This is a genomic window from Thermosynechococcus sp. JY1331, assembly GCF_031583475.1.
Taxonomy (GTDB): domain Bacteria; phylum Cyanobacteriota; class Cyanobacteriia; order Thermosynechococcales; family Thermosynechococcaceae; genus Thermosynechococcus.
On record NZ_CP134180.1, the window covers coordinates 2,510,307 to 2,565,855 of the forward strand.

Genomic DNA, 55,549 nt, shown 5'->3' on the forward strand with positions numbered 1-55,549 from the left:
GGATTTTTGGATATTGTCTGCAACAAGAGTGCAAAGGTTACGCGCATTTACTTACCGCCTGATGTCAACTCACTGCTGTCGGTGGCGGATCACTGCCTGCGGAGCAAAAACTATGTGAATGTGATTGTCTCCGACAAGCAGTTGCACTTGCAGTACCTGACGATGGATCAGGCAATTATCCACTGCACGAAGGGGCTAGGCATTTGGGATTGGGCCAGCAATGATCAAAGCTGTGAACCCGATCTGGTGATGGCCAGTGCCGGGGATATTCCCACCCAAGAGGCGTTGGCGGCGATCGCCCTCCTGCGGCAGGAGTTTCCAGAGTTGAAGATTCGCTATATCAATGTGGTGGATCTCTTTAAGCTGCAACCGGAAACCGAACACCCCCACGGCCTGAGCGATCGCGACTTTGATAGTCTCTTTACCCTCGATCGCCCGATTATCTTTAACTTCCATGGTTATCCGTGGTTGATCCATCGTCTCACGTACCGCCGTCACAATCACCGTAATTTGCACGTGCGCGGCTACAAAGAAAAGGGCAACATCAACACCCCCCTTGAGTTGGCCATCAATAATGAGATTGATCGCTTTAGTCTTGCCATTGATGCCATTGATCGCCTCCCCGGTCTTCAAGTGGCGGGTGCCCATGCCAAGGAGAAATTCCGCAACATGCAAATTGAAGCCCGCAACTACGCCTACGAGTACGGTGTGGACAAGCCGGAGTTTAGCCACTGGACTTGGCCATTTTAGCTTGATCCTCTAGGTTGATGCTCTGCCCCTCTCTTCGCTTATCGGCAAGGGAGGGGTTCTTCTTGGCGCACGGGCACTTGGTGCTGATGGAGATAGTCCTTGATCTGGGCGATCGTCAGTTGGCCATAGTGTAGGAGCGAAGCCAACAGTGCCGCCTCTGCTTTCCCTTCCACAAGAGCCGCGCGAATATGCTCACAGGTACCCGCCCCCCCAGAAGCAATCACAGGAATCTCCACCCGCTCAGCGATCGCCCGCGTCAATTCGAGGTCGTAGCCCGCCTGTGTCCCATCGGCATCCATACTGGTCACCAGCAGTTCGCCCGCACCCCGTTTAGCCATTTCCACCGCCCATTCAATCGCATCTAGCCCCGTGGCTTCCCGTCCGCCGCGCACATAGACTTGCCAACGGGGGTTTTTAGGATCCCAATGGGGTTCGCGCCGCGCATCAATGGCGACAACAATACATTGAGCACCAAAGCGATCGCTGGCCTGATTCACGAGATCGGGTTGCCGCACTGCCCCTGAATTCAGGCTGACTTTATCTGCTCCGGCGCGCAACAGGTCTTTGATCATGGTCAGAGACTGAATCCCGCCCCCCACCGTCAGGGGAATAAACACCTGATCTGCGGTGCGATAGACGACATCAATAATAATGTTCCGCTCTTCATGGGTGGCTGTGATATCGAGAAACACCAGTTCATCTGCACCCGCTGCATTATAGGCTTGGGCGAGTTCAACCGGATCGCCGGCATCGCGCAGGTTGACAAAGTTCACGCCCTTGACGACGCGACCCGCCTTCACATCCAAACAGGGCAAAATTCGTTTGGCAAGCATTTAGCCTCCTTGGGACTACTGCACAGTGACACGGCGACCCCCGCCACTGACAAAGATAATGGCGCGACCCTCCGCCATCGGTTCCCAACCGACATCAAAGCCACTGCGCCAAGCCACCGCACGAGCTGCCCAGAAACAATCAAAGCTATCGGGACGCACAAAAAAGACAAGGGAATAGCGGCTGGGGGAGAGGCGATCAATGGTACGCCGAAAGTTGGACGCGGGTTTTTCCAGCGTGCTAAAGGATTCCCCAGCGGTGCGATCGCGGGGTTCAAAAAGGGTTTGCAAAATTGGTTGCCCTTGGCTGTGCACCAGACTCAGGCGCACATCGTAGTAGCGGGTACTGTGGCGAAAGGACTCTAGTTGTTGCTGAATTTGGCGGGGATCTGCAAAGGGATTTTCTGTAATGCGCCGCAGGTGGCGATCAATGGCCTCACTGACTTGATCCTCCTCAAGGGGCAGGGCACGATTTTCACGACACTCAAAGAAATAGACCTGCTTGCGGGTTTCGCGGGCAATGGGCGTGCGCACAAGAGCAGGAGACACTGCTGCTGTCAAGCTGGCAAAGAGGCAGACAAAGATCATCACCCCCACGGTATTGGTGAGGACATCGAGGAACGAGTCGAGATTTTGACTGGGGGCTTGGACTTGGGGACGGCAGCGCGATCGCTTCATGAAGCGGCAGTACAGAGACTTCTTCTAGGGTATCGGAATTCTTGACCTCTGGTCTTAGCGCATCTGATAGAGTGGCAATACAGTGGCAATTAGCATAGATCACTCATCAACTCCTCGCAACTTATGGCAATGCTAAAAACGCGCCCCCCTCGTCCCCTCACCTACCAAGCCTACGATCGCGTGGTTGGCAAACAGGGGCGGGTCTTGGTATTGCTCTCGATCATGACCGTATTTTTGCTGGGGGGCATTGGGAGTCGCTTGGCCTACCTGCAAATTGTCGAGGGCGATCGCAACCGCCAGATGGCCGATGAAAACCGTATTCGCCTGATTCCCAAACCGCCGGAGCGGGGGAAGATTTTGGATCGCAAAGGGCGGATCCTCGCGGGAAATAAGTTCTCCTACTCGGTATTTCTCTGGCCCCTTGCGGCGAAAAAGCCCGAATGGCCGCAGACGGTGAACATTCTCTCGCGGGTGCTCAATATCCCTGCCAGTGAGATCGAAGCGCGAGTCAAGCAAGCAGGGGTGAATTCTCCTTCGTTGATTCGCATTGCCCAAGGGATTAGCCAAGCCCAAATCATTGCCCTTGAAGAACACCGCAATTTCTTGACAGGGGTGGAAATTGACCGCGAAGCCCTGCGCTTTTACCCCCATGGCGAAACGGCGGCTCACATCATTGGCTACATCGGCGAACTGAATGAGGAGGAACTAGCGGCTCGTCGAGATCAGGGCTACCGCCTTGGCGATGTCATGGGCAAAATGGGTGTCGAAGCCACCTACGAAAACGTACTGCGGGGGACATGGGGTGGTCAGCAGGTGGAGGTGGATGGTCAAGGCAAAGTGATCCGCATTTTGGGTCAAAAGGTAGCCCGACCGGGAAATGACATCACGCTTTCGGTGGATTTGGACTTGCAAAAAGCGGCGGAAGCAGCCCTAGGGAGTCGGCCGGGGGCGATCGTGGCCATGGATCCCCGTGATGGAGCGATTCTGGCTCTGGCCAGTTACCCTGCCTTTGATCCCAATTGGTTTGCCCGCCGCATGACCCAAGCCCAGTGGGAGGAGCTGCAACGGCGGCAGTTTCCCTTTGTCAACCGTGCCCTTCAGGGGTTTCCTCCCGCGAGTACCTTCAAAATCGTGACAACGGTGGCCGGCTTGGAGTCAGGGAAGTTTAGCCCCGATACCGTACTGATGACCTATCCTGCCCTCTACACAGGGGGCTTTGCCTTCCACGATTGGAACCGGGCGGGCTTTGGCCCTCTGGGCTTTGCCGGTGCCATGGCATGGAGTAGTAACACCTTTTTTGGTCAAGTGGCGCGCCGCATTGGACCTGAAACTCTGATTCATTGGGCGCATCGCTTTGGAATGGGGTCTAAAACCGGCATTGACTTACCCGGTGAAGCTCCCGGATTTGTGCCAACCCCCCAGTGGAAGCAAGAAACCTTTGGCGAGGGGTGGTACGACGGCGATTCCTTGATTACCGCCATTGGTCAAGGGGCTTTGCAGGTGAGTCCGCTTCAAGCCGCGGTCATGTTTGCAGTGCCTGCCAATGGGGGCTATAAAGTGCGGCCACACCTGATTGCTTCCGACAATCCCCATCGCTGGCGGCAATCATTGAACCTAAAGCCCTCTACCATTCAAGTGCTGCGTCAAGGCCTACGGCAGGTGGTGACCAGTGGTACAGGGGCTGCCCTAAATGTTCCTGAGGTGGCGATCGCCGGCAAAAGTGGTACCGGGGAAGATCCACCTCGCCCTAACCACACTTGGTTTGGTGCCTATGCCCCTGCAGACAAACCGGAAATTGTGGTCGTTGCCTTTGCCGAAAACTCTGGTGGTGGGGGTGGGTCTGTGGCAGGTCCGATGGTGCTCAAAGTGATTCAGACCTATATGAAAATTCGCGATCGCTAGCCCCTTGCGGCCAAGCAGATTGTCATTCCCCAAGGTTGCGCCTAGAATTTGAAGGAATGCGTGTGATGGGATGAATCATGATGGAGCAGCGGGTTATTGCCCTTGGGCTGACAATAGGTCTCTTGACAACCGCCTTGGGGACTCGCCAGAGTGTTGCTGAAACGATTCCTGCTGAACCAGAAGCGGCTGCACCGATCCTTGTCAATCCTGTTCAACCGGTGGACAGTGAGCCTCTTGTTTTTTCCACAGAACCTGTAGATCCGCCCCCTGGCAGTGAACCCCTCGAAAACCTTAAGCCCGCCCGCTCCATCCCCGTGGTGATCCAAGAGCGCTCCACAGGCTGTCAAGCGATCGTTAGCGAGGGCGTTCCCCCCAACATTTGCCAAGCCCAAGGTGCTCCACAACCCCTAGTGACCCCCACGACTACATCACCTTCTGCTCCAGCTTCTCATCGCCCCTTGGTGGCTGCAAACCCAAGAAATTTTGTGCCATCTGCCCAAACGGCTGCGCCGACCTATGTACGCCAGCCCTTTCCGGGACCGAATCCCTTGCGTTGGCTAAAGGTCAACAATGGCCAAATGCTCTTTCCCTTGCCGTTTCCGGTGCCCATTACCTCAACTTTTGGCTGGCGCATCCATCCCATTTTTGGCGATCGCCGCTTCCATTCGGGAACGGATTTGGGCGCCCCTGAAGGCACACCCGTGTTGGCGGTTTTTGATGGTCGCGTGGTTGAGTCCAACTGGCTAGGGGGCTATGGCCTCACCGTCATTTTGCAACACCCGCCAGAGCAGCACCAAACCCTCTATGCCCACCTCTCACAGCGCTTTGTCAATCCCGGTCAATGGGTGAAGCAGGGGGATGTCATTGGCCTCGTGGGTAGTACGGGCAACTCCACTGGTCCGCACCTGCATTTTGAGATCCATGAGATGACGGCTCAGGGGTTGATTCCTGTTGCCCCCGAAGCGCGGTTAGAATTGGCCTTAGCACAGCTAAAGCAGGCGATCGCCCAAGCGCGTCAGCAATCGAATCGCAGTTCGTAGGATGCCCATGGTTATTGCGACTTCCCCTCACACCGATAATCCCCTCTTGCGGGGCGATGGTTTTCCCCCCTTTGATCAGATTGAGGTGAGCCATGTTGAGCCAGCCGTGCGCCAACTCTTGCAGGAACTCACCCAAGAATTAGAGACCCTCGAGCAATCCTTCACGCCCACGTGGGAAGGGCTAGTGGAACCCCTCGAACGTTTGAGCGATCGCCTCGGTTGGACATGGGGGATTGTCAGTCATCTCACTGGCGTCAAAAATAGTCCCGAATTGCGTCAAGCCTACGAAGCCGTTCAACCCCAAGTAGTAGAGTTTTACACCCGTTTGGGTCAATCGCGCCCCCTCTATGAAGGCTTTAAGGCACTGGCTGCCAGTCCAGACTTTCAGAGCTATCCCCCTGCGCGCAAACGCATTGTTGAGGCCGCCATTCGTAACGCCGAACACAGTGGCGTCAGTTTGACAGGAGCCGCCAAAGAGCGCTTCAACACCATTCAACTGGAATTGGCGGAGCTATCTACCCAGTTTTCCAACAATCTTTTGGATGCCACCAAGGCCTTTCGCCTCAAGCTCACCCAACCCGATGAAGTGGCTGGACTTCCCCCCAGCTTGCTGGCGCTGGCTGCCCAAACCGCTCGCCAAGATGGCATTGAGACCGCCACCCCTGAAACAGGGCCATGGCACATTACCCTCGACTTCCCCAGCTTTGGTCCCTTTATGCAGCACAGCCAACGGCAGGATTTGCGGGAGCAGGTCTATCGCGCCTACATTTCCCGTGCCAGCAGTGGGGAGTGGGATAACCGTCCCATTCTTGAGCGCATCCTTGCCCTGCGGATCGAAGAGGCACAGCTTTTGGGATTCAACACCTATGCTGAACTCAGCCTTGCCAGCAAAATGGCCGATAGTGTGGCCAGTGTGGAAAAGCTCCTCGAGGAACTGCGGCAAGTCAGCTATCGTGCGGCGGCGCAAGAACTGGAAGAACTGAAAGCCTTTGCTGCTGCCCAAGGGGCACCTGAAGCCACCGATCTGCAGCACTGGGATATTCCCTATTGGGCTGAACGGCAGCGGGAGGCGCTCTTTGACTTCAATGATGAGGAACTGCGTCCCTATTTTCCTTTGCCCCAAGTGCTGGAGGGCTTATTTGGGCTAGTGAAGCGACTGTTTGGGGTGACGGTGGTGCCTGCGGATGGTCAAGTACCCGTTTGGCATCCTGATGTGCGCTTTTTTGCCATCCTCGATGAAAATCATCTGACGATCGCCCACTTTTATCTTGACCCCTACAGCCGTCCTGCCGAAAAACGCGGTGGGGCATGGATGGACGATTGCCTTGGCCGTGCCAAATATCGCATTCAGGGGGAATGGCGCACCCGCTTACCCGTGGCCTACTTGGTCTGCAATCAAACCCCCCCAGTGGATGGTAAGCCCAGCCTGATGACCTTTAGCGAAGTGGAAACCCTCTTCCATGAGTTTGGGCATGGTTTGCACCACATGCTAACGCGGGTGGATGAAGCGGGGGCAGCGGGCATCAACAATGTGGAGTGGGATGCCGTCGAACTTCCCAGTCAATTTATGGAAAACTGGTGCTACCATCGGCCGACACTCTTTGGCATGGCACGCCACTACGCAACGGGGGAACCGCTGCCAGAACACTACTATGAAAAACTGGTTGCCGCCCGCACCTATCGCGCAGGCAGTGCCCTATTGCGGCAGTTGCACTTTAGTTTGTTAGATTTAGAACTGCACCATCGCTATCAACCGGGGCAAGGAGAAACCCCCCAACAAGTGCGCGATCGCCTAGCGCAGACCACAACAATCTTGCCCCCCCTGCCAGAAGATGCCTTTCTCTGTAGCTTTGGCCACATTTTTGCTGGGGGGTATGCTGCGGGTTACTACAGCTATCTGTGGGCAGAAGTTCTCAGTGCCGATGCCTTTGCCGCCTTTGAGGAAGCGGGCCTAGACAACGAGCAAGCCATTGCTGAAATGGGACGACGCTATCGCGAAACCGTGCTTGCCCTTGGCGGCAGCCAACCCCCGATGGAGATCTTCAAAGCCTTCCGCGGCCGTGAACCGATCACTGAACCTCTACTACGGCATCGAGGATTGTTGTCGAATACTTAGTTTGCCACTTACGGAGCCTTTGGCAGGCGATCGCCCCGCGTTTGATCCAGCCACTCAAAAATCCGATCCAACTGCTCCAAGGTAATGAAGCCATACTGCCAAAGAATAATCGGCAACGATCCCCGTTGCTGTTGCCATTGCCGCACCGCCATTGCAATGCTCTCTGGTGGCAGTGCCAGTTCCTGTTCGAGATAGTGCAGTAGCTGAGAAGAGTAGGGCATCGTAGGTGAGGAGTGGCTGATGAAACAGGGATATAAGGTTTAGGTATTTAGACTTGCAGTATAGCAATGGGATTCTCAGGATAGGGTGAGTTTAACAAAAGCTGCATATTGTCTGAGAAGACGGCAGCGCTGATTGCAATGTTTCGCAGCATACCCTTAAGATAATTAAAAAAGATGCCCTATTTGTAAATTTTTATTACGATGCTTCAGCAATTGCGGCGCTTGTTTTACCAAGTTGGTTTAGGGATGGTGCTGGTTAGCCTCTGCTGGTTGGGGGCGATCGCCCCTGCCCACAGCTTCAACAATCCAGAGTTGTTGCCCGCGGAGCCAACCAATGTCGTTGACTTAGCGCAGATTCTGACACCCGTTCAAAAGGAACGGCTTGACAGCGAACTGGCAGAGTTTGAAGCCCAGACCGGCTGGAAATTGCGGGTTCTCACCCAGTACGATCGCACCCCCGGCCTCGCAGTGCGGGATTTTTGGGACTTAGACGATCGCAGTATTCTGCTGGTGGCCGATACGCGCGGTGGCAATCTTTTGAACTTTAATGTTGGTGACACCGCCTACCGCGTCCTCCAGCGCACCTTTTGGGTTGAATTGCAAACCCGCTTTGGCAATCAGTACTTTGTCCGTGACAACGGCGAGGATCAGGCGATCCTGCAATCGCTTCATGCCATTGAAACCTGCCTCTCCCAAGGGGGGTGCCGTGCCGTACCGGGGTTACCCCAAGAGCAATGGATTCTCACCCTTGCCACCTCCATCTTTGGCGGCATCATTTTCGGCTTTGTGGCTCGTCCCCGCCGTGCGGATCAAAAGGTGGCTTGGAAGTGGATTCTCCTCTTTTCGCCCCTGTGGGGGATGCTTTTCTTTGCCTTTGGCCTTGGTCCTGTTCTAGTGCGTACCCAAGAATGGCTACCCGTTCTGCGCAATGTTGCTGGTTTTGCCTTGGGTGCCATTGTTGCCTTTTTGATTCCTGCTCCCAGTGAGCCACCGCCAGTGCTTGAGGAATAGGCACCTTGCAGACCCTTGATCAGAAAATCGCGTAGGATTGGGGTTAACTACACTACACCCTTGGTTGGGGAACCCGTCCTGTGCTATGAATAGTCATCATTTCTCGCGTCACATTGTCGGCATTGTCAAAGGCCCCGGTGATACCGGTAGCGAGTATGTTTTTATTACTGCCGATGCCCAGCCTGTGCGAATGGGTGAATTTGTCTATTATGAGTTAAGCCATTCCCCAAGTGTGGCCTCAAACTCCCATGCTGCTGCGGTTCACCAAGTCTTGGGCAAGATTACTGGCTGCCGTCTGATTGAGCATCTACCGGATCGGATGTTTGCTGATCACGAACTGAATCCCGGTGCGGTGGCTGCCCTGATTGGTTTTACCTGTGAACCGGCGGAACTCTACGAAATGACCGTAGAAGTGATGGGGGAATTTCATGAGGTCTTTGGCTTTAATAATTTGCGGCGGCTTCCCCTGCCCGGTGCCAAGGTCTATTTAGCTGACGACGCGCTGTTGCGGCATGTCCTCAATAAGAAAAAGCCAGAGGAGGTGGGGGCTGCCCATATCGGTTCACTGTTGTTGCGGCAGGAGGGTGCTGTGCCCATTGCCCTCGATGTCAAGGAACTGGTGAGTACGCATGTGGCCATCCTTGCCGGGACAGGTTCCGGGAAATCCTATACCGCAGGGGTTTTGGTGGAGGAATTGCTTTTACCGAAAAATCGCGCCGCAGTGCTGATCCTCGACCCCCATGGTGAATACCACACGCTGGCGCAGCTGAGGGGACACCCCGCTTTTCAAGGGGCGGATGGCTATCAACCTCAGGTGAAAATTATTACGCCCCAAGAGGTCAAAATTCGTGTTTCTTCCCTAGAGTTTCACGATATTCTGACGCTGCTCCCCCCGATGAGCGATCGCCAGCAGGCCATTCTCAAAAAAGCCTATGACGAAGTACGCGGTCGTTTCAAAGATGGCCGTTGGAGTACCGAAGACTTGATTGCAGCGGTCTATGCTGTGGATCGTGTTGAAGATGAGGAGGGCAATGTCAAGCAGGGTTCCTCGGCTGATGCCTTGGCTTGGAAGCTAGAAAAAATGCAGCGCTCTGACTATTTCCATGCCTACAAGCATTTGCCCCCCTGCGAGTTGTTTGCCCCCGGCCAAGTCACCATCCTGCAAATGAATGAGATTCCCCTTGAGGAGCAGCAGGTGATTGCCACGGCAATTTTGCGCCAAACCAACCATGCCCGCATGAATACCCAAAAAGACCGCGTCTTTGAGGGGGATGAGCAGTACCTCCCCTACCCGGTGTTCATCTTAATTGAGGAGGCGCACCGCTTTGCCCCCGCCCATGAACCTTCCCAATGTAAGCAGGTACTGCGCACGATTCTCAGTGAGGGCCGTAAATTTGGCCTTGGGGTAGGACTGATTACTCAGCGTCCTGGCAAACTGGATAGCGATGTGCTCTCCCAGTGTATGAGCCAGTTTATGCTGCGGATTGTCAACCCTGTCGATCAAGAGAGCCTCAAGCATGGGGTGGAGGCCGCTGGCCGAGATTTGCTCAAAGAACTGCCTGCCCTGAGTAAGGGGCAAGTGATTATTGCGGGTGCCTGTGTGAATACGCCTGTCCTCTGTCGGGTGCGGCAACGCTTAACAACTCATGGGGGTGACACGCTGGATGCTCCTGACCTGTGGCAAAAGTATTTTGCCCAACACAAACAGTTGGATCGCATGGTGGCGATGGCAGGCCCGGCACCCCGTCCTAAACCGCGAACCATTGGCCAGCGATCGCTCGAATAATTAGCCGTTGTCAACTCCAAAAAAATGCGCTAGCTTAGGAGTAGCTCTATTCAAGGGGCTGAAACGGCTTCGACGTCCTAGTGAAAGTTGGGCTGTGATGCAGGTCGAGAGTGGGCTATCTCTCGTTAATCCAGAGTCCAAACCAAAAGTAACTGCGAACAACATCGTTCCTTTCGCTCGTAAAGCTGCTGCGGTAGCCTAAGACCTCTAAACAGGTTCGAGCACTCGTTGTCCGACTCCGTTAAGGGCAGCGGGTTAACCCCAACGGATGCGCTAGGCAGTTCTCTCTGGTGGGCTGTTTAGCAAAGACTCTACCAGAGCATCCTACTGTTCGGGATAAGGAACAGTTCCCGCCTGAGGGTCAGAAAGGCTAAACCTGTGAAGGAGCAGTCGATGAATAGCTAGGGCGGACACGGGTTCGACTCCCGTCAGCTCCATCATCTTCCATGCAAAAAGTTCAAAATGCCTTGGGCGATCGCCCGTGCCATCTGCGTCCGCCATGCAGGATTCTTGAAGTTTGCGGCATCCTCTGCGCCCGTGACAAACCCTGTCTCGACAAGGGCAGAATCCATTGACGTATTGCGAATCACATAGAATCGTGCCGCCCTCACCCCGCGATCGCGAATGTTCAAGGAATTGAGAATACTATTGTGAATGGCAGATGCCAAACGATTTGAGCGTCCGGGGGCAAAGTAGGTTTCTAAACCATTGACATCGGGGCGAGCCAGACTAATAGCATTGGCGTGAATACTCACAAAGGCATTTGCCCGTGCCCGTTCCGCAATGGCGACCCGAGGAGCCAAGTCTAAGTCAATGTCTGTGGTGCGGGTCATAATCACCTGCACACCCTGCTGCTGCAAAAATTGGGAAACTTGCAGGCTGATATCGAGAACAATATCCTTTTCACGAATGCCGCCAATACCAATGGCACCGGGATCGCGTCCGCCATGTCCGGGATCAATGACCACCACAAACCGGCCGCGGGGGACGGGCTGATTGGGGGGCTGAGGGGTTGCTGTGGGGGGAACATCAATTGGGGTGGGCGTACTGCTCGGAGGGTCATTTGCTCCCTGAATTTGCACCACAAACGCTTCAGCTGACAGGGGACGAGGGCCAAGGATGCGAAAGTTGGGCGCTGGGGTGAGCAGAATCGAGACGGTTTGGTTATCCTCTTGACGAAATTCAATGTTGCTTAAGGGACTACCGGTAACTAGGCGGGGTTCGCGCAGATTACTGTCCAACTGTGCTTGCCGTAGGCGAATGCGATAGCGATTGCCTTCCCAGCCCACGTTATAGAAAACGGTGCGATCGCCCTGAATCAGCAACTCTCGTCCCCCCAAATCAACGCGCTGAATCGTTGTGACAGGAGTTTGAGCACTGGCCGCAGGAATCACACTAGGGCGTTGGGACGGTGGCGGAGGTGGGGGTGTAATGGCCGTGGTTGAAGGCACAATCACAAAGCCATCATGACGGGGCGTCACTTGCCAATCGGCATCTTGAGGGTCAATGTCGAGGGTAATTTGGACTTGGCGATTGCTCTGAGTCCGTACCTCTGCCCGGACGCGATCCCGACCAAAGCGGCGCAGTTCCAAGCGCCGAGGACTAAAGTTGCGAATCAATTCACTATTGCTGAGGAGAATTTCAATGCGATCCCGACGGGGGCGGCGCAGGGTGTAACTGCCTTCGGGCAAGGGGCGATCGGCTAGCACTAGAAAACCTGTGGCATCTGCCCGCCAACTTCGCACTTGCAGCGGCCCTGTGGGCGTTACGGGAGGAGCAGAAGGAGGAGACGGTGGGGGCGGCGGCGGTAGTGAAACTGTTTGCTGCTGGGGGGTGGGCAGTTGCACCAACCAGTTATTAGCCGTGACTCCCCGAAAGCGCACCTGCTGCGGGTCAATTGTAAAACCGGCCGCATATTCCACCACAATCCGCGTCGTTTGGGGGTCAAACTGAGCAACCCGCACTTGGCGAATGGCACCACTGTAGTTTTGACTGATCTGGGGGCTACCGAGAACGACACCCGGCAAGTCAATGACAAGGCGGGTCGGGTTATAGACCAACTCAGCACGGGGCTGAACAGCACGCTCCGTACGAATTTCCAGTTGATTGGTGGCAGGGTTAAGTCGCCACAATTGTAGACGGCTGGCTGAAGCAGGCTGAGCCATGACCAGTGCAGCAGCAGGTGCCCATAGCAAACTCACTACAGCTCGACATTGCCAAGAACGCCACGGTTGATCCATTCACGCTTCCTCCACCAGCGATGCACAATACACTGCCAAGTTGGCTAGCCAAGCCGCTCGCTCAAACGTGCTCAGCATACTTGATCGGGGACAGGTATGTGAACTGGCACACCCTGCGATTTAGTTTTGCGCGATCGCCCTTCATCAGATTCAAATTTCAGCCGAGTTGCTTCAAGCTCACTTAGACGCCCACCGCACTCAATAAGTTCGCCGATTGCATGATCTAGCCCGTTTTGCCGTAGCTTTGCCCTAGGAAATATCTGCGGAATCCTCAATGCCCAGTGGCCGTACCCACGATCGCCTGACTTGGATCGGCATGCCCCTTGTGGGCTTCACCGCCAGTGCCCTCACCCGTGACTGGATCTGGGGGGCAATTGCCAGCAGTAGCTTTGGTATTGGCGGCTTTCTCCTCAGTCCAGACCTCGATACCCCCTCTTTACCCTACTACCGTTGGGGCTGGCTGCGGGCAATATGGCTACCCTACCAAAAAGCCTTTCACCATCGCTCCTTTTGGACCCATGGCCCAGTGGTGGGCACGCTGATTCGGTTGCTCTATCTCAGCTTTTGGTTGGGGTTAGGACTGGGTCTGGTGGCCGGGGTCGCCGCATTCACAGGCCACTTTTCCCTTGTGCAGCAATGGCTACATCGTTGGCAGGGAATTGACTGGCGCTGGGGAGTTGCGATCGCCCTTGGCCTAGAGCTATCGGCACTGCTTCATGTCACAAGCGATCTGGTGGTTTCTCGGTGGCGACGCTGGCACCGCTAATGGTGGTGCGTAGGGCAAGGCGGCGCACTAATGGAGCGATCGAGCCAACCCACTGCCTGTTGGAGATGCGCCAGTGCCTCAGCATCATTTTCCTTGAGGAGATAGACCAGAGCGGCAGCCGCCTGTTCGAGGGCGCGGGCACGGCGATTTCCCTTGAGGCGATGCCAATCTTGGGGAGCAATCCTAACCGCATCAAGGAGGGCAGTGGCTAGTTCTTCTGCACGGGGAGTCGTTTGCACCATGACTTAAACTTGATCTAAAGGGAGAACTATCCTCTAGTTTAAGCAGTGGGCAACTGCCCCTAAGGCCACAAGCACTGGAACTTTACCCTTGAATCATAGCGTCTAAGGTAAAGGCAGGTGCATCCCGCCAAGGAGAGATCGTGATGGTAGCAAAAGTCACCCGCTCCCGCCCCGCCTTGATTGTGCTGGCGGTTATTGGCCTTGCCTCGGCTGGTACAGCCGCATGGCTAACCTTGAGTCCCCCCCGGCAGGGAGATCCGGTTCCTAATCCGGCGGAAGTTGCCCAGCAGCAGGAAACTCAAATCTTTTGGGTCAAGAATGAAGGGGATAGCCTCGTTTTAGTGCCCTCTACGGTACGGATCAATACCCCGACAACGCGGCCAGAACTCTTTATTCAATCTCGTCTGGAGCGACTTTTGGCGGGTCCTGCCAATCAAGATGTCACCACCAGCATTCCGGAAAATACCCGTGTCAATCGTGTAGAAGTCAAAGCCGATGGCATCCATGTGGATCTCTCTCCAGAGTTTACCAAAGGGGGGGGAAGTGCTTCGATGCAAGCACGTCTAGGACAGGTACTGTACACAGCAACAGTGAATGATCCCAATGCGCCAGTTTGGATTTCCATTGGGGGTGAACCCCTGCGCGTCCTAGGGGGTGAGGGGCTAGAGGTGACGCAACCGATGACCCGGCAATACTTTCAAACGGCCTTTGCCCTCCGCACCCAGTAGTGCCAAGCAAGTCCAAGAAGAATGAGACCACACCCCGACAGCCACACTTGGACTTCGACCCAAAAAGCCAGCCCTAGACAACCGATTAAACCTGCAACCGCAAGCCAGCGGGGAAATTGTGGCTCCTTCAGTTGCAGTGTGGCAAGGTTGGTAATGGCGTAGTAAATCAGCACGCTAAAGGCACTAAAAGACCACGTAGTTTTTACATTGCCAATCAGGATCAAGAGGGCAATCCCCCCACTCACCGCAAGAACGGCAGCAACAGGTTGTTTTCCTTGGGCTGGAATCTGAGCCAAAATTGCCGGTAAATCTCGCCGTCGCGCCATTGCCAACACCACACGGGAGAGGCCGAGCAACAGATTGAGCAGAATCCCGACCATGGCCGCGATCGCCCCCAGCGTAATCAGAGGCGGCAGCCAAGAGACACCCAATTCACTGGCGACAATCTCTAAAGAGGCAGCCGTAGTCAACTTCCCAGAGCCATGACTCCCCAGAACAATCAAGGCAACACTGAAGTAGAGCAGGACAACAATACCAATGGCTAGGGCAATGGCTCGTGGAATGGTTCGCCGAGGAGTCTTGACCTCCTCCGCCAGCACAGCAATACGGGCATAGCCGGCATAGGCGACAAAGAGCAGTGCCGTTGCTTGGAGAAGATTCTTGAGCGAGAGTGGTTGCGATGCTGCCGACCAAAGTAGCCCTCCCTGTTGTTGGACGTGGCCAATGCCGACAAAGAGCAACAAACTGGTGAACGTGACTAGGAGAATCCCCAGATTCACTTGCGCCGATCGCCGGATGCCCAAAAGCACCACACAGATCAAGACCGCCAGTAGCCCCAGAGCAGCCATGATTTGCCAGCGCCCGCTATTGTCCTCTAGGCCGAGCCATTGGAAGAGATAAGCCATAGAGCCAAGGGCAGCAGTGGCTGCAGAAGCCGATTTGGCCAGTAAAAACATCCACCCCGCTGTAAAGCCGAAAGGGGGAGAAAGATAGCGATACCCATACTCGTAGGTGCCCCCACTCACAGGATGGGAGGCCGCCAATTGGGCACTACTGAGGCCATTACACAGCGCGATCGCCGCGGCAAGGATCAGGGCTATCAACACCCAAGGGCCAGCGAGGTCGGTGGCAATGCCTAAACTGACAAACAGCCCCGTACCAATCATGGAACCTAGACCTGTTAAAGTGGCGCCCCACAGTCCTAGTTCGCGTTTGAGCATGGAGTTTCGTTCGAGAACTGAAGAACGCCTTCTAGCCTAGAGGATAGGGACGGCGATCGCTATAATTGGAGCAATTCTTAGCACGCGCGCAGGTATCAGGATCATGGCCAGTCCAGAACCCCCTAGCAACCAACCCGACGATCTCCTAGAAAACATCATTACTGATTTGGGTGAGTTGGACGAGCCTCCCGCACAGGATATTGATCTCAACTCCCTGACGGCTGAATTGGAGTCGCTCACCCTGACCGCAGAACAGCGGGCGATCGCCCAAAACCAAGCCCTACAAGAGCAAATTAGGCAGCTCACCGCAGAACTGGAAAACGTTCAACAGCAGCGAGATCAACTGAGCCAAGACCTTGCCCGCCTCCGTGAAGAAAATGCCACCTTGAGCGGCCTGCGGCAAAATCTTGAACAGGAACTGGCACAGGCGCTCATTCAGCAAGACGAACTTCAGCAGCAACTGGTGACACTGCAACTGCAAGCCTCCCAGATTCAGGAACTGCAAAGTCAAGTGGCAACCCTGCAATCCCAAGTCTCACAAATTCAAGAACTTCAAGATCAACTGGCCTCGCTGCAAACAGAAAAAACAGCTCTCGAACAACAACTTCAGGCGGTATTGGCTGCTTCACCACCCGCTCCTTTGGAGGATACCGCCCTTCTCGGTAATCCCCCAGACGCCGGCCTTGCCCAACAACTGGCGGAGATAACGCGGCAACTCACCCAAGTGGAAAGGGAGCGCGATCGCCTGCAAGAGGAACTTGCCCAAGCGCAAAATGAACTGCTCGGTCTGCAGCACGATTTAGAGGTGCTGCGCAACCAATCCTCAACCGTTGTTTCCACTGAACTCACCCTTGCTGCCCAAGAAAATCACCGCCTGAAGCGACAACGGTGGCGGCGTGACACCGTGCTTTGGATCAGTGGCATTGCGGCAACGGTGGTTTCTGCTTTGAGCGTCAGCTTAAATCTGCCGCAGCCCATTGGCCGCATCATTCCCCCTGTCGCCGCTTTGGCAGTTCCTGTGATTACAACGCTGGTTGGTAGGGGTGGGTCAAGTGAAAAGACTGCTTAGGCGATCCCCCTCTGGGCTAAAATCTTAGGGCAGGGACGCTTTGCTTAGGAGTTTAGATTACCGTGCCCAATCTCAAAGCTATTCGCGATCGCATCAAAACGATTAAAGATACCCGCAAAATTACCGAAGCTATGCGCCTCGTGGCGGCAGCAAAAGTTCGCCGTGCCCAAGAGCAGGTCATGGCGAGCCGTCCCTTTGCCGATCGCTTAGCTCAGGTGCTCTATGGCTTGCAAACCCGACTACGCTTTGAGGATGCCAATTTACCGCTATTGGCCAAGCGTCCTGTGAAGACGGTGGCGCTGCTGGTGGTGACGGGCGATCGCGGGCTGTGCGGCGGTTACAATACCAACGTCATTCGCCGCGCCAAAGAACGTACCCAAGAACTCGAAGCCGAGGGCGTCAAGTATATTCTGGTGATTGTTGGTCGCAAGGCAGCCCAATACTTCCAGCGCCGTAATTATCCCATTGATGCCGTGTACTCTGGCCTAGAGCAAATCCCCTCCGCCAGTGAAGCGGGTCAAATTGCCAGTGAACTGCTCTCCCTCTTTCTTTCGGAAACGGTGGATCGGGTGGAACTCATCTACACCAAGTTTGTCTCCCTCATTAGTTCAAAGCCCGTTGTCCAAACCCTGCTCCCCCTCGATCCCCAAGGGCTAGAGGCGCCCGATGATGAGATTTTTCGGCTGACAACCCGGGGTTCGCATCTGGAAGTCAACCGCGAGAAAGTCACCTCGACACTGCCTGCTCTACCCCCTGACATGATTTTTGAGCAGGATCCCGTGCAAATTCTCGATGCCCTGCTGCCCCTGTACTTGAATAACCAGTTACTACGGGCACTGCAAGAGGCCGCCGCCTCGGAATTGGCAGCGCGGATGACGGCAATGAATAACGCGAGCGATAATGCTCAAGCGCTGATTGGAACCCTCACCCTCTCCTACAACAAAGCGCGTCAAGCTGCCATTACCCAAGAGATTCTCGAAGTGGTGGCGGGTGCTGAGGCTCTGCGCTAGGAGTTGACCTCTGAAGCTGCTTTTTGTTTCCACTTCGGTTGGCCCTCTGGGTACAGGAAAAGGGGGCGGTGTTGAATTGACGATCCTCAATATGGCTCAGGCCTTGGGCGATCGCCAGCATACCATTCACATCCTTGCCCCCGAGGGTTCCCACTTGCCAGTGGTGGCAACCATTGAACCAGTAGCGGGTGCCCTTCAAGTGCCAGCGCAGCATCAAACTCGCGATCAACCGATTACACTGCCGCCCAATAGTGTGTTAGCCAATATGTGGGCACGGGTGCGGCAGCTTCAACAGGAATTTGATGTCATTGTCAACTTTGCCTACGACTGGCTGCCCTTTTACCTGACGCCTTTTCTCAGCCGTCCTGTGGCGCACCTAGTGAGCATGGCCTCGCTTTCGGACGTCATGGATCAGGCGATCGCCCGTGTCATTGATGACTATCCGGAAACCATTAGTGTCTATACCCGTACCCAAGCCGCCACCTTCCCTTTTGGCGATCGCTGCGTGTGTTTGGGCAGTGGTCTGGATCTGTCCCTCTATGACTTTTGTGCAGAGCCAGAGGATGCCCTGTGCTGGCTGGGGCGCATTGCTCCTGAAAAGGGTCTCGAAGATGCTGTCGCCGCCGTCAATGTCACCCGTACCCCTTTGAAAATCATGGGGCAACTGCAAGATATAGACTATTGGCAGCGCATTCAAGCAGATTACCCCAACGCCCCCATTGCATATCTGGGCTTTTTGCCAACACGGGAAATGCAAGCACAGCTGCGGCGCTGTCGCGCTTTGTTGCTGACCTCCCGCTGGGTCGAAGCCTTTGGCAACGTTGTCATCGAAAGCCTTGCCTGTGGCGTTCCCGTCATTGCTTACGATCGCGGTGGGCCGAGTGAAATTGTCCGTGATGGTCAAACCGGGTTTCTGGTTATCCCGGATTCTGTCGAGGCCTTAATTGCTGCCATTGGCAAGATTGATCAAATTGATCGGGCGGCCTGTCGGCAGCAGGCGGAACAGGAGTATAGCTTAGCTGTTTATGGGGATAGGGTGGAGCAATGGCTACAACGGGTAGCAGCCTCCTCTCTGCCCTAAACCAGCAAATGTTGCATGGCAAATTCCGTACTCCCCTATACAATAGGCAAGGTGCTAGTGGAGATGACACCTGAATGGGCTGGGTTCTGTTCCAAGGGACAAAGCGAGGACACTCACCCTTGCTCATTTCCTTTATGATGGCCACGATCGCCAGTGCGAGCCTAGGGTTCTGGTTTTTGCGGAGCCTGTCCCCGACACCGATGGCTCTCTCAGAACCAATGCCTTTACCTGACCCAGTTCAACTTGAACGACCTCTGCCCCGGCCGATTTTGGATGGCCGCGATCCCCTATTAGCAACTGTCCCCAACAAAGTCCCCCAACCACCAGCGGCTGCCTCTACCCACGCCAAGGCAATCTTGCCCACAGTGCCCCCTCCTGCCCTGCAACCCGTGCCTCCGAGCCAAGGCCCTGCACCCCAAGTGCGGGTGGCGATCGCCCGCGATCAAAGTCAACTGACCGTTGGCACCGCCGTAGCTACCGCTGTCACCAATGATCAACAGCAGGTGATGACCCAGCTTGCCCCTTCCCAAGGGGTCGTGGTCACAGCCCGCGATGGCTTTTTGCTCTGGAATGGCCAACCCCTTGCCCCCTCCCTCTGGATTCGCCCCAGCAATCAACTTGCGTTTGTTGGCGATAAATGGTATCGCGGTGTGGTGCGCCTCATTGCTCAGGGAAACACGGTTACAGCCGTCAATCAAGTGGACTTGGAACAATACCTCGTGAGTGTGGTGGGTTCAGAGGTCTATCCCGACTGGCCAATGGAAACCCTCAAAGCCCAAGCGATCGCTGCCCGTTCCTATGCCCTTGCCCAAATGTTTCAACCCGCCAGCCGCTTTTTTGATCTGGGGAACGACGAGCGTTGGCAGGTGTATCGTGGGATTGAAACCGAGTGGAACACCACTCAAGCGGCAGTCCAAGCCACGCGGGGCATTGTCCTCACCAAAAGTGGACGAGTGATGGTTTCGATGTATGCAGCAACCGACGACATTGTGCGCGATGTCTTTGGCGGGCGTGGCATGAGCCAAACAGGTGCTTATGAACTGGGCAAGCGCGGCTACAACTACCTGCAAATTTTAGGCACCTACTATCCGGGGGCGGGTCTATCGCAACTGCAAACCCAATAACCCTTCGGAGGCCAAGTCCATGAAATCTCCTCTTTTAGCGACTGCCCTTGCCCTGACAACGGTGGTCTGCCTTCAGTACAGTGGGCGAGCAGATTCGCCCTTGACCTCCACCCCCTTCTACGAAGCCTATACCGATGTGCCCATGGTGATGCGAGCCAAGCGCAGTGGCCGCCTTGATCTGAAAATGTCGGAGTGGCTCTCTTCGCCGCAGGTTCCCACAGATCACAAAGCTGCCCTGATCAATGCCCTCGGCTGGGATTTCAACGGCAAAGCCAATGGTCAAGCCTACCGCGCCTATCTTGCCCTAAGACAGGGTACGACCCCTGAAAATATCCCGCTGGAAAGCCTTACCGCCGATGACTTAATGACCCTAGGGTATCTCACAGCAATGGACAACTACTTTCAACCACAGCGGGGGATGTCTTTTCTCAATATGGCACAGGAACGTGACCCCGAAAGCTATGCGATCGCCATGGTACGCGGCCTTGTGGAAGCACAAACCCTCTTTGATGTCAGTTGGTGTCAAGTCTGGCAAGCGGTGAATCGCGTGGATGAAAATCCGCAACTGAAACGGGATTTACGCCCGAAGGCACGGGAGATTATCCTCAAATACATGCGCTTATACCGTCGGGATTGCTAAGTTTCAGGTTATGGGGTGTATCGAAGAGTTCATTGCAAGAACGACTCAACAAAAAGGCCACCTTGCCTTTGCCAAGGGGTGGGAAAAACTGGCGATTGATAAGTGGAGGATGAATGAGTATCAAGCAGTGATCTCAGCCCTCAACCATGCCTTAGCAATGGATCCTACCATGGCAAGATGTTGGTACCTGTTGGGCATGATCAGTGGTGTTGATAGTGATTTACAACAGGCACTAGCAGCCTACGAAAAAGCGATTGAACTGAGACCTGACTGGCAAATTGGCATTGACTTTCTCAAGTGTACGAGGTACTTGATTTACGTTTATAAAGATGTAGAAGAGCTACAGGATTGCCGTCAAAAAATCAGAGAATCCGTTGCCGAGTTCTATCAAACGTTTCAGAGTTTCTCTTTAGATAAGAAACAATATCTCTCGAAGTGGCTGGGGAATGTGAATACATTTTTACTGCCCTATCAAGGGAAAGAAACCCGCGATGTCCAACAACAGTATGGGCAGATGATCTACGAAATCATGACCAGTGTGATTCCAGCCGCCAAAGAACGCCCCCCAATGCCACCAGTGAAGGCCAATGAACCTCTACGGATTGGGTTTGTTTCAGGGCACTTTCGTGGGCATACGGTTTGGAAGTTGCTGCTCCACGGCTGGCTTAAACATCTTGATAAAACACAATTTCAGCTTTATGGCTACTACGTGCGAGATGATGGCGATCGCTGTACGGAGCAAGCAAAAACCTACTGCCATCGCTTTGTCATGGGCACCAAATCACCCGCAGAATGGTTTGAGCAGATTCGTGCCGATCAATTACATCTAGTGATTTTCCCCGAACTGGGCATGGATCTGGAACTGATCAAGATTGCCGCTCTGAAATTAGCGCCGATTCAATGTATGTCTTGGGGGCATCCCGACACCTCTGGCTTACCCACAATTGATTATTTCCTCAGTAGTGAGTTGATGGAACCGCCCGATGGCGAAACGCATTACACAGAAAAGCTGATCAGGCTAAAAAATTTGGGGATTGCCTTTAGTCCGCTACCCCCCGACCCGCGATCGCCCATTACGCGGGAGGAATTCGGCCTCAAAAGCGATGCCGTTATCTACGGTTGCCTGCAAAGTGTCTTCAAATATCTCCCCCAGTTTGACGACATCTACCCCGAAATTGCCGCAGCGGTCGGGAATTGTCAATTTGTTTTTATTACCAATCTTATGACCAAAAACAGCCGCCAGCGGTTTGAAGGACGTCTAGAACGAGCTTTTGCTGCCAAAAACCTTGACTATAGGGCGTACTGCTTTTTCTCACGCCCCTTAAACTTCTATGGTTTTACCTCCATGTTGCATTGTCTCGATATTTTCTTAGACAGCGTTGAATGGTCAGGGGGAAATTCTACCCTTGAAGCCCTCTACTATGCCCAAGTCCCTATGGTGACCACACTAGGACGCTTTATGCGGGGGCGGCATACCGCTGGTATTCTCACACTCCTAGAGCTACCGGAATTAATTGCACCAGATGTTTCTGCCTATATTCAAAAAGCCATTGAACTGGGTCAAAGTGCTGAGTATCGCCAATTTATCCGCGAAAAAATCCAAAACAATCTGCCGAAGGTGTTCGAGGATCAAGCCGGGGTACGCTCCCTTGAAGACTTTATGTGCGCTGCGGTGCAGGAGTTTGCCACCTCTGGCCGCCTCCTATAACCAATTGGAGTTCTAGATTCAGAAGCGGCTCAAGAAGCCCTTGGCATCCCTTGCAAGGCGGTAACAATCGCGAAGATTAAAAATAGGGCACCACTGCCCAAGGTCAATGTCCGTTCGGAGATGCGTCCAGCCATCAGGCCGCCGCCTAGAACCGCGATCGCGGCACAAATCCCGTGGCCAACAATGGCACCAAGGGCAACGCCCAAGGCATGGCTCGCGGCAGCAAGGGTAATCGTTGCAATTTGGGTGCGATCGCCCCATTCAGCAATGAAGGTGAGACTAAAGGCCTCTACAAAAGTCACCCAAGCAGGGTTACTGCCCCAACGGCTGAGATTGGCTTCCGCCTTTTCAACGGTTTCCACTGCCGCTTCACACTCATCCTCACAGGGGCTATCCCCCATTCGCCAGCCTTGAATTAGCATCTTGAGACCAAAAACAGTGAAGAGCAAAATCGCCGCATAGAAGGTGAACTCTTGCGGTAAAAGTTGAAAGACCTTGCCCACGGCCACTGAAAGCAGTGTCATCACAATTAAAGCCGCCCATACTCCAAGGAAGACCCACCGCTTGCTGTGACGGGTCGCCAAAATCATGGCAATAAAGAAGGTCTTGTCTCCCAGCTCAGAAATCGTGATGAGGGCCAGCCCCGCAGTAAAAGCCGTTAGCATGGAAAAGAATTCAAACTTTACCATGCCTTAAATTAGCACGCTGCCATGACGACACCGAAGAATTTCACCGCCCTTTTGAATCAGGTGGATTTACCCCTTGATTGGCTTGGGCTGCGTTACGTTGAGGAGATTGTCACGACTCGCAGTGCTCGGGATGGACATCCTGAAATGAACCAGCGATCGCGCCAGCGGGGTGTCATGGTTGAGGTGCTCGTCGATGGTCAATTTGCCTATACAGCAACCCCAAATTTGCAACCCAGTGCTATCCATCGGGCGATTCAGCAGGCCTATCAACAGGCGAAAACCGCTGCCCATTGGCGAGTCTTTAACTTTACGCCAGCGGCACGGGGCAAGGGCAAGGGACACTATCGATCGCCCCAGCGGCAACCTTTTGACCAACTTTCAGCCGCTGAATTGAATCACTTACTCCAAGACCTTTGCCATTGGCTCAAGGTTAGTGACGATATTGTCCAAACCCGTGCTTTTGTGCAGACCGTCGAGACCACTAGCCAGTGGTTGACCAGTGATGGCAGTCAAATTGAACAGCAATTTTATCAAGTGCTCACCGATATGAGCGCCACGGCTCAGGGGGCAGGGGTAGTGCAGCAGCGAACCGATCATGGTTGGTTAGCGCGGTGCTATCAAGGGGGGCTAGAGTGGCTGACGGCTGATCAATTGAGCGATCGCGCCCGCCACATTGGCGAGCAGGCCGTTGAACTCCTCAGTGCCCAAGAGTGCCCAGAAACAACGACAACACTGGTGCTCGCCCCCGATCAAATGATGCTGCAAATCCACGAGAGCATTGGTCATCCCCTAGAGCTAGACCGCATTTTGGGGGATGAGCGCAACTATGCCGGCAGCAGCTTTATTCGCCTTGAGGACTTTGGGCAGCGGCAGTACGGCTCCCCCCTCTTGAACGTCACGTTTGATCCGACCGTTGCCGGTGAACTGGCCAGCTATGCCTTTGATGATTTGGGGGTGGCGGCTGAACGCATCTATCTCATCAAGGAAGGACGCCTCCTGCGCGGTCTGGGCAGCCTTGAAAGTCAGCAGCGAGCGGGTGTCCCTGGTGTTGCCAATGCCCGTGCCTGTTCTTGGAATCGTCCCCCCATTGACCGGATGGCGAACCTGAATATTGAGCCAGGGACACAGTCCTTTGCCGAGATCATTGGCAACATTGAGTCGGGGGTGTACATGGAGTCCAATCGCTCTTGGTCAATCGATGACTACCGTCTCAAATTTCAGTTTGGCTGTGAATATGCCAAGCGCATTGAAAATGGCCGCCTGACCCAAACCCTGCGCAATCCCAACTATCGCGGTACCACCCCTGAATTTTGGCACAGCCTCATTGCGGTGGGAGATGCCTCCACCTTCGGTATTTTTGGTACACCGTTTTGTGGTAAAGGCGAACCCAATCAAGCCATTCGTGTCGGTCACGCTTCACCGGTGTGTGCCTTTGCCAATATCCAAGTCTTTGGCGGGGGTTGAATCAATGGGCGAGGTCAGACTCGAACTGACATGGGGAATCCCCGCTACATTTTGAGTGTAGTGCGTCTACCATTTCGCCACTCGCCCTCAGGCTTATTACTATACCATGCTTTAGGACGACTGAGTCATCTCCAGAGCGTGACAAGCGCGATCCACAAGGGTTTGTAGGGCAGGCAGTTGCTCGGTGTGTTCTGAGTAGTACAAATTGGCATTGCCGCGATCGGTGTCCTCCCAAAACTTGGGCTGAGCCTGGCGCAGGCGATCGCAATTTTGCTGAAAGAGACGCTTAAACCCCGCCAAGCCGAGAACCGCTGCATCCTCCACCATATCCTCAACAATCCGCTGCGCAAACTGAGGTTGCTGCCGTGCCAAGTAAAAGAGGGCAAGTCCCATTTGTAGGAGGCGAACCCCTGTACTTTTGCCATAGGGGCGATCGCCATTTTGGGGTTGACGCAGTTCCGGTGGATTATCTAGGCGAAGCATTTCCTCCAAGAGTTCCAGTTGCAGTCGCTCCTCCCACTGCTGCTCGTTCACCAAGATTAAGACCTTCTTTAGCTCAGCGGCAAAGACATCAACAATGAAATACAGTGCAGGACTATTCTGTGCTAACTCATAGACTTCATTCCCGTAGGCACGTAGATAATTCACACACTTTTGGGTGAGCTGGGGGCGCTGGTAATGCACCAGACTCTCAATAAACCGCCGATAGTGAAAGGCCAAGTTATAGAGATTGCGTGCCTCGTTGTAACGACTGCCGTGTTTAATGGCAAAGCGCATCATTGTATTAAAGCGAATAATGATTAGGTCCAGCAAAATGTCATCCCCCATACTGAGAATGCGGTGGGCGATCGCGCACATCTCAGAGCCACACAGCGACGCGAGAGGAAACTGCTCCTCCTCCAAAAAGCGCACATAGGCATTGCCGAGGAGCCGAAAACACTTTTGCTCATAGAAGGTATGGTTCTCTTCAATCTGGCTAAATTGGTCAAACATCGTCTTGAAGGCAATATCTCCCATCACCGCACCGCTGAGGCGAAAGAAATAGGCTGGGTAGTCGGGCTTGCAACTGATGTAGTGCTGAAGCAGTTCACTGACTGCACCAATAATCTCGGCCTGCGCTCCCCGAAACGCCACATAGGCCAGCAAATCATCCAATTGGTTCAATCCCGCGATCAGGTGAGCCTGACTACGGCGCAAAAACTGCGGTTGATAGGACACCCCATCCTTGAGAACAATGCCCAGTTGACTCATGTAGTGATACTGGCGGCGGTAAATTTGCTGAGCCACACTTTCTGGCTGGATGGACTTGAGAATGTAGAAGATGTAGGGGAGGGCCGTCAAAATTGCCAAGGGCAAGAGGCCGTATAAATTCAACAGGATGCTGCCGACAGGATGCCGTCCCAAGTCCTGCAAAACCTTGATGTAGAAGATATGGGCACCCCCCAAAACCAGACACCAGACATAGATCAGGCTCGTCCAGTCCTGCATGTACAGTTCAGTAATTTTGGGGATATTTTGCGCCGCAATGGAAATCACAATGATTAACGTACCGAGGGTGAGGCCGATGACCGAGAGCCACACCTCTGGGGCAAAGCCAGTATCAAAGGTACCAGCAACCAAGCCAGCAAAGAACCTTGGGGCAGTTGCTTTTAGATGAGCGAGGACAAGATTAGCACTGCTATCCAAGAGGGCAAGGGCAGCCAGACTCAGACCAAAAGCCACAAGCGATCGCGGCAGATGGGGAGTGGTCAAGAACCAGCGGTGGAGTTTCTTCAGCATCTATCCGTTTGAGTCAAGGGTCTCCGCTCCCGACTATGACACACCCGCGCGCAAATTTCCTGTCGCCCCTTTGATCTCTCTGGGAATTCATGCTAGGATAGTGTTCCTGACTTGGGCTTGTAGCTTAGTGGATTAGAGCGGCTGACTACGGATCAGCAGGTCGGGGGTTCGAGTCCCTCCAAGCCCGTTGAGTAAAGCTGAATAAAACTATAGAGCTATTATTTTTTATTCAAATCAAAAAGGGTGACCGTAGCCACCCTCTATCACGTTACTTATCGTTGCTCAGCGATCGCAGAGTGCCTAGACCACCACGGTTTTCTGAGTCACTTGTTTCAGTTCACCTTTGGCATATTTGGCAGCATAGTCATCAAGGCTGAGTTGCTTAATTTTGCTGGCATTGCCGGCGGTACCAAATTGCTGATAGCGTTCAGCACACACTTTTTGCATGTATTTAATGGAGGGCTTGAGGAAGTGACGGGGGTCAAATTCCTTGGGTGCCAAGGCGAGAGCTTCACGCACCGCAGCGGTAATGGCCAAGCGGTTGTCGGTGTCAATGTTCACTTTGCGGACACCGCTTTTGATGCCTTTTTGGATCTCTTCCACAGGCACGCCGTAGGTTTCAGGAATTGTGCCACCGTACTGGTTGATGATGTCAATTAATTCTTGGGGCACTGAGCTAGAACCGTGCATCACCAAGTGGGTGTTGGGCAAACGACGGTGGATTTCTTCCACGCGGCTGATGGCGAGGATTTCACCCGTGGGTTTGCGGCTAAATTTATAGGCACCGTGGCTGGTACCAATGGCCACTGCAAGGGCATCCACTTGGGTACGCTCCACGAAGTCCACAGCTTGATCGGGGTCAGTGAGCAGCATTGAGTGATCGAGGGCACCTTCAAACCCATGACCATCTTCGGCTTCCCCTTTACCGGTTTCCAAAGAACCAAGGCAGCCGAGTTCCCCTTCTACGGAAACACCAATGGAGTGCGCGACTTTTACCACTTCGCTGGTGACGGCCACGTTGTACTCATAGCTGGCGGGAGTTTTGGCATCCGCTTCAAGGGAGCCATCCATCATCACACTGGTAAAGCCGTTGCGAATGGCGGAGTAGCAGGTGGCAGGCTCGTTACCATGGTCTTGGTGCATCACAATGGGGATGTGGGGGTAGGTTTCCACCGCAGCCAAAATCAGGTGACGCAGGAAGTTTTCCCCAGCATATTTACGGGCACCCCGCGATGCTTGCAAAATCACGGGACTGTCGGTTTCATGGGCCGCCTGCATGATGGCTTGGATTTGCTCCATGTTGTTGACGTTGAAGGCGGGAATGCCGTAACCATTTTCGGCTGCGTGATCGAGCAGCAAGCGCATGGGTACGAGTGCCATAGGGTTATGTCCTCCTTAGTAGAGCGGATGTATCGCTTCGTTAACCTTACCGATAATCTTAGGCTATGTTTGCTCGTTTATGTTACAGGGGAGCGATCGCTGGTCTATTGAGAATACAGTCCTTTTCTATAGATCAGCCGTACCCAAAGAGGGTGAGGTTCAAAAAATCTCCCGTACGGGAACTTCAATGCCGTTAATCACGGGTACGGCAATGCCCCGCGAGACATGGAAGTAGATCCAATCCTCTAAGAGTTCGGAGAGATGCTCGCGGCATTCAAGCACTGTCTTGCCATGGGCCTTGACCCCCTCAAGGTCTGGAATTTCACCGTAAATCAGGCCATCCTCTGCATTGAAGTGATAGATAGCCCGCTCAAGAGCCGCATTCATATAGTCCGACAGCGACATCCCTAGGGCTGGCCTCCTGAAAGGTAGGCAGCAACAGCAGCAGCGGTTCGATTGCCATGTTCAACACGATCGCCCAAGGCGACACCCTCAGCATAGTTACTACACAGGAACAGGCCGGGGGTTTGACTGAGGGCATGGGTCACCTGCTGCCACTGCTCAGGGTAGCCGACAATATATTGGGGAATCGCCCGTCGCCAAACTTTCATACCGAGTAAGCGTGCCTTGGCTGCGGGTAAATCAAGGAGGCGGCTCAAATCCTGCTGCACCTGCTGGACAATGGTTTCTTCGCTGAGGCTTGCCAAATCAGGATCCGTGGCACCGCCAATAAAACTCGTAAAGACTTGCCAACCGGCGGGAGTGCGTTGGGGAAAGAGACAGGACGACCAAATAGTGCCAAGGGTGCGGATGCCCTGACCGCGAGGAATGAGTACCCCAAAGCCGGGGCGGACACTGCGCCCGAGTCCAGCGGGGTAGGCCAAGACCACACAGGCCACGGTGGGATAGGGGATGGTAGCCAAAACACGGGCGATCGCTGGCTGAAAAGGCGCTACCAACTCTGCAGTTTGATAGGCGGGCGTTGCCAAGACCACACTGCGGGCGTGCCACGTTTGCTCACCACTGCGCAGCAGGTAGCCACCCTTGGATTCTGGGGTAATTTCCTGAACCGGGGTTTGCAGGTGAATCGGTGCCTTCAATTGTTGGGCGATCGCCCGAGGTAGCACAGCCAAGCCTTCCTTAAAGGAGCCAAGTTCCCCCGGTCGCATCTGCACACCCGTAGGCGGCTTCGGTTTAGGGGCTTGTTGACGCCGTAGGCGCAGGGCACCGGCAATGAGACTGCCACCCAGTTTTTCCAGTTGGGCAATACGACGAAAAGCAGCAGCGGCACTCAGTTGTTGTGGATCACCCGCATAAACCCCAGAGACAAAGGGCGCCACCAGCCGTTCAGCCACCTCTTGCCCCAAATGGCGACGGAAAAATGAATGAACTGATTCATCGCCACTGCCCAGATAGGGGGGCACAAACCCCAAGGCACCAAGGGCTGCCCGCACTTTTCCCCAAGGGCTGAGCAGATTTGAAGTAGCCAAGGCAAGGGGACGGGTGGGTTCTAGGGGGTAGAGGTGTCCCCGCCAGTAGATGTAGCGCGGTAGGTGGCGATCGCCCCGAATGAGTTCCGACTGCAAGCCCAGCTCAGCAATAAGTTGTAACAGGGCAGGGGTCGGTGCAAAGCTATTGGGACCCAGTTCCCAGACAAAGCCCTCCGCTGCTTGTGTCGTAATATTCCCCCCAAGGCGATCGCTGGCCTCTAGGACAACCACACTGTACTGGGGGGCGCTTTGCTGCAACCGCCAAGCCAGACTCAGGCCACTGAGGCCACCCCCGACAATTGCGACATCTACCTCACTCACCCGTTTTGCTACCCTCCAACGTGTTTAGGATCGCTTGAACAACGAGTCGAGATAGACCCGTGCCGTGCGGCGATCGCATTCTCCATTTTGCAGCAAAAAGAGGGACAGTGCGGCCACAAAGACGCGATCCTGATCCCAATCGGGATGCCGCTCGAGGTAGTATTTCAGGGTCTCGTGTAGCTCCTCTGGAATCTCGGCAAGAATACTAATCGTGGCTTGAGCGTTCATACCGTGAGTTACCTCAATAAAACCAAGACAAAATTGCAGGCGCCATCAGCTCGCCCTGGGTAAACCTGTGGAAAACTCCCATAAAAGTTCTGACCAAATCCCCAGACCCCTGACTCAGAGCGGGATTTAGCCCTACATTCACAAGGTTTCAGAGCAAGTGAATCTCTATCCGTGGAACTCCATTGTCTGGGTTGTCCTAGGGTCTGTCAATCCTTGTTTTCACCCATCTTGGCGATCGCAATCCACGACAGAATCAGCGTTTCCGGACTTTTGACGCTCCTTGCGTTTTCCCCAAGGCTCCAGCAGCAGTTATCCCCAGAAATGCCTTGAAATCCGATCACACCGTCAAGGCCTGTGGAAAACTTTGCCCCAATCTGTGGAAAACCTTGGGAAAATTGGGGAATTTTTGGGGAAAGTTAGGGGAAAATTAAGGTTCTATTAAGGTTCGCTTCAGAGAAAATAAAAGCAGCAAAAGTCAGGGATTCATGACTTTATTAACTTTTGCGGGATTCGCGCAGCGATAAGTCCTGCCCTGTACCCGATGGCCTGAGAGGTCATAGACGGGCTTCAGGGGGCGGCCAGTCATCATCTTCAGGGGGAGTATGTTCTGGATTTTCGATGGTTGTCCCCTCTGACGTTGCCTCATCCTCAATATCACTACTTTCGGGAATATCCCCTAGGAGATCGGCGGCAGCGGTGCGCGATTCTGGCGATGGAGGCGGCGTTTCTGTCGGTTCAGCATCGGGAGCAGATTCAGAGACTAGAGGCGGTTCAACCACTCCTTCAGAGGTCGCCGTCGGTTCTGGAGTCTCAACCACTGTTTCAGGAACTGCCTGTTCTGCCACTGGCTCAGGAGTGGCCGTGGGTTCTGGGGCATCAACGACTGTCTCAGGAGGCATCACTGCTGCCGTTTCAGGAGGGGCTGGTTCTGCCACTGCCTCAGGAGTCACCGTGGATTCTGGAGTCTCAATTGCCGTTTCAGGAGATGCGTGCTCTTCTGGTGCTTCGGCGGTCACTGTGAGTTCTGGAGCGTCAACTGTTGTCTCGGGAGGGGCTGGTTCTTCTGAAGCAGTAACCGTTGCTGGTTCTGACTCCTCTGGGGTACTGGCAGTGGGCGGCTGCAGCGTTTCAACACTAGGCGTTTCTGGGGGAGTCATTTCGGCAACCCCTTCGGACGGCAGATCAGCCGGTGCGTCTGTGGGAGTGTCTGCGGTGGGGCTGGCTGTTGTTTCTGCGACTGGCGCTGGTTCAGCAGAGTCTTCTGGGACGGTGGCTGCTTCCTCAGTGGCTGGGGTGGGTTGTTCGGCAACGGTACTGGGGGTGCTGGTTTCCCCTGTCCACAGATCTTCTTTAATGTCGCCAGTATCCATCGGCGGTGGTGGGGTATCCACAGGAAGCTGGGGGCGATCCGGCTGTTTCTGGAGACGATCGCGCAAGCTACTGATGAAGCCTTGCAGTTGCTCACCGATTTTTGCAAAGGTACCTTCGGGCAGCAGAGACTGGACTTTTTGCCAGAGGGCTTGAGCTTTTTGGGTGTCGGTGCGATCGCCCGGGTAGGTGAGTTGCCAGCGATAGCTGAGGGTCTGCCAACCCAACCAGAGAATTAAGGCCACTGCGGCTGCTGTTCCTAGGAGCAATCCACCGCCAATGCGATCGCCATAGATCCACAGAGTCAGGGCAAAGAATAATCCCGCGCCACTGGCCACCAGATCAAACCTACGGTACAGTTCCGGTAGGAAGAACCCCAACAGATACAAGCCTAAACTGGCGATCGCCATACTCCAAGCCAGCAAGTTCGTCAGCATTCCCAGTCCTCAGAAAGATAACGGCACACCGACAAGGCGGTATCAACCTTCTACCTTACACCGCACTGAATTTGTCTCTGCTAAAGTTTATTCTTTGTCGAACTGCTGATCCCCAAGGAAGAGGGTGCCACGGGCTGAATAAACTGTTTGCAAAAAATTTTTGGCTCAGGGTGACATATTTGCCTTGGATCTGCCAGTATTAGCCCATGAGGATTGAGGGTGACCTGCTATGATGAGCCTAAGAATTTATGCCTATTGATACTAATCTATTGATATTAATTATTGATTCAACGTATTTCTTTTTGGTGGAGCGAAGGAGTTGTTTGTGGCAAATCAGCCAGTGATGGAGTTTAGTGAGCGTCCATTCCACTTCATTGGCATTGGTGGTATTGGTATGTCAGCCCTTGCCTACATTCTCGCCAAGCAGGGCTTTAGGGTGTCTGGATCCGATTTGCGTCCCAACCGCTTGACCGAGCAACTGGCTGAGTTAGGCGTGCAGATCTTTATTGGTCAGAGTGCGGCCAACCTTGAAACGTATCCCTTTGCCCCGCTGCCTCAAGTCATCTGCTCCACCGCCATTCGTAGCGATAACCCTGAATATCAAGCGGCTCAACGGTTAGGCTGTCCCATTTTTCACCGTTCCGATGTGCTTGCGGCACTGATGCACCGTAGCCAAAGTATTGCCGTTGCCGGCACCCACGGTAAGACAACCACCAGCAGCATGATTGCCTATTTGCTGTTGCAGGCCGGGCTGGATCCAACGATTATTGTCGGGGGTGAAGTGGCGGCGTGGCAGGGCAACGCCCGCGTGGGTCAAAGTCCTTACCTTGTTGCTGAAGCGGATGAGTCCGATGGCTCCCTGCGCAAATTCCATCCCCATATTGGCGTCATTACGAATATCGAGCTTGACCACCCCGATCACTATAATTCCTTGGAAGAGGTGGTGGCCACGTTTCAGCAGTTTGCTGATCAGGCAGACATTGTGATTGGCTGTGCCGATTGTCCGAATATCCACGATCGCCTGCATCATCCGCGCCTGTTGACCTATAGCCTGCAGCGACAAGGGGCGGTGGACTACTGTGTGGATCATATTCAATACACCTCTGAGGGCACCACGGCACGGGTTTGGGAGCGAGGCACCTCCCTTGGCATTCTACAACTGAGTGTCTTAGGTGCCCACAATCTCCAAAATGCTCTGGCGGTGATTGCAGTGGGACGTTATCTTGGCATTGACTTTGCCACCATTGCTGCTGCTTTATTGGAGTTTCGCGGTGCCCGCCGCCGCTTTGAAGAACGGGGACAGGTGAATGGGATTCGCTTTATTGATGACTATGCCCACCACCCCAGCGAAATTAGTGCAACCCTAGAGGCAGCCCGCCTGCAAGTGGGGACGCAAGCTCCTTGGCAACGGGTCGTGGCCGTGTTTCAACCCCATCGCTATAGCCGCACCCAAACCTTTCTCGAGGCCTTTGGCCAGTGCTTCACCGCAGCGGATCACGTGATCTTGACGGATATCTATAGTGCGGGTGAACCCAATCCCGGCACAATTAGTGGTGCTGATGTGGCCGCCTGTGCCCGTCAGTATCATGCTGCAGTGGATTATTGCCCCACCCTTGAAGCGGTACAAACTCGCTTGGCGCATCTGCTGCAACCGGGGGATCTGGTGATCTTTCTTGGGGCTGGCAATCTCAATCAACTGATTCCGTCTGTAATGGCGGATCAAGAACAATTAAGTGTCTCTTCCCTCACTGAGGCGATCGCCCTATGACCTTGTCCTGCTTGCCCCAAACCCAGTGCCCTCTGCAACGCCACATCTCCCTTGCCGAGTTTACGACCCTGAATGTGGGGGGCTGTGCCGAATGGTTTGTGGAACCGCGTACCGTTGCTGAATTGCAGGCAGCCTACATCTGGGCGCAGGAACAGGAACTGCCAATTACGGTTTTGGGGGCAGGCTCTAATCTGCTGGTGAGCGATCGCGGTGTGGCGGGTCTTGTGATCGCCACTAGGCATCTGCGCTATCTCAACAGTGATCTAGAAACTGGACAACTGACGGTGGGTGCGGGGTATCCCTTGCCCAAGTTGGCTCACTATGCCGCAAAACTGGGCTGGCGTGGTCTGGAGTGGATTGTTGGCATTCCCGGTACGGTGGGGGGGGCGGTGGTCATGAATGCCGGTGCCCATGGTGGCTGTACAGCGGAGCGACTCGTGTCAGCGGTGATTTTGGAACCCGACGGCACATTGGCGGTGGTGGCGGCACGGGAGTTGGGCTATGGCTACCGTACCTCTTGTCTTCAAAACAGCCAGCGATTGGTGCTGCAGGCCACATGGCAGCTGGAACCGGGACATGACCCAGCCCAGGTGAAAGCAGACACCCAAAAACACCTGAGCGATCGCCTGCGGACGCAGCCCTACGATTTCCCCAACTGTGGCAGTGTCTTCCGCAATCCCCAAGAGCGAACAGCAGGTTGGTTAATTGAGCAAACGGGCTTGAAGGGCTACCAGATTGGCCGCGCCCAAGTTTCCCAAAAACACGCCAACTTTATCCTCAACTGTGGCGGCGCAACAGCGATGGATGTCTATCGCTTGATTCGCCATGTACAAGCTGCTGTTGCGGATCGCTGGTCCGTGTGGTTGCAGCCGGAAGTGAAGCTGATTGGTGACTTTGCCTAGTTGCTATGGCCATTACCCTCTGTATGATTGTACGGGATGAGGCGGCACGCTTACCCCAATGCCTTGCCAGTGTGGTTGGTGTGGTGGATGAGGCGGTGATTGTGGATACGGGGTCTCAGGATGAAACGGTGGCGATCGCCCGCCAGTGGGGAGCACGGGTCTATGAAGTTCCTTGGCAAGAGGATTTTGCTGCCGCTCGCAACATTGCCCTGCAATATGTCACTACCGAGTGGGTACTGGTTCTCGATGCGGATGAAACGCTGACACCGTCATTTGCCGCCGTACTGCCTGAGATCTGCCGACAACCGAATTGGCTGGTGGTGATATTGCTGCGGCAGGAATTGGGCGTTGTGCCCCCCTATACTTATGTGTCGCGCCTCTTTCGTCACCATCCCGACCTCTTTTTTCAGCGTCCGTACCACGAAACGATTGATGACAGCGTTCTTGCCCTGCAGCAGCGGGAACCCCATTGGCAAATTGGTCAAGTTAACCGTGTGGCCCTTGTGCACAGTGGCTACCTTGGTTCCCAGCGACAACAAAAGCAGGAACGGGCGGAGCGGATCATGCGCCGCCACCTTGAGCAGCACCCTGAGGATGCCTACCTGTGGACTAAATTGGCAGGGGTGTATCTGGCTAAAGGAGCTTGGCAGCAGGCTCAGCACTGTCTGGAGCAGGGGCTAAAGGTCAAAAGCGTCCCCCCCGCCGTTGCCTACGAACTCCACTATCAACGGGGCAATCTCTACGCCGAACGCGGTGAGTGGCCGGCAGCAATCCAAGCCTATGAAACCGCCCTCAGAACCCCCACCCCTGAGGTGATGCATCTGGCAACCTATCTGCGGCTGGCGGAGGCCCAAAAGCAATTGAAACGCTGGGGCGATGCCCTTGCCACCTACGATCGCCTGCAAGCCGTGGATCCCACCTGTGCCTTAGCCTATCAAAATCAGGGAGCCCTGCTGCTGCGTTTAGGACAACTCAGACCGGCCCTTGACAAACTGCGGCAAGCCATTCATTTACTGCAGGCTCAAAATCCCCAAGAAGCGCAACGCCTCAGCCAAGAACTGCAAGCCATGGGACTGCTGTAGCTTACCACTGGGCGGCAATCGGCATTCGCCAACCGGAACCAAAGGCGCGATCGGTCACTTTCAACCCCGGTGCCGCCTGCTGACGTTTGAATTCTGCCCGTTGAACCATGCGGCGCACCCGCTGCACTAAGTCTAGATCATATCCGGCAGCGGCAATTTCCTGATCTGACTGGTGGCGATCGATCATTCGTACCAAAATGCCATCGAGAATGTCGTAGGGCGGTAGGCTATCCTGATCCGTTTGGCCGGGTTTGAGTTCGGCACTGGGGGCTTTGGTGAGAATGTGGGGGGGAATGACAACGGCACCAGCGATCGCCAGCTCGGGAATCGGATGCCCCTGGGCGGCCTGCTGATTCAGCCAATGGCAGAGTTCATAGACACGGGTTTTGGGCACATCGGCAATGGCTGCAAGGCCACCATTCATATCGCCGTAGAGGGTGCAGTAGCCCACCGCTAGTTCAGATTTATTACCCGTGGAAATAAGCAAGTGGCCAAACTTGTTGGCGATCGCCATCAGCAGCGTACCGCGAATACGGGCTTGGATATTTTCCTCGGCAACTCCACTGGGGGTACCAGCAAATAGAGGCGCCAGCACCTCACTGTAGGTCTGCATCAGGGGCGCAATCGGTAAGATCTGCGTGGCAATGCCCAGATTTGCGGCCAAGTCCTTCGCATCGGTTATCGAGTGATCGGAACTGTAGGGAGAGGGCATCAACACCCCCAGCACCTGTTGGTTGCCCAAGGCTGCCGTCGCGATCGCTGCCACCAAGGCGGAATCAATCCCCCCACTGAGGCCAATGACCACTTGTTGAAAGCCACATTTGCGGACATAGTCGCGCACCCCTAAAACCAAGGCTTGCCAAATTTCCTCAGGTTCGCCCGTGGCTGCAGGGGCGATCGCCGTTGGTTCGAGGTCTCCCTTTTCCCAGCGCACAGGCAGGAGATCTTCGCAAAAGCCCTTGGCTTGACTGACAATCTGCCCCTGACGATTCACCGCTAAGCTGCTGCCATCAAAAATCAAATCATCATTGCCTCCCACCTGATTGGCGTAGATTAAGGGACAGCCATATTGGCGAGCCGTATGTTCAAGCAACGCCTGCCGTAGCTTCGGTTTGCCAACACAGTAGGGCGATGCTGAAAGATTCACAATCAGATCCGCCCCCTGGGCCACCAACTCAGCAACGGGATTGCGCTGGTAGTGCCGCTCTCCCCAAAACTGCTCATTGTTCCAGAGGTCTTCACAGATGGTGACGCCAATTTTGAGTTGATCGCTGGCCGTCGTCAGCGTAAAGAGATTCTCCGTACCGCCGGGGGCAAAATAGCGAGATTCATCAAAGACATCATAGGTGGGCAATAACTGCTTGGCAAAGACCTGTTGCACCTGTCCCCCCTTCAGCAGGGCTGCGCCATTGTAGAGGGGCTTTTCTCCCTTGACGCCAGCAGCGGGATTGGCTAGCACTGTGCCCACTAAAACCGCCACATCAGCGGGTAAGGCAGCGGCAAGGTGGTGCAGTTTTGCTTGAATCGCTTCAACAAAGTAGCGGTTGAGGAGCAGATCCTTGGGGGGGTAGCCACAGAGGGCGAGTTCAGAGGTGATCAGCAGATCCAGAGGGTGCTGGCTGCGGATCTCTTGGACTGCGGTGAGAATTGCTTGGGCATTGGCTTTGAGACTGCCGACGGTGGGGTTGAGTTGCGCAATCCACAGATGCACGGCCATAGGAACTCCTCAAAAAGTTTAGACAAAAACTAGGGGTTTATCCTTCAGCGGCGCAAAGGCCTCGCGATCGAAACGGTAGAGGGTTGCCGGTCGGCCCGCGCCGCGGATCACTTTTTGGTGCGTATCCTGCAAAATGCCGAGTTTCAAAAGCCGTGAGCGGAAGTTGGAGTAATCAGAAAAGTTTGCCCCCAAGACTGTGCTGTAAAACTGGTAAAGATCATTGAGGGTGAAATACTCTGGCAGCACATCAAAGGCCACAGGGCTATACTCCAGCTTATTGCAGAGGCGGCGATGACCATAGGCCAAGATTTTGCTGTGATCAAAGGCTAGGTCAGGACAGGCATTCAGATCAAACCACTGCACGGGACATTCGCCGGCGGCAATCAGTTCCGCATCAGCAAAGCGCACCAAGGCAAAGTAACTCACAGAAAGATAGCGCTTGCCGTAGGTGCCCTCGCGGGGATCTCGCGCCGGTTCGCCAAAGGTGTACAGTTGCTCCAGATAGAGGTTACGGACGCGAATTTTTTCCGCTAGGGTGCGATAGGCAGCGGCTTCAAGGGATTCCCCCTGCCGCACGAGGGTACCGGGGAGGCTCCAATACCCGGCAAAGGGCACCTGTTGTCGCTGAACCAGTAGCACAAGAAGGCGATTTTGATCCGTATCCACAGAGAAAATAACGTTGTCCACGCCGACGACAAATTCCGCAAGGGGCAAAGAGGAGGCACTCATGGCTGGGAGTAGAGTCCTTGCTGCTGAATGTACTGGGCGATCGCCGGCAGGAGTTGTTGTTCATCCCGCTGTTGCCGATAGGTCGTCGAGGAGACCGCCGGCCCACGATAGTCAGCCAGTTCCACTTGGGGACATAGTGGCTGCACGGCTTGCCAGTCCTTGGGGTCAATGACAACACCGGGACGCTGCAAGACCAACAGTTGCACCTGTGCAAGCAGTTTCTCCGCTTGATACCACTGCGGCAGTTTAGCGAGAACATCACTGCCCACCACTAGGGTAAGGGGTTCATTCGGCCACTGCTGCTTTACCTGCTCCACGGAATGGATGGTGTAGGGGTGGCTGAGTTCGGGGTGATGCTCGACATTGGCACGGTTGAGGCTGCGCACCAAGAGATTGAGCATGGCTTGGCGATAGGGTAGGGGGGTTTGCTGCCCTTTGAAGGGATTATCGGCTGCCCACACTAGGACGCGGTCATAGCGATCGCTCAACCACTGGAGAATATCCCCGTGGGCGGCGGTGGGTGGATCAGCACTGGTACCAAAAAGGGCAATCGTCATGGGTGCTGTCGCAACTGTTGAATCAGGGCGTCAAGGGCAGGGGAATAAACCACGGGCTGGGTCACATCGAAGAGTGTATCTGGCAATTCTGCCAAACTGGCGCGGTGGCGATCGCGAATTGTCGCCAAGGACTCCGGGGGAGAGAGGGGGCGCCCTGCCTTCATGACGGGTTCGAGGAGCGGTCTGCCCCAAACATTTTCCTCGCTGGCAAGGGCAAGGCAATCCCCACTGGGACGGCGATAAATTTGCTTGCGTCCTGGCAACGTCATTTTGCCACTGGAGGTCTTCATGACTCCCTGACCATTGATTTCCACGAGTTTATAGACCCCGTTGACAGGATCCCCCGTTACCAGCTTCGTGCCGATGCCATAGGCATCAATACAGGCACCGGCTGCTCGCAGGCGGCGAATTTCCCCCTCATCGAGATCCCCACTGGCAATAATTTTCGCTTGGGGCAGCAGTTGACGAATTTTCTGCGAGAGGCTAAGGAGATCCCCTGAATCAATGCGCACGGCCTTGACAACAATTTCCCCGGCCGCTTGGCGATCGGCGAGGGTGGCAACGGCAGCGAGGGTGTCGTAGGTATCGACCAACAGTGCGCCTTCGGGATAGTAGCGCAGGAAAACCGTAAAGGCATCCTGTTCTGTACCAGCAAGGGTGGCGATCGCCATCACCAGAGAATGCGCCATCGTGCCTGTGGGGGAAACCCCCAACTGCTGTGCTGCTAAGACATTCGAGGTGGCTGTAAATCCGGCGGCGAGGGCTGAGCGTGCTGCCCATAGGGAAGCTTGGGGACTAAAAGCACGCCGTGTGCCGAATTCCAGCAGATCTACCTCTTCTCCCACCAACTGTCGCAACCGTGAAGCGCGGGTAGCCACAAGGGTTTGGTAGTTCACGATATTGAGCAGACAAGTTTCTAGCCACTGGGCTTGCCAGAGGGGGGCTTCAATCCGCAGCAGGGGTTCTTGGGCAAACACCACTGTCCCTTCCGGAACCGCCCAGACATCCCCACGAAACTCACTGTGGCTCAACAAGTCCCAAAATGCTGCAGGTGCCCGCTCAAAAACCGCTAGACTTTTCAAGTAATCAATTTGCTGCGGGGTGAATTGCACTTGTTGTAGGTATTCCAGTACCTGAGCCAACCCCATGGCCACCAAATACGTATATCCTCGGGGTAGTCGCCGCACACTGAGTTCAAAGCTAGCGGGTGTCCAAGCCAAATCCTCACCTGCGTAGGTGGCCACCATTGTCAGTTGGTAGAGGTCCGTCAGCAAACTGTAATCACTGGCGGCCAAGGTGAAACCTGTCATGGCTTTGAGAGGTGAAGGATGTTTTATTTATAGTAATTTTTACCATAATTGTCAAGGCAATCCCATATCGCTGTGTAATCCGCAAGAGTGTTCAGTAGGCGAGCCGATCGCCAGCGTTCGACGCCAAAGCCAAGGGCACGACAGGGTTGCCACGTTTCAAAGCACTGAAAAATTGCCGTGCGGGCGATCGCCCCTTCGAGGGCAGAGGAAAAGACCAGCCGTTGCGGTTCTAAACCTTGACGCAACAGGACACTCAAGCGTTCTGGAGAGCCAAACAGCGCTGGCTTAATCACAAAGCGTCCCGGCCAGCCGCGCTCTAACCAACGCTGCAATTCTCTTGCACTCACTACGCTCTCATCGAGGGCGATCGCGGTTGTCACCGTCTGAGACAGCCTCAATAGGGCTTGCCATTGGTCAGGGGGTAGCGGTTGCTCCACATACTCAATTTTGCCGTTCCCATGGCGATCGAGCCAAGCAAACCACCGCTCTGCAGTTGCCAAATCCCAACCCCCATTGGCATCAAGGCGTAATTTAGCCCCCTGAGGCAGGGCTGCCAGTAAGGTCGTGAGGATTCCTTGCTCCTCCTCTGGGGACAGGACACCGACTTTCCACTTGAAGGTGGTTTGCCCCTGCTGCCAAGGCTGCTGCCACTGCTCAAGGGCGGCCCGACCACTGCCTAAAAGGGCGCAGATTGGCCAAGGGCGTAGTCGATAGGGAAGTTGGCTCACACTTTGCCATGCGGTGGCAAAACCAAACTGGGCGGCGGGTAAGTCCTCAGGAATTGCGGCAATGATCTCTGGGGTGAGGTGGGTGGGCAGTTGCTGACACAGGGCAATAGCGGCACTGAGGGTTTCGCTGCCCCAGCCGGGAAGGGGGGCAATTTCACCGTAGCCCACTTGACCTTGTTCATCTTCAAGGCGTAGATAAATTCCTGAGCGCGATCGCCAGACCCCCTGCGCCGTTGCCAAGGGTTCTCGAAGGAGTTCCTCATACACCCGCCATTGCCAGCGCATCCGTGCAGGCCGCTAAACCCGTTCAAGCGTTGCCTCGAGCAAATGTTTGAGCTTATGGCTGTTGTGAATCCCACTCAGCAGCGTGTAGTGATTAGCATCCAGTTGCCAGTAGTGCTCGAAGCCTGTACAGCGGTTGGCATCCCCCAGCAAAATAAACTGCTGCACGATCGCATGGGGCGTAATCCATCCCTCTCCCTCCAGCCGACCCAAGAGACTATGTTGGAGCACATAGGTAAACACCTGCTCATCCACTTCCAACTTCCCCCGCGACTGCAACACTAATTCTGGCTTAACTTGATCGGGAAAGGTGATCTTGGCGGCCATTGAAAACCAGTCATCTTGGCCGTAGGAGACGAGAATCCTCCCCGTTACCGGAATCGGCTCCTGATTTGCCTCTAACCACATTCCCTTGAGCAGCCACCGCCCCCCATCAACTAAAAACGTATGATTCACGTTTCTCATATCCCCAATGGCTGTCCTGATTGTAGCCTTCCCCAATTTTCAGTGCTAGAGATCAGCAGCAATTTTTGGAAGTCTCTCTGGCCGCAGGGGGCGATCGCTATGATTAAAGGAATAGTCAAAGAATATCTTTGCTGCCCTTCCCTAGAAACTGAACTTCCATGCAGCGTCCTTGGCAATCCTGTTCTGCTCACCCTGCCCCCTTAGAGTTTATCGAGCAAGTCAAGAGCCTCCACCCCGATGCGGGGGCAATCACTGCCCAGTTGCTTTGGCAGCGGGGCTATCGCGATCTTCATCGGCAAGTGCCCGCTTTTTTAAATTGGCGACACTACCAACCTGCCTCTCCCTTTGAGTTTCCAGAAATGCAAGCTGCCCTAGCCCGTTTGCAGAAAGCCCTAAACAATCAAGAAAACATTGCCATTTGGGGAGACTTTGACACCGATGGGGTCACGGCCACCGCCGTTCTCTGGGAAGGGCTAAAACCCCTTTTGGGGGCGCAATTGGTGGACTTTTATATTCCCAATCGCCAGCACGACTCCCATGGTCTCTCGCGCCATGGCCTTGAGGAGCTTCAAAAAAAGGGGGTCTCCCTGATCATTACCTGTGATACGGGCTGTACCAACGGTGCTGAAATTGCCCTTGCCCGTCAGTTGGGGATGGAGGTGATTGTTACCGATCACCACACCCTTGAACCCGCTTCCTTGGGGGCTGTGGCGCTGATCAATCCGCGGCAGTTGCCTTTGGAGCATCCGCTGCGCCATTTATCCGGGGTCGGCGTCGCCTACAAATTTTTGGAAGCCGTTTATGCAACGTGGCCAGAGAAAACCCAGGGGTATGCCCTCGAAAACCTCCTTGATTTGGTGGCCATTGGCCTGATTGCCGACTTGGTTGAATTGAGGGATGAGTGCCGCTACCTTGCCCAGCGCGGCTTGGAACAACTCGGCAAGCGTCAGACCCTCCGCCCGGGGATTGCTGTCCTTTTGCAGGGCGCGTCCAAAGACACGGCTCGGCAACGGCAGATTAGTTTTACCGTCGCACCCCGCCTCAATGCTGTCAGTCGTGTAGAGGGAGATGTGCGGCCTTTGATTACGCTGTTGACCACCCAAGATTGGCGCCAAGCGCGGCAGTTGGCACAGCACATTGAAAAAGTGAATGCAGAACGGCAGCGACGCCAAAAAGAGATTGCTCAGATGGCCCATGCCAAAGCGGCTCAGTTGGACCTCTCAGCATCGCGGGTGATTCTCCTCACCGATGACAGTTGGCCCTTGAGTCTTTTGGGGCTGGTGGCAAATGAGATCGTGAAAACCTATGGCCGCCCGGCAATTTTGCTTCAGACGAATCCAGAAACGGGCATGGCCGCAGGTTCAGCGCGCTCCGATGGCTTTGTGGATCTCTATGAGGCACTCCACAGTCAACGGCACTTATTTGAGGGATTTGGCGGACATCCCTATGCAGCAGGCTTTCGGCTGAAGGTGGCGCATATTCCCCTTTTGGAAGCCGCCCTCAACCAATTCTTGGCACAAAAAGAGGGCACGGCGATCGCGACACCAAAACCCTTGAGGATTGACTTGGAAGTGAGCTTGGATCAACTCAATGAGCGATTGCTCAAGGAACTAGAAGTGCTGGCTCCCTTTGATTCTACTCACCATCCTCTCCCCCGCTTGCTGGTGCGAAATGTGAAACTTACTGACCTCAAAGATAACCAGAACAGGGGGAATCAGAACATCAGAAAATACGTCTCAATGCTGCTCCGCGATCCCCAAGGGAAGTCCTCCTTTCCTGCCAAGTGGTGGGATCATCAAGTGGCGGATTGTCCCAAAGAACGCTGTGATCTGGTGATTGAGCTAGAGCAGTGGCAAAAGTCCCTATCAGCCATCATTAAAGAGCTGCGACCCAGTGCAACCAATGTCATCCAATCGGCCTCTTTTCAGTCCCTCATGGATTATCGCGATCGCCCCCACGAGGCAAGCGGCAAGGGTCTGCGCGTCGAAACTTGCCCGACATCACGGGAAAGCTGGCGCCAGTGGATTCAGCGAGCGAAAAGGGAACAGCAACCTTTAATTCTGGCCTACTCTCTCCCTCCAGAGCAGGACGCCCTAAAAGTCTGGCAGGCATTTTTGACGTTATGCCAACAGGCCAGTCAGCAGGGAACATCTTTACAACGCGAGGAGTTGCGGGAACACCTTGGCATTGAAATGGCCACCTTGAACTATGCCCTCAATGTGCTGGAGACACTGGGGGTTCAAGTTATGCAGAGCGGAGAAGAGTTTTGGTGTGAGTGGCCACCTGAAGTGAAATCTTCCCCCCATACGGCAGTGGCCTTAGAGACCTTCACAGCAGCGATCGCCGAGGAAAATTTCCGTCGTCGCTATTTCGCCGCCGCCCCCCTCCCAGCGCTTCAGGAAACACACTAAAAACTGGCTACAACTTTTTTCAGCAGGGAACCTGAGGAACACACACGAGCCGACAGGGGAAACACACAAAGGCGGGAACACACAGGCAATCAACGTTGATTGAGAGAAGAAGAGCGATCGCTCTAAGGAGAGCCTCAGTCTGGTTACACACAACGTGCCTCGGTGCAATGCCTGCAACCGTACTTTTATGCTCCCACGGCTGCCTTTGGCTGCCCACCGTGTTTCCACTCAATTTTTTGCGTCTCAGCAGCGCAGAAATCTTTGCCAAAATCCCGTAAAACCACGGATGCCTAGACGTACATCGCCTCCATGAGGGCATCGCTCATCGTGACGTTGGTGGCCACACTTTGAATATCATCGAGATTTTCGAGGGCATCCATCAACTTGAGGACGCGCCGCGCCGTGTCTTCATCGGTGATTTCTACCGTATTCATTGAGACCCAGCGGCTTTCGGTGTCGAGAACAGTGTAGCCGTGTTCTTTCAGGGTTTCGCTGACGGTTTCTAGGGCAGGCACGGGACAGCGCACCTCAGCTACATCCCCTAGCATTTCATAGGTTTCCACATCAGCCGCTAGGAGTGCCTCAAGGAAGGCTTCCTCATCTGTAGGGGCGGTAACAGTAACAATGCCCCACTGCTCAAACATCCAGCCCACACAGCCGGTTTCGCCGAGGTTGCCCCCTTGCTTATTGAAGGCTGCCCGCAGATCCGCTGCCGTGCGATTGCGATTATCCGTGAGGGCCTCAATCAAAAACGCCACACCCCCCGGCCCATAGCCTTCGTAGCGAATTTCCTCTAGGGGGGCATCACTCTCAAGCGTACCCGTCCCTTTGGCGATCGCCCGCTCAATATTTTCACTAGGAATCCCCGCGGCTTTTGCCTTCTCAATCGCACTGCGCAGTTGAAAGTTGCCCGCTGGATCCCCTCCCCCATGCCGCGCCGCAATAATAATCGCTCGCGATAGCCGCGCAAAGGTCTTGCCCTTTTGGGCATCCACCCGCGCCTTTTGCCGTTTAATGTTTGCCCACTTACTGTGACCTGCCATAGGGGAAACACATGCCAAAAGTCAAGAAGAACCCCGCTGAAATCAACGGGGCAAGTCAACAGGGTTATTTTGATCGAAGCTATCTTTAACGGAAACCGACAGCGGCTTGCCAAACAAAGGCCAAGGCCAAAAAGAGCACAGGAATTACCGGCAGCACATCCACGAGGGGATCAAAAATGGCGTAGGCTTCCGGGAGTTTAGCAACCAAAACTAAAGCATCAATCATGGTGTTTTCCTAAAAGAATTCAGCGATCGCAAGAGAACTGAAAAAATAGTACCATAGCCACTGCGGCAACGGGATCGCCATGCCAGACATTCTCCCTTTATCCGAAACAGACCCGCATGACTTTTGGATGCAACAGGCGATCGCCCTCGCAGCACAGGCAGGAGCTGCCGATGAAGTGCCCGTAGGCGCGGTGATTGTCAGTGCCGAGAATGAACTCATTGCCACGGGGGAAAATCGCCGCCAGCGAGATCATGACCCCACTGCCCATGCGGAAATCATTGCCCTCCGCCGCGCGGGTCAACGTCTAGGTACGTGGTATTTAACGGGCTGCCGCCTCTATGTGACCCTAGAACCCTGCCCGATGTGTGCCGCTGCCATTGTTCAAGCCCGCATTCACACCCTCATCTACGGGACGACCGATCCAAAAGCTGGGGCCATTGATTCAGTGCTGCAACTTCCGCAAAGCCCAGCGGTGTTCCACCGGATTCAGGTGATTAGCGGGGTTCAGGCGGCGGCCTGTCGGCAGCAGTTGCAAACGTGGTTTCGCCAGCACCGTCAGAGAGAACGGCAATAATGCCCGCATCCCCCACTCGCTCCCGTAGGGTTTGGATGGTGTCACCCAGTAGGGGGTGTCGCCAGTGGGGGGCGATCGCTGCAAGGGGCACAAGGACAAAGGGTCGCTCGGCCAAGCGGGGATGGGGCAGGGTGAGTTCGGCAGTGGTCATGACGCGATCGCCATAGAGCAGCAGATCCAGATCAAGCGTGCGGGATCCCCAATGCTCTTGTCGTTGGCGACCAAACTGCGTCTCAATCCTTTGCAGCGTTTGCAGAAGTGCCCAAGGGGAAAGTTGCGTTCGGGCAATCAGACAGCCATTCCAGTAGTCCGGTTGCGGGGGGCCTATCGGGGTCGTGCGATACCACGGCGAGCAGGCTAAGACATGAATCCCCGGCGTTTGGGCAAGCACTTGGACGGCTGAGCGCAGTTGTAGCAATGGCTCACCAAGGTTGCTTCCGAGGGCGATCGCCACGAGGGGGGGGTCAGACGGGGATATACTTAAGTCAGTGCATTCTGCCATTGTGCCTGTGTAGAGTGCCTGCCACTCCTCCTGTTATACCTGCACTGTTCACCTATTGCCGAAATTGTTGTGGATCTCCAGACTCTCTTTCACACTGCAACCCCCGTCATTGGTGTTGTCCACCTCCTGCCCTTACCCACCTCTGCCCGTTGGGGGGGGAGCCTGAAGGCCGTTATTGACCGCGCAGAACAGGAAGCCACAGCCCTCGCCTCAGGGGGCGCCAATGCCATTATTGTTGAGAATTTCTTTGATGCTCCCTTCACCAAAGATCGGGTGGATGCCGCCGTCGTCAGTGCCATGACCTTGGTGGTGCAGCGGTTAAAGAATCTGGTGGCCTTGCCCATTGGCCTGAATGTGCTGCGCAATGATGCCTTCAGTGGTCTGGCGATCGCTGCCTGTACCGGGGCACAATTTATCCGCGTTAATGTGCTCACTGGGGTAATGGCGACAGATCAAGGCATTATTGAAGGCCAAGCCCATCAACTCCTGCGCTACCGCCGCGAACTGGGGCAAGACATCAAAATTTTTGCCGATGTGATGGTAAAGCACGCCCAGCCGCTCCACAGTCCGAACCTCGCCACTGCGGTACGGGACACCTTTGAACGGGGACTCGCCGATGGGGTGATTCTCTCCGGTTGGGCAACGGGACATCCGCCTACTGAGGAAGATCTATCCGTGGCCGCCAGTGCCGCCAAGGGACAACCCCTCTTTATTGGCAGTGGTGCCTCTTGGGACAATGTGGAGCAATTAGTGCCCTACGTCAACGGCGTCATTGTTGCCAGTTCTCTGAAGCGCAATGGCCAGATTGAACAACCCATTGACCCCATTCGTGTCAGCCGTTTTGTCGAAGCATGGCAGCGAGCCCACCACAAGATTCAGGAACTCAATCGCGCCAATGGCAACTGCCGGGGGTCGATCAATGAACCCCTGCCAGCCATGGTTGTGCACGGCCAAAAATGAGATCAGGCGATCGCTCCTGTTAACTGCGGAACGTAGTGTCCAAGACCATTGAGGTTGAGGCGATAGCTGCGGGGATGGGCAATCAAGTAGGCTGTGCTGCTAAAAATTTGCTCTAGCTCCACAAGGCCATTTTCCTTGAGGGTGCGCCCCGTCGAGACCAAATCCACAATCGCCTCTGCCATCCCCGTAATCGGCCCCAGTTCCACTGAACCATAGAGCGGCACTATATCCACGGGCAAATCCAACTGCTGGAAAAAGGCATCGGCACAGCGGACAAACTTTGAGGCGACGCGGCAATGGGGGGGCAAATCGCGGGCACTGCGGTAGGGGCTAGAGGCTTTGACGGCCACCGACAGCCGACACTGACCAAAACCGAGATCCGCTAGCTTGGCCACGTGGGGATTTTTTTCCCGCAGCACATCGTAGCCCACAATGCCCAACTGCGCTTGACCATACTGCACATAAACCGGGACATCTTGGGCACGTACCAAAAGGGCGCGGGCACGGCCATCCTGAGAAAGTACCTGAAGTTGGCGATTTCCCGGCTCGAGGAGCGCTTCAAAATTTAAGCCCACCCGTTGGAAGTAGGCAATACTATCTTTGAGTAGGGCACCTTTGGGTAGGGCGATCGTTAGCATGGCCTAAACACTCTGAATCTGCAAATAGGTTGCCCCATCACTGAGGGCTTCGATCTGCGGTGGCGCATCACTCTCAATCCAAGCAATATAGGGAATCTGGCGATCGCGGGCATAGGCGCGGATTTGTTCTGGCGTCAGATCTAGAAGTGCCAACTCCACCCGCGTCGAGCCATCCAAGCGTAGGGTTTGGGCATGGTGGAGGGCAGCAGCGAGGGCGTTGCTTGTGCGGGGAACCACCAGCCATTGACTACGGGGAGCTAAGAGGGCGGCTGGGGGAATGGCGATCGCCTGCAGGAGCGCCTCGACATTAAAGACAAAACCAATCCCCGGCACCGTGGCACCGTCCGGATGATAGATACTGAGCAGTTGATCATAGCGCCCCCCTTGAGCCACCAACCGCAGTTCCGTTTCCGTGGGAATTAAGACCTCAAAGATAATCCCCGTGTAGTAATCAAAGGACTGCACAAGGCTGAGATCAAGGGTAATCGCCAAAGACTCAGCCACCAAGCCCAACAACTGTTGCAATTCCCCAAAGCGATCGGCCACCCCTGCCACGTCAGACCACTGCGCTAAGCGTTCCCCCACTTCCCTTGGAGTGCCCCGCAGATCAAAGAGGGCAAGGGCGCGATCGCGCCAAGGGGTAGGGAGAGCCTGCAAACTCACGCGGTCTAAATTAGCCAAGCACTGGCGCACCGTTTTTTGCAGCTCTGCTGGAAAGGGACTGAGCAACTGTTGCGTCAGGTGGGCATCCCCCACCAAGAGATAGGCCTCCTCAACCGCTAGTGCCCCAAGGCACTCCTGCACCAGCCAGAGAATTTCTGCATCCGCCGCTAAACCTGTTGCCCCCAGTAGCTCCACTCCCGCTTGGAAAAATTCCTGCTGGTTGCCCAACTCTGCCACGGTTGTCCGCCGAAAGACATTGGTTTTGTAATAGAGCCGTTGAGGCAGTTGCCTGCCTGCCATACGAGTCACAGCAGCGCGAGCGATCGAAGCCGTTAATTCTGGCCGCAATCCCAAGGGTTCATCACCGCTTCCTTGGACTTGAATGACTGTTTCTGGATGAACGGTTCCCCCTGCCGTCAATGTGGCCAAGGTCTCGATCGTCGGCGTAATAATTTCTTGATACCCCCAGCTTTGAAAGACGCGCTCCAAGCGCTGCTCTAGCCACCGTTGCCGTGCCACATCAAGGGGCAAAATATCGCGGGCACCACAGGCAGGTTGATACACCATAGTGAATTATTTTTTCCCAAAAAGACCAAAGAAGGAGGATTTCTTTTTCTCCGGTTTTGGCGGCTCAGTATTTTTTTGCTGTTGCTGGGCTTTGCGCTCCCTCTTGCTAATTGCTTCGAGTCCCTGTATGGCCGTCACCTCTTGAGGATTGAGCTTCAGGGCTTGATTAAAGTGAATTTTGGCCATACTGAGGGAGCCTTGTTGCAGATACACCTTGCCTAGGAGAGCATTGCAGCGGGCACTGCGGGGGTCAATTTTCAGGGCATCCTTCAATTCTTTGATGGCTTCCAGATAAATGCCTTTATTAAAGAGTTCTTCTGCCCGTCGGAAGTATTGCTCTGTAAATTGCTCTGTTTTGGGAGCCTCTGTCGGCGGTGTCGTCCCTGTGGTGACTGCTGGTGTGGCACGCACTTGGGTTTCATCTGATTTAGGTAGGGGCGCCGGCGTAGAAACGGTGGGTGTGGCTGCGGTTGCCCTGCCGCCTGCCGATCGCCACAGATAAATCAAATTGAGTTCACTAATTTGTTCGCTAATTTTCAGGGCATTGTTTAAGTCTTTGTACTGATCTTGGGCAAGGGTATTGAGCGCCTTTTGATAGGCTTCTTCAACATTGGCAGCGTTAAAGACTTCCTGTGCCAAATCAAAGGTGGGCGTTGGCACAATATTGGCCGTTAGCAGTTGCTTTTCAAGCAAGCGCAAAATGACTTGATATTCTTCCCGCTCTTTTTCTTGGGAAAGCACCTCATAGGCAGGATTCACAAACTTGGAGAGCAAATCACTGGCCATTTTTTTGCCCGATTCATCATCACGGCTGTCGGGGTGCAGTGTCTTGGCAATTTTGAGATACCGCTTGCGAATTTCCCCGGGTGCTGCCGACAATGGAATCCCTAGGGCAGCATGGAGATCCCGTTTGGAGTTAAAGCGACCCAGACCGTGATTGATCTCGAAGGGCATAATCAGTGAAACCGCAGGGGCAGAACATCATTAGATTATACCTGCTGATAGAGGGGGTTGGTGGCCAAACAATTGGGTACCTTCATGGCTCTGCCACGCTAGCGCGAAAGGGCAGCTTTGAATCTCTGAAATGCCCCAGAGTACCGCATTTTGGTGGTTTTTAGGGAAAGCGGACGATGGGACTCGAACCCACGACGTTCAGCTTGGGAAGCTGACATTCTACCACTGAATTACGTCCGCAGTCTTGCAGTTTATAATTTTAGCACGAACTGTCCGGCTGGCGATGGTGTTCGACTGTAATAACGGTATGCACATTGCCACGGGGGGCAAAGTCCCCTTTGATTTTCATGTAGAGGGGGTCGCAGGCGGCCACGAGATCATCGAGGACTTGATTCACCGCTTCTTCGTGGGAAATGTAGCGATCGCGATAGCTGTTGATGTAAAGCTTAATCGCTTTTAGTTCCACCACCTTTTCATGGGGAATATAGCTAACGTAAAGCGTGGCAAAGTCAGGATAGCCAGAAAATGGACACTTACAGGTAAACTCCGGCAGGGTAATCTCAATGGTGTATTGCCGACCGGGACGTGGATTGGGAAATGTAATCAGTTGCCCTTCTTGAATGGCGCGTTCGCCGTACTTCATTTCTGATACTTGCATTGTTTGGTTCCAACAGCTTGAGAACGACTCAGAGATTCTCTTTAGACCATAAGTAAAGTTTATCAAGATTTAAGTTCCTAGCCCCTCGACACCAACGTTGCAGGGTGAGAATAGGGTAGAGAGGTTGTTGAGGCGAGAGTGCCATGGAACGTTATCAGCCAAATGGAACCCCTCTCTCAGAGGCCGATAAAGCAGAACTAGCCCAACTCAAACAACTGTTAGAGCGAGCGATCGCCGACGGCGTATTGACTGCCGACGAAATGGCGCAAATCAAGCGACAAATTCGCGCCGATGGCAAAATCACCTATGAAGAGCTAGAGCTTTACCGCCAGTTTGTGGAGGAGAAAATCCGCCAAGGGCTTTTGGTGCGGGAAATTCGCTAACGCCCTAGACTTTGTAGGGGATGTTGGTGTCCTGAAAGGAGTGGGCTGGATTCAGACCCATCAAGATCACGGTGTCAATGACATGGATAATACCGTTCTCCGCTTCAATATCAGCGGCAAGGACAGTGGCGTTTTTGACTTCCAAGGGATGATCGCCATGAATCGGAATAGTGGAACCTTCGAGGGAAGTGACAATTTCCATCTTTTTCAGGTCGGCGGCTTTGTAGGCACCGGCAACCACATGGTATTTGAGAATCCGCGCTAACTGGGGAGGATTTTGCACAAGGGAGGTAATGGTGCCATCGGGCAACTTGGCAAAGGCATCATCATTGGGGGCAAACACCGTAAAAGGCCCCGGCGATTGCAGGGCTTCCACCAGATTGGCCACCTTGACAGCAGTCACTAGTGTGGAAAAGCCGGGAGTATTCACTGCAATATCAACAATGGTTGCCATAAAAGCGTGCCCCACAACTGCGATGAAAATGCACAACGATGGTTTGCGATCGCCCCATTCATCAAGAGGATGGGGACTGTAACAAACGCTAGAATTAGCATACTGAACCCACGTCCTAGGCGCTAGCGATCGCTGGCGTCAGCCAGATAGGGAAATTTAATCATGGCAATCGCGTCGGTTAATCCCACAACCGCTGAGGTCTTAAAAACTTTTTCCCCCTTAGGGGCTGAGGAAGTGGAGAGGGCGATTGCCCAAGGGGCGACGACCTTTGAGACCTATCGTCTGACAGCCTTTGAGCAGCGTGCCCAGTGGCTAGAAAACACAGCAAATCTCCTGCAACAGCAGCGGGATGCGCTTGCTCGCCTCATGACCCTTGAGATGGGTAAACCAATGACAGAGGCGCGGGCTGAAATTGACAAATGTGCGTGGGTGTGTCGTTACTATGCCGAGCAGGGGACAGCTTTCCTGCGGCCTGAATTAATTCCCACAGAGGCAAGCTACAGCGCGATTCATTACCAGCCCCTTGGCATTATTTTGGCCGTGATGCCGTGGAATTTTCCCTTTTGGCAGGTGTTTCGCTTTGCGGCACCGGCCTTGATGGCGGGGAATGTGGTTCTGCTCAAGCATGCTTCTAATGTGCCTCAGTGCGCGCTGGCGATCGCCCAGCTCTTGAGGGAAGCGGGCTTTCCTGCGGGGGTCTTTCAAACCCTGCTGATTCCCGGCAGTGCCGTTGCTGATCTGGTGGCGGATCCGCGTATTAAGGCAGCGACTCTCACGGGCAGCGAAGCAGCGGGCAAAAGTTTAGCCCAAGCAGCAGGTCGGCACCTCAAGAAAACCGTTCTGGAACTGGGGGGAAGTGATCCCTTTATTGTCATGCCCAGTGCCAATATCCCTCAGGCGATCGCCACCGCTGTCCAAGCCCGCATGATTAACAATGGCCAATCCTGCATTGCGGCTAAACGCTTTATTGTCCATGAGGCTGTCTATGACACCTTTGCCGAAGGCATGAAAGCTGCCTTCGAGACGTGGGTAATTGGCGATCCCTTGGAACCCACCACACAACTGGGGCCTCTTGCTACTGCCGCCATCCGTGATGAACTCCACGCCCAGGTTGAACTTGCCCTTGCCCATGGTGCCAAGGTCTTTTACCGCCGCAACCTTGATCTGCCGAGCCATTGTCAGCAGGGGTATTTCTTTGCGCCGACGATGTTGGCAGAGGTCACTCCAGATAACCCCGTGTTTCATCAGGAGCTATTTGGACCTGTGGCGATGCTCTTTCGGGTACCGTCCCTAACTGTGGCAATCGAACTGGCCAATGCCACACCCTTTGGTTTAGGCGCCAGTGCTTGGACACAGGAGAGCGATGAAGCGGAGATCCTCGTGCGGGATCTCGAAGCGGGTGCCGTCTTCATTAACGCGATGGTCAAGTCGGATCCACGTTTGCCCTTTGGCGGGATCAAGACCTCTGGCTATGGCCGTGAACTGGGACGGGCAGGACTGTTGGAGTTTGTCAATATTAAAACAGTGTGCCGCTACGGCGGTACCTAACTGAGGGCATAAAATTTCCATTCGCGATCGCCCTTGAGTTCTAAAACGTACTTGTGGTACTGCATCAGGCTCTCACGGTGGCCAACACTAATGTAGTTGCGGGTGGTGCGCTGAATGTGCTCATAGACCCGTTTTTCGTTGGCTAAGTCTAGGGCGCTGGTGGCTTCATCCAAAATGGCGTAGGGGCGGTGATTCAGCAGCAGGCGGGCGATCGCCAGTCGTTGTTGTTCCCCAAGCGACAGCACATCATCCCACGCTAATTCCACATCCAGACCACCGACGCGATCCGGCAAATGTGCCAAGTTGACTTCGTTAAGGGCGTGCAAAAGCACATCGTCTGGGGTTTGGCGATCGCCACTGGGGTAGAGCAGTTGGGTGCGCAACGTACCCAGCACCATATAGGGGCGTTGGGGCAAAAAGAGCACTTCATCTACGGGGGGACGAATAATACGGCCACTGCCACTTTGCCAGAGTCCAGCGATCGCCCGCAGGAGCGAACTTTTACCCACCCCACTCGGCCCCATAATCACCACACTTTCCCCCGCCTCAAGGGCAAATGTGACATCTTCCACCAGCCGCCGTGCTAAGTTCGGTGTATCCACAGCCACGTGTTCTAGGGCAATGTAGGACTTCTCCACCAATTGAATTTGGGATTGGGGGGGCACTGGGGGCGTTGTCAAAACCTCATCAAACTCTGCCAAACGCTCAATACCCGCAATAAAGCCCGTGAGGTTCGTAAACTGGTTCACAATGATTGAGAGTGCCCCCAGCACCTGCGAGAAAGCAAAGCTGGCTTGGCTAATAGCACCAAAGTCAATCTCACCAGCAAAGTAGCGGGGAGCAACCACAGCTGCTGGCACAATCACCACAAAATAGTTGTAGGCCGTGGTGAAAAACTCCAGATTGCGCTGCCAACCAATCAAGAGGTTAAAGTTCCGCAGCACCTCGAGAAAGCGCTGACGCACCTGCACCGACTCTTGGCCTTCACCGCGATAAAAGGCAATGGACTCGGCATTATCGCGCACATGAACCAAGCCATAACGAAAATCGGCTTCGCGCCGCAGTTGGTTAAAGTTCAGCCAAATCAGGCGTTGTCCAATCAAAACGGTCACAATCGTACCGACAATGGCATAGCCAACCAAGGTCAGCGTTAGGGTTTGGGAGATACTCCAGAGAATGCCACTAAAGGCAATGAGGTCAATAATTTCGCCCAGAATGATCAGTAGAAACTGGAGCGAGGTTTGGGTAAAGGAGCGGATATCCTCGGTGATCCGTTGATCAGGGTTATCAATCTCGCCTTGGTTTTCGATGGTGTAGTAGGCTCGATTCTGGAAATAGCGATCCAAAAAATGACGGGTGAGCCAATCCCGCCAGCGCAACCCTAGATATTCGCGCACGTAGCGATAAATGACGACAATCGGCGTCCCCACCACAAAAACGCCAGCATACACCAAGAGGAATCGCCAGTAGGTTTCAGCATTTTTCTCCGCCAGTGCCGTCTGGAAGAAGCGCCCGACAAAGCTAATGATCACGTTGAGGCCACTCACGGAGAGGGAAAGCATCAGCAGTAACCCCAAGAGTGCCCACGCTTGCCACCGAGGCAGCAGGGGTTGCCGCAGCAGCGCAAAGACGCCCAAGGGGAGAATCACCGTCCCCAGCAGAATACTACGGCTAAGGGGCTGCACCCACAGGGATTGAATCATCTCCATGAGACCGCCGGCAATTTGTCCCATCAGTTCGGGGGCAAGGGCATTGAGGCCAAAGGTGATAGCTGCTGTCAGGCCAAAGAGAACACCAAACATGAGGGCAATGACCAGAAAAAGCAGCAGGATAAAGATCACACTGCTGCCCCAGCGATCGCGGGGAAAGAAATAGGGTTGGGCAATCCGCAGAAACTGCCCCCAAACACGGAGATTAAAGCGATGGGTCGGCTGCGACATTGGCTTGTTCCTCGACAGTGGCAAGGGGCTACAGGCCTACTATTGTAGTGGGGGCAGCTACAGAGGAGAACGGATGCGCCATAAAAAAACGGCACCCACCACATCTCATATCTCACCGTGGCTCTATTGGGGGTTATGGCCAATTCATCGCCTATTTTTGCCCCTTTACTTTTCGCGGATTACGATTGTCGGTCGCGAGCAGTTGCCCAAGGAGGGTCATTTCTTGCTTGCCCCCAAGCACTGTAGCCGTTGGGATCCGGTGATTTTGCCCTTGGTGTGGCCTTATCCGCTACGCTTTATGACCAATGCCATTGAGTTTGGCGGGGTGCAGGGCTGGTTCATCCGTCGCTTGGGTGCCTTTGCGGTCGATCTTAGGCATCCTCAGCCCAGTAGTTTGCGCCATGTGCTGGAGATTCTCAATGCAGGTCAGCCCCTAGTGATCTTTCCCGAGGGTGGGATTGTGCCGGATCAGGTAGTACGTCCCCTGAAGCCCGGTCTTGCCCGTCTTGTCTTGCAGGCCGATCGCCCCCTGCCGATTTTTCCCGTTGGCATTGCCTACGATCCACAGCCGCAGTTTCGTGCGCGGGTAGCCCTTTGGATTGGAGCGCCGCTGTGGACGCCCGCTGAGCGCGAGGGCAACCTCAAACAACAGGCACAGGAATTGACCCAGCAACTGGAAGCAGCCTTACATGCAGCCGTGCTTGAGGCCCGCAAATGGGCGCGATCGCAGGGCGAGTAGAGCTACTTTGTCACTAATCACACAATTGGCCTAGATCAAGAGAATTTTGTAGAATAAAGACAAGATTGAACAAGTCCTCAAAAGCCTCAATCTTGATATTTTCCAAGCTTTGAGCGAGCGATCGCCCACCAATAGGGGTGTACTTAAAGACTCTTTATTAAGTTAGGCAACGTTGCGAAACAACCACCCATCCTAAAAGTTAATTAAGACAGCGGGCAAATTGTGCTTCTGCTTTTATGCTGAAATTATAGTTTTACCAAGCGCAGCACTGTACTGCTCTTTTCCCAAGAATGGAGCACGTTCAAAATGGCTAGCTACATAACAGATGTACCCCCTAGGCCGTAGGCAAGACGTAGAGAGGAATTGAAAACAGAGTTTTTGTTAACTGGGATACTTTCTTAAGCGATTAAAATTTTAGCAAATTTTTTAGA

52 protein-coding genes, 3 tRNA genes and 1 other RNA gene (1 of these 56 running past the window's edge) are annotated in these 55,549 nt (G+C 54.4%); 26 read left to right on the plus strand and 30 right to left on the minus strand.

Features of this window, described 5'->3' with window-relative positions; all coding sequences use genetic code 11:
• Window positions 1-750 carry the end of a phosphoketolase gene (locus RHJ31_RS12350; protein ID WP_302676796.1) on the plus strand. It extends 1,689 nt beyond the left edge of the window, so the window shows 750 of its 2,439 coding nt (coding positions 1,690-2,439); its start codon lies beyond the left edge, outside the window; it ends in the stop codon at window positions 748-750.
• Window positions 751-788: 38 nt separating this feature from the next.
• Here the strand turns inward: RHJ31_RS12350 and hisF are convergent, their stop codons facing one another.
• Together hisF and RHJ31_RS12360 are read right to left on the minus strand one after the other, a co-directional pair.
• A complete protein-coding gene (hisF, locus tag RHJ31_RS12355; RefSeq protein ID WP_302676797.1) occupies window positions 789-1,583 on the minus strand; it encodes an imidazole glycerol phosphate synthase subunit HisF in 795 nt (264 codons plus the stop codon).
• Window positions 1,584-1,598: 15 nt separating this feature from the next.
• Complete coding sequence (locus RHJ31_RS12360) at window positions 1,599-2,258, minus strand: hypothetical protein (protein ID WP_302676798.1); 660 nt, start codon at window positions 2,256-2,258, stop codon at window positions 1,599-1,601.
• Window positions 2,259-2,381: 123 nt separating this feature from the next.
• On the opposite strand from RHJ31_RS12360, the gene mrdA reads away from it, so the two are divergent.
• The 3 genes from mrdA (at window position 2,382) to RHJ31_RS12375 (ending at window position 7,316) form a co-directional block, all read left to right on the plus strand.
• Complete coding sequence (gene mrdA / locus RHJ31_RS12365; protein WP_206201093.1) at window positions 2,382-4,160, plus strand: penicillin-binding protein 2; 1,779 nt, start codon at window positions 2,382-2,384, stop codon at window positions 4,158-4,160.
• Between the two features lie 77 nt (window positions 4,161-4,237).
• The gene (locus RHJ31_RS12370; RefSeq protein ID WP_302676799.1) at window positions 4,238-5,200 is read left to right on the plus strand and encodes a M23 family metallopeptidase; all 963 of its coding nucleotides are present in this window, start codon (window positions 4,238-4,240) and stop codon (window positions 5,198-5,200) included.
• A gap of 7 nt (window positions 5,201-5,207) precedes the next feature.
• Window positions 5,208-7,316 (plus strand): M3 family metallopeptidase, encoded by a 2,109-nt coding sequence (locus RHJ31_RS12375; protein ID WP_302676800.1) that lies wholly within the window; start codon window positions 5,208-5,210, stop codon window positions 7,314-7,316.
• Between the two features lie 8 nt (window positions 7,317-7,324).
• Here RHJ31_RS12375 and RHJ31_RS12380 read toward each other — a convergent pair whose 3' ends face one another.
• Window positions 7,325-7,537, minus strand: coding sequence for a DUF2949 domain-containing protein (locus RHJ31_RS12380; RefSeq protein ID WP_302676801.1), 213 nt, complete (start codon window positions 7,535-7,537; stop codon window positions 7,325-7,327).
• Between the two features lie 201 nt (window positions 7,538-7,738).
• On the opposite strand from RHJ31_RS12380, the gene RHJ31_RS12385 reads away from it, so the two are divergent.
• The 3 genes from RHJ31_RS12385 to ssrA all read left to right on the plus strand — a co-directional run bounded on the left by RHJ31_RS12385 (window position 7,739) and on the right by ssrA (window position 10,774).
• The gene (locus tag RHJ31_RS12385) at window positions 7,739-8,548 is read left to right on the plus strand and encodes a TPM domain-containing protein (protein ID WP_302676802.1); all 810 of its coding nucleotides are present in this window, start codon (window positions 7,739-7,741) and stop codon (window positions 8,546-8,548) included.
• Between the two features lie 85 nt (window positions 8,549-8,633).
• A complete protein-coding gene (locus RHJ31_RS12390; RefSeq protein ID WP_302676803.1) occupies window positions 8,634-10,334 on the plus strand; it encodes an ATP-binding protein in 1,701 nt (566 codons plus the stop codon).
• Between the two features lie 54 nt (window positions 10,335-10,388).
• Window positions 10,389-10,774, plus strand: a transfer-messenger RNA (tmRNA) gene (ssrA, locus tag RHJ31_RS12395).
• Here the strand turns inward: ssrA and RHJ31_RS12400 are convergent.
• On the minus strand, window positions 10,772-12,574 hold the full coding sequence (locus tag RHJ31_RS12400) for an N-acetylmuramoyl-L-alanine amidase (RefSeq protein ID WP_302676804.1): 1,803 nt from the start codon (window positions 12,572-12,574) through the stop codon (window positions 10,772-10,774). The genes ssrA and RHJ31_RS12400 overlap by 3 nt on opposite strands.
• Before the next feature lie 274 nt (window positions 12,575-12,848).
• On the opposite strand from RHJ31_RS12400, the gene RHJ31_RS12405 reads away from it, so the two are divergent.
• Window positions 12,849-13,340: a metal-binding protein gene (locus RHJ31_RS12405; RefSeq protein ID WP_302676805.1), complete on the plus strand. Its 492-nt coding sequence runs from the start codon at window positions 12,849-12,851 to the stop codon at window positions 13,338-13,340.
• Here RHJ31_RS12405 and RHJ31_RS12410 read toward each other — a convergent pair.
• Entirely contained in the window at window positions 13,337-13,582 is a 246-nt protein-coding gene (locus RHJ31_RS12410; protein ID WP_149820848.1) for a DUF6439 family protein, read from the minus strand. The genes RHJ31_RS12405 and RHJ31_RS12410 overlap by 4 nt on opposite strands.
• Window positions 13,583-13,725: 143 nt before the next feature.
• Between RHJ31_RS12410 and RHJ31_RS12415 the strand changes: the two genes are divergently transcribed.
• A complete protein-coding gene (locus RHJ31_RS12415) occupies window positions 13,726-14,310 on the plus strand; it encodes a GerMN domain-containing protein (protein ID WP_302676806.1) in 585 nt (194 codons plus the stop codon).
• On the opposite strand, the gene RHJ31_RS12420 is transcribed toward RHJ31_RS12415, so the two are convergent.
• A complete protein-coding gene (locus tag RHJ31_RS12420; protein WP_302676807.1) occupies window positions 14,280-15,530 on the minus strand; it encodes an APC family permease in 1,251 nt (416 codons plus the stop codon). The genes RHJ31_RS12415 and RHJ31_RS12420 overlap by 31 nt on opposite strands.
• Before the next feature lie 103 nt (window positions 15,531-15,633).
• Here RHJ31_RS12420 and RHJ31_RS12425 point away from each other — a divergent pair, with 103 nt between their 5' ends.
• The 6 genes from RHJ31_RS12425 (at window position 15,634) to RHJ31_RS12450 (ending at window position 22,162) form a co-directional block, all read left to right on the plus strand.
• Window positions 15,634-16,599, plus strand: a complete 966-nt coding sequence (locus RHJ31_RS12425; RefSeq protein WP_302676808.1) for a hypothetical protein — start codon at window positions 15,634-15,636, stop codon at window positions 16,597-16,599.
• 62 nt (window positions 16,600-16,661) lie between these two features.
• On the plus strand, window positions 16,662-17,609 hold the full coding sequence (locus tag RHJ31_RS12430; RefSeq protein WP_302676809.1) for a F0F1 ATP synthase subunit gamma: 948 nt from the start codon (window positions 16,662-16,664) through the stop codon (window positions 17,607-17,609).
• A gap of 91 nt (window positions 17,610-17,700) precedes the next feature.
• Window positions 17,701-18,690 (plus strand): glycosyltransferase family 4 protein, encoded by a 990-nt coding sequence (locus RHJ31_RS12435; RefSeq protein WP_302677822.1) that lies wholly within the window; start codon window positions 17,701-17,703, stop codon window positions 18,688-18,690.
• A gap of 74 nt (window positions 18,691-18,764) precedes the next feature.
• The gene (locus tag RHJ31_RS12440) at window positions 18,765-19,814 is read left to right on the plus strand and encodes a SpoIID/LytB domain-containing protein (RefSeq protein ID WP_302676810.1); all 1,050 of its coding nucleotides are present in this window, start codon (window positions 18,765-18,767) and stop codon (window positions 19,812-19,814) included.
• A gap of 19 nt (window positions 19,815-19,833) precedes the next feature.
• On the plus strand, window positions 19,834-20,454 hold the full coding sequence (locus RHJ31_RS12445) for a hypothetical protein (protein WP_302676811.1): 621 nt from the start codon (window positions 19,834-19,836) through the stop codon (window positions 20,452-20,454).
• Between the two features lie 109 nt (window positions 20,455-20,563).
• On the plus strand, window positions 20,564-22,162 hold the full coding sequence (locus tag RHJ31_RS12450; RefSeq protein ID WP_310445880.1) for a hypothetical protein: 1,599 nt from the start codon (window positions 20,564-20,566) through the stop codon (window positions 22,160-22,162).
• 29 nt (window positions 22,163-22,191) lie between these two features.
• Here the strand turns inward: RHJ31_RS12450 and RHJ31_RS12455 are convergent, their stop codons facing one another.
• Window positions 22,192-22,827, minus strand: coding sequence for a TMEM165/GDT1 family protein (locus tag RHJ31_RS12455; protein ID WP_302676813.1), 636 nt, complete (start codon window positions 22,825-22,827; stop codon window positions 22,192-22,194).
• A gap of 45 nt (window positions 22,828-22,872) precedes the next feature.
• Here RHJ31_RS12455 and RHJ31_RS12460 point away from each other — a divergent pair, with 45 nt between their 5' ends.
• Entirely contained in the window at window positions 22,873-24,315 is a 1,443-nt protein-coding gene (locus RHJ31_RS12460; protein WP_302676814.1) for a TldD/PmbA family protein, read from the plus strand.
• Between the two features lie 5 nt (window positions 24,316-24,320).
• On the opposite strand, the gene RHJ31_RS12465 is transcribed toward RHJ31_RS12460, so the two are convergent.
• Window positions 24,321-24,402, minus strand: a tRNA-Leu gene (locus tag RHJ31_RS12465).
• Window positions 24,403-24,426: 24 nt separating this feature from the next.
• On the minus strand, window positions 24,427-26,094 hold the full coding sequence (locus tag RHJ31_RS12470; RefSeq protein WP_302676815.1) for a hypothetical protein: 1,668 nt from the start codon (window positions 26,092-26,094) through the stop codon (window positions 24,427-24,429).
• A gap of 113 nt (window positions 26,095-26,207) precedes the next feature.
• Between RHJ31_RS12470 and RHJ31_RS12475 the strand changes: the two genes are divergently transcribed.
• Window positions 26,208-26,281 (plus strand) — tRNA-Arg (locus RHJ31_RS12475).
• Window positions 26,282-26,394: 113 nt separating this feature from the next.
• On the opposite strand, the gene fba is transcribed toward RHJ31_RS12475, so the two are convergent.
• From fba to RHJ31_RS12500, 5 genes are all read right to left on the minus strand, one after another.
• Complete coding sequence (gene fba / locus RHJ31_RS12480) at window positions 26,395-27,474, minus strand: class II fructose-bisphosphate aldolase (protein WP_181495590.1); 1,080 nt, start codon at window positions 27,472-27,474, stop codon at window positions 26,395-26,397.
• A 159-nt stretch (window positions 27,475-27,633) separates the two neighbouring features.
• Window positions 27,634-27,879, minus strand: a complete 246-nt coding sequence (locus tag RHJ31_RS12485; RefSeq protein WP_286625738.1) for a type II toxin-antitoxin system HicB family antitoxin — start codon at window positions 27,877-27,879, stop codon at window positions 27,634-27,636.
• Window positions 27,880-27,881: 2 nt separating this feature from the next.
• Window positions 27,882-29,285 (minus strand): protoporphyrinogen oxidase, encoded by a 1,404-nt coding sequence (gene hemG, locus RHJ31_RS12490; protein WP_302676816.1) that lies wholly within the window; start codon window positions 29,283-29,285, stop codon window positions 27,882-27,884.
• A 24-nt stretch (window positions 29,286-29,309) separates the two neighbouring features.
• Window positions 29,310-29,513: a DUF2811 domain-containing protein gene (locus RHJ31_RS12495; protein ID WP_011056228.1), complete on the minus strand. Its 204-nt coding sequence runs from the start codon at window positions 29,511-29,513 to the stop codon at window positions 29,310-29,312.
• A 554-nt stretch (window positions 29,514-30,067) separates the two neighbouring features.
• Window positions 30,068-31,318 (minus strand): Ycf66 family protein, encoded by a 1,251-nt coding sequence (locus tag RHJ31_RS12500; protein WP_302676817.1) that lies wholly within the window; start codon window positions 31,316-31,318, stop codon window positions 30,068-30,070.
• Between the two features lie 343 nt (window positions 31,319-31,661).
• Here RHJ31_RS12500 and murC point away from each other — a divergent pair, with 343 nt between their 5' ends.
• Genes murC through RHJ31_RS12515 form a run of 3 tightly spaced genes read left to right on the plus strand, consistent with a single transcriptional unit; the run spans window position 31,662 to window position 35,070 of the window.
• Window positions 31,662-33,086, plus strand: a complete 1,425-nt coding sequence (gene murC, locus RHJ31_RS12505; RefSeq protein WP_206201596.1) for a UDP-N-acetylmuramate--L-alanine ligase — start codon at window positions 31,662-31,664, stop codon at window positions 33,084-33,086.
• Complete coding sequence (murB, locus tag RHJ31_RS12510) at window positions 33,083-33,988, plus strand: UDP-N-acetylmuramate dehydrogenase (RefSeq protein ID WP_302676818.1); 906 nt, start codon at window positions 33,083-33,085, stop codon at window positions 33,986-33,988. Before murC ends, murB begins: the two co-directional genes overlap by 4 nt.
• A gap of 5 nt (window positions 33,989-33,993) precedes the next feature.
• Window positions 33,994-35,070: a TPR domain-containing glycosyltransferase gene (locus RHJ31_RS12515; protein ID WP_302676819.1), complete on the plus strand. Its 1,077-nt coding sequence runs from the start codon at window positions 33,994-33,996 to the stop codon at window positions 35,068-35,070.
• 1 nt (window position 35,071) lies between these two features.
• Here the strand turns inward: RHJ31_RS12515 and RHJ31_RS12520 are convergent, their stop codons facing one another.
• From RHJ31_RS12520 to RHJ31_RS12545, 6 genes are read right to left on the minus strand one after another with little or no spacing between them, the layout of a single operon-like run.
• Window positions 35,072-36,787 carry an NAD+ synthase gene (locus tag RHJ31_RS12520; protein WP_302676820.1) on the minus strand — a complete coding sequence of 572 codons (1,716 nt, stop codon included), beginning with the start codon at window positions 36,785-36,787 and terminating at the stop codon, window positions 35,072-35,074.
• A gap of 18 nt (window positions 36,788-36,805) precedes the next feature.
• Window positions 36,806-37,516 carry an NrtR DNA-binding winged helix domain-containing protein gene (locus RHJ31_RS12525; protein WP_302676821.1) on the minus strand — a complete coding sequence of 237 codons (711 nt, stop codon included), beginning with the start codon at window positions 37,514-37,516 and terminating at the stop codon, window positions 36,806-36,808.
• Window positions 37,513-38,073: a nicotinate-nucleotide adenylyltransferase gene (locus tag RHJ31_RS12530; protein ID WP_302676822.1), complete on the minus strand. Its 561-nt coding sequence runs from the start codon at window positions 38,071-38,073 to the stop codon at window positions 37,513-37,515. Before RHJ31_RS12530 ends, RHJ31_RS12525 begins: the two co-directional genes overlap by 4 nt.
• Window positions 38,070-39,383: a nicotinate phosphoribosyltransferase gene (locus tag RHJ31_RS12535; protein ID WP_302676823.1), complete on the minus strand. Its 1,314-nt coding sequence runs from the start codon at window positions 39,381-39,383 to the stop codon at window positions 38,070-38,072. The genes RHJ31_RS12530 and RHJ31_RS12535 overlap by 4 nt, the downstream gene beginning before the upstream one ends.
• 23 nt (window positions 39,384-39,406) lie before the next feature.
• A complete protein-coding gene (locus RHJ31_RS12540; protein ID WP_302676824.1) occupies window positions 39,407-40,396 on the minus strand; it encodes an o-succinylbenzoate synthase in 990 nt (329 codons plus the stop codon).
• A gap of 12 nt (window positions 40,397-40,408) precedes the next feature.
• Window positions 40,409-40,858 carry a hypothetical protein gene (locus RHJ31_RS12545; RefSeq protein WP_206201067.1) on the minus strand — a complete coding sequence of 150 codons (450 nt, stop codon included), beginning with the start codon at window positions 40,856-40,858 and terminating at the stop codon, window positions 40,409-40,411.
• 158 nt (window positions 40,859-41,016) lie between these two features.
• Between RHJ31_RS12545 and recJ the strand changes: the two genes are divergently transcribed.
• The gene (gene recJ, locus RHJ31_RS12550) at window positions 41,017-43,269 is read left to right on the plus strand and encodes a single-stranded-DNA-specific exonuclease RecJ (protein ID WP_302676825.1); all 2,253 of its coding nucleotides are present in this window, start codon (window positions 41,017-41,019) and stop codon (window positions 43,267-43,269) included.
• 290 nt (window positions 43,270-43,559) lie between these two features.
• Here recJ and RHJ31_RS12555 read toward each other — a convergent pair whose 3' ends face one another.
• A complete protein-coding gene (locus RHJ31_RS12555; protein WP_206201065.1) occupies window positions 43,560-44,312 on the minus strand; it encodes a YebC/PmpR family DNA-binding transcriptional regulator in 753 nt (250 codons plus the stop codon).
• An 85-nt stretch (window positions 44,313-44,397) separates the two neighbouring features.
• Window positions 44,398-44,538, minus strand: coding sequence for a photosystem II reaction center protein K (locus RHJ31_RS12560; protein ID WP_011056031.1), 141 nt, complete (start codon window positions 44,536-44,538; stop codon window positions 44,398-44,400).
• Between the two features lie 79 nt (window positions 44,539-44,617).
• Between RHJ31_RS12560 and tadA the strand changes: the two genes are divergently transcribed.
• The gene (gene tadA, locus RHJ31_RS12565) at window positions 44,618-45,112 is read left to right on the plus strand and encodes a tRNA adenosine(34) deaminase TadA (RefSeq protein ID WP_206201064.1); all 495 of its coding nucleotides are present in this window, start codon (window positions 44,618-44,620) and stop codon (window positions 45,110-45,112) included.
• Here the strand turns inward: tadA and folK are convergent.
• Window positions 45,033-45,614, minus strand: coding sequence for a 2-amino-4-hydroxy-6-hydroxymethyldihydropteridine diphosphokinase (folK, locus tag RHJ31_RS12570; RefSeq protein WP_206201063.1), 582 nt, complete (start codon window positions 45,612-45,614; stop codon window positions 45,033-45,035). The two genes, tadA and folK, sit on opposite strands and share 80 nt — an antisense overlap.
• Before the next feature lie 69 nt (window positions 45,615-45,683).
• Between folK and btpA the strand changes: the two genes are divergently transcribed.
• Entirely contained in the window at window positions 45,684-46,574 is an 891-nt protein-coding gene (btpA, locus tag RHJ31_RS12575; protein ID WP_149820900.1) for a photosystem I biogenesis protein BtpA, read from the plus strand.
• 2 nt (window positions 46,575-46,576) lie between these two features.
• On the opposite strand, the gene hisG is transcribed toward btpA, so the two are convergent.
• From hisG to queF, 5 genes are all read right to left on the minus strand, one after another.
• Entirely contained in the window at window positions 46,577-47,212 is a 636-nt protein-coding gene (gene hisG, locus RHJ31_RS12580) for an ATP phosphoribosyltransferase (RefSeq protein ID WP_206201062.1), read from the minus strand.
• 3 nt (window positions 47,213-47,215) lie between these two features.
• Entirely contained in the window at window positions 47,216-48,442 is a 1,227-nt protein-coding gene (locus RHJ31_RS12585; protein WP_206201061.1) for an ATP phosphoribosyltransferase regulatory subunit, read from the minus strand.
• Between the two features lie 6 nt (window positions 48,443-48,448).
• Window positions 48,449-49,396, minus strand: a complete 948-nt coding sequence (locus RHJ31_RS12590) for a DnaJ domain-containing protein (protein WP_206201060.1) — start codon at window positions 49,394-49,396, stop codon at window positions 48,449-48,451.
• 168 nt (window positions 49,397-49,564) lie between these two features.
• A tRNA-Gly gene (locus RHJ31_RS12595) sits at window positions 49,565-49,636 on the minus strand.
• 19 nt (window positions 49,637-49,655) lie between these two features.
• Window positions 49,656-50,054 carry a preQ(1) synthase gene (queF, locus tag RHJ31_RS12600; protein WP_149820908.1) on the minus strand — a complete coding sequence of 133 codons (399 nt, stop codon included), beginning with the start codon at window positions 50,052-50,054 and terminating at the stop codon, window positions 49,656-49,658.
• 143 nt (window positions 50,055-50,197) lie between these two features.
• Between queF and RHJ31_RS12605 the strand changes: the two genes are divergently transcribed.
• Window positions 50,198-50,437 carry a hypothetical protein gene (locus RHJ31_RS12605; RefSeq protein WP_206201059.1) on the plus strand — a complete coding sequence of 80 codons (240 nt, stop codon included), beginning with the start codon at window positions 50,198-50,200 and terminating at the stop codon, window positions 50,435-50,437.
• A 4-nt stretch (window positions 50,438-50,441) separates the two neighbouring features.
• Here the strand turns inward: RHJ31_RS12605 and RHJ31_RS12610 are convergent, their stop codons facing one another.
• Window positions 50,442-50,891, minus strand: a complete 450-nt coding sequence (locus RHJ31_RS12610; protein ID WP_206201058.1) for a fasciclin domain-containing protein — start codon at window positions 50,889-50,891, stop codon at window positions 50,442-50,444.
• A 162-nt stretch (window positions 50,892-51,053) separates the two neighbouring features.
• Here RHJ31_RS12610 and RHJ31_RS12615 point away from each other — a divergent pair, with 162 nt between their 5' ends.
• The gene (locus RHJ31_RS12615; protein WP_302676827.1) at window positions 51,054-52,439 is read left to right on the plus strand and encodes an NAD-dependent succinate-semialdehyde dehydrogenase; all 1,386 of its coding nucleotides are present in this window, start codon (window positions 51,054-51,056) and stop codon (window positions 52,437-52,439) included.
• On the opposite strand, the gene RHJ31_RS12620 is transcribed toward RHJ31_RS12615, so the two are convergent.
• Window positions 52,436-54,379: an ABC transporter ATP-binding protein/permease gene (locus RHJ31_RS12620; protein ID WP_302676828.1), complete on the minus strand. Its 1,944-nt coding sequence runs from the start codon at window positions 54,377-54,379 to the stop codon at window positions 52,436-52,438. The two genes, RHJ31_RS12615 and RHJ31_RS12620, sit on opposite strands and share 4 nt — an antisense overlap.
• Window positions 54,380-54,452: 73 nt before the next feature.
• Here RHJ31_RS12620 and RHJ31_RS12625 point away from each other — a divergent pair, with 73 nt between their 5' ends.
• Window positions 54,453-55,118, plus strand: coding sequence for a 1-acyl-sn-glycerol-3-phosphate acyltransferase (locus RHJ31_RS12625; protein ID WP_302676829.1), 666 nt, complete (start codon window positions 54,453-54,455; stop codon window positions 55,116-55,118).
• The last annotated feature ends 431 nt before the right edge of the window (window positions 55,119-55,549 follow it).

Excerpts from the sequence above, each read along its gene's own strand:
- RHJ31_RS12525 (WP_302676821.1), bottom strand. The coding sequence starts at position 37,516 with ATGAGTGCCTCCTCTTTGCCCCTTGCGGAATTTGTCGTCGGCGTGGAC.
- hisG (WP_206201062.1), bottom strand. The coding sequence starts at position 47,212 with ATGCTAACGATCGCCCTACCCAAAGGTGCCCTACTCAAAGATAGTATT.
- queF (WP_149820908.1), bottom strand. The coding sequence starts at position 50,054 with ATGCAAGTATCAGAAATGAAGTACGGCGAACGCGCCATTCAAGAAGGG.
- RHJ31_RS12445 (WP_302676811.1), top strand. The coding sequence starts at position 19,834 with ATGAAATCTCCTCTTTTAGCGACTGCCCTTGCCCTGACAACGGTGGTC.
- RHJ31_RS12590 (WP_206201060.1), bottom strand. The coding sequence starts at position 49,396 with ATGCCCTTCGAGATCAATCACGGTCTGGGTCGCTTTAACTCCAAACGG.
- RHJ31_RS12385 (WP_302676802.1), top strand. The coding sequence starts at position 7,739 with ATGCTTCAGCAATTGCGGCGCTTGTTTTACCAAGTTGGTTTAGGGATG.
- RHJ31_RS12470 (WP_302676815.1), bottom strand. The coding sequence starts at position 26,094 with ATGCTGAAGAAACTCCACCGCTGGTTCTTGACCACTCCCCATCTGCCG.
- RHJ31_RS12450 (WP_310445880.1), top strand. The coding sequence starts at position 20,564 with ATGAATGAGTATCAAGCAGTGATCTCAGCCCTCAACCATGCCTTAGCA.
- RHJ31_RS12545 (WP_206201067.1), bottom strand. The coding sequence starts at position 40,858 with ATGAGAAACGTGAATCATACGTTTTTAGTTGATGGGGGGCGGTGGCTG.
- RHJ31_RS12605 (WP_206201059.1), top strand. The coding sequence starts at position 50,198 with ATGGAACGTTATCAGCCAAATGGAACCCCTCTCTCAGAGGCCGATAAA.
- RHJ31_RS12555 (WP_206201065.1), bottom strand. The coding sequence starts at position 44,312 with ATGGCAGGTCACAGTAAGTGGGCAAACATTAAACGGCAAAAGGCGCGG.
- murB (WP_302676818.1), top strand. The coding sequence starts at position 33,083 with ATGACCTTGTCCTGCTTGCCCCAAACCCAGTGCCCTCTGCAACGCCAC.
- RHJ31_RS12495 (WP_011056228.1), bottom strand. The coding sequence starts at position 29,513 with ATGAACGCTCAAGCCACGATTAGTATTCTTGCCGAGATTCCAGAGGAG.
- RHJ31_RS12540 (WP_302676824.1), bottom strand. The coding sequence starts at position 40,396 with ATGCGCTGGCAATGGCGGGTGTATGAGGAACTCCTTCGAGAACCCTTG.
- murC (WP_206201596.1), top strand. The coding sequence starts at position 31,662 with ATGGAGTTTAGTGAGCGTCCATTCCACTTCATTGGCATTGGTGGTATT.
- RHJ31_RS12520 (WP_302676820.1), bottom strand. The coding sequence starts at position 36,787 with ATGGCCGTGCATCTGTGGATTGCGCAACTCAACCCCACCGTCGGCAGT.
- tadA (WP_206201064.1), top strand. The coding sequence starts at position 44,618 with ATGCCAGACATTCTCCCTTTATCCGAAACAGACCCGCATGACTTTTGG.
- folK (WP_206201063.1), bottom strand. The coding sequence starts at position 45,614 with ATGGCAGAATGCACTGACTTAAGTATATCCCCGTCTGACCCCCCCCTC.
- recJ (WP_302676825.1), top strand. The coding sequence starts at position 41,017 with ATGCAGCGTCCTTGGCAATCCTGTTCTGCTCACCCTGCCCCCTTAGAG.
- RHJ31_RS12615 (WP_302676827.1), top strand. The coding sequence starts at position 51,054 with ATGGCAATCGCGTCGGTTAATCCCACAACCGCTGAGGTCTTAAAAACT.
- RHJ31_RS12585 (WP_206201061.1), bottom strand. The coding sequence starts at position 48,442 with ATGGTGTATCAACCTGCCTGTGGTGCCCGCGATATTTTGCCCCTTGAT.
- RHJ31_RS12415 (WP_302676806.1), top strand. The coding sequence starts at position 13,726 with ATGGTAGCAAAAGTCACCCGCTCCCGCCCCGCCTTGATTGTGCTGGCG.
- RHJ31_RS12370 (WP_302676799.1), top strand. The coding sequence starts at position 4,238 with ATGATGGAGCAGCGGGTTATTGCCCTTGGGCTGACAATAGGTCTCTTG.
- RHJ31_RS12420 (WP_302676807.1), bottom strand. The coding sequence starts at position 15,530 with ATGCTCAAACGCGAACTAGGACTGTGGGGCGCCACTTTAACAGGTCTA.
- RHJ31_RS12535 (WP_302676823.1), bottom strand. The coding sequence starts at position 39,383 with ATGACAGGTTTCACCTTGGCCGCCAGTGATTACAGTTTGCTGACGGAC.
- RHJ31_RS12460 (WP_302676814.1), top strand. The coding sequence starts at position 22,873 with ATGACGACACCGAAGAATTTCACCGCCCTTTTGAATCAGGTGGATTTA.
- RHJ31_RS12390 (WP_302676803.1), top strand. The coding sequence starts at position 8,634 with ATGAATAGTCATCATTTCTCGCGTCACATTGTCGGCATTGTCAAAGGC.
- RHJ31_RS12625 (WP_302676829.1), top strand. The coding sequence starts at position 54,453 with ATGCGCCATAAAAAAACGGCACCCACCACATCTCATATCTCACCGTGG.
- RHJ31_RS12425 (WP_302676808.1), top strand. The coding sequence starts at position 15,634 with ATGGCCAGTCCAGAACCCCCTAGCAACCAACCCGACGATCTCCTAGAA.
- RHJ31_RS12620 (WP_302676828.1), bottom strand. The coding sequence starts at position 54,379 with ATGTCGCAGCCGACCCATCGCTTTAATCTCCGTGTTTGGGGGCAGTTT.
- RHJ31_RS12360 (WP_302676798.1), bottom strand. The coding sequence starts at position 2,258 with ATGAAGCGATCGCGCTGCCGTCCCCAAGTCCAAGCCCCCAGTCAAAAT.
- RHJ31_RS12610 (WP_206201058.1), bottom strand. The coding sequence starts at position 50,891 with ATGGCAACCATTGTTGATATTGCAGTGAATACTCCCGGCTTTTCCACA.
- RHJ31_RS12400 (WP_302676804.1), bottom strand. The coding sequence starts at position 12,574 with ATGGATCAACCGTGGCGTTCTTGGCAATGTCGAGCTGTAGTGAGTTTG.
- RHJ31_RS12455 (WP_302676813.1), bottom strand. The coding sequence starts at position 22,827 with ATGCTAACGGCTTTTACTGCGGGGCTGGCCCTCATCACGATTTCTGAG.
- RHJ31_RS12440 (WP_302676810.1), top strand. The coding sequence starts at position 18,765 with ATGGGCTGGGTTCTGTTCCAAGGGACAAAGCGAGGACACTCACCCTTG.
- RHJ31_RS12375 (WP_302676800.1), top strand. The coding sequence starts at position 5,208 with ATGGTTATTGCGACTTCCCCTCACACCGATAATCCCCTCTTGCGGGGC.
- mrdA (WP_206201093.1), top strand. The coding sequence starts at position 2,382 with ATGGCAATGCTAAAAACGCGCCCCCCTCGTCCCCTCACCTACCAAGCC.
- RHJ31_RS12560 (WP_011056031.1), bottom strand. The coding sequence starts at position 44,538 with ATGATTGATGCTTTAGTTTTGGTTGCTAAACTCCCGGAAGCCTACGCC.
- RHJ31_RS12380 (WP_302676801.1), bottom strand. The coding sequence starts at position 7,537 with ATGCCCTACTCTTCTCAGCTACTGCACTATCTCGAACAGGAACTGGCA.
- fba (WP_181495590.1), bottom strand. The coding sequence starts at position 27,474 with ATGGCACTCGTACCCATGCGCTTGCTGCTCGATCACGCAGCCGAAAAT.
- RHJ31_RS12515 (WP_302676819.1), top strand. The coding sequence starts at position 33,994 with ATGGCCATTACCCTCTGTATGATTGTACGGGATGAGGCGGCACGCTTA.
- RHJ31_RS12485 (WP_286625738.1), bottom strand. The coding sequence starts at position 27,879 with ATGTCGCTGTCGGACTATATGAATGCGGCTCTTGAGCGGGCTATCTAT.
- RHJ31_RS12405 (WP_302676805.1), top strand. The coding sequence starts at position 12,849 with ATGCCCAGTGGCCGTACCCACGATCGCCTGACTTGGATCGGCATGCCC.
- hisF (WP_302676797.1), bottom strand. The coding sequence starts at position 1,583 with ATGCTTGCCAAACGAATTTTGCCCTGTTTGGATGTGAAGGCGGGTCGC.
- RHJ31_RS12530 (WP_302676822.1), bottom strand. The coding sequence starts at position 38,073 with ATGACGATTGCCCTTTTTGGTACCAGTGCTGATCCACCCACCGCCGCC.
- RHJ31_RS12500 (WP_302676817.1), bottom strand. The coding sequence starts at position 31,318 with ATGCTGACGAACTTGCTGGCTTGGAGTATGGCGATCGCCAGTTTAGGC.
- RHJ31_RS12435 (WP_302677822.1), top strand. The coding sequence starts at position 17,701 with ATGGCTCAGGCCTTGGGCGATCGCCAGCATACCATTCACATCCTTGCC.
- RHJ31_RS12410 (WP_149820848.1), bottom strand. The coding sequence starts at position 13,582 with ATGGTGCAAACGACTCCCCGTGCAGAAGAACTAGCCACTGCCCTCCTT.